We start from the raw sequence: 57,671 nt of genomic DNA on the forward strand, positions 1-57,671 counted from the left end.
TCACCCAGGTGCCGGAAAACAATCCTGGCAAGCTAGTGCTGGTTACCGGCGTTTCACCAACGCCAGCTGGCGAGGGTAAGTCCACAACCTTGATTGGCCTTACGGATGCGCTGGCGCGATTGGGGAAGAACGCAATCGTGGCGCTGCGTGAACCGTCGCTCGGGCCCGTGATGGGTATTAAGGGCGGAGCTGCTGGTGGAGGCTACTCCCAGGTAGTGCCGATGGAAAATATCAACCTGCACTTCACGGGTGACTTCCACGCCATCACGTCGGCCAATAATACGCTCGCAGCGCTAGTAGATAACCACATTCAGCAAGGCAACGAACTAGGCATTGACCCGCGCAGGATCACTTGGCAGCGCTGCTTGGATGTCAACGATCGTTCGCTGCGCAACGTGGTCACGGGTCTTGGTGGGCCGGGCAATGGCGTGCCGACAGAAACAGGATTCACCATCACCGCAGCCTCCGAAATCATGGCGATCCTTGGCCTGGCGACTGATCTGGACGACCTGAAGCGTCGCCTTGGCAACATCACCATCGGCCTGACGTACGACAAGAAGCCGGTTACCGCGAGCCAGCTCAACGCCGAAGGCGCCATGGCCGCGTTGCTGAAGGACGCCATCAACCCCAACCTGGTGCAAACACTCGGCGGCACCCCAGCGTTTATCCACGGCGGCCCGTTCGCCAACATTGCACACGGCTGCAACACGCTCATCGCCACCCGTACCGCACAGGCGTACGCAGATATCGTGCTCACCGAAGCAGGCTTCGGCTCCGACCTTGGCGCTGAGAAATTCTTCGACATCAAGGCACGCGCTGGAGAGTTGGATGTCGCCGGTGCCGTGATCGTGGTGACGATTAGGTCGATGAAGTACAACGGGGGCGTCGATAAGCAAAAGCTCTCCGAGGAAAACCTCGACGCTATCGCCGCCGGCATTGTCAACCTCGAGCGTCACGTAGAAAACCTGCGCAAGTTCGGCGTCACCCCAGTAGTTGCCCTTAATGACTTTGTCACCGACACCGATGCCGAGCGCGACTACGTCCGTAACTGGGCACGTGAGAAGGGTATCGCACTAGAAATTGCCAAGGTGTGGGAAAAGGGCGGCGAAGGTGCTGAGGACCTAGCTCGTACCCTGCTGGACAACCTCACCGAAAACCAGTCAACCACGCTGTACGACCCAGCCGACGGCATTGAAAACGCCATCGAAACCATCGCACGCGAGGTATACCGCGCCGAGGAGGTCCAATACTCCCAGGCAGCGCTGAAAGACCTGCAGACGCTTAAGGAAAACGGCTGGGACACCCTACCGGTGTGCATTTCCAAAACGCAGTACTCGTTCTCCGACGACCCCTCGCAACTTGGCGCACCAACCGGCCACACTCTGCACGTACGCAACCTGTTGCCGCGTACTGGCGCAGGGTTCATCGTTGCCCTGACTGGAGACGTAATGACCATGCCAGGCCTTCCCAAGGTGCCTGCCGCCAACAACATCAATGTTGACGGCGACGGCATCATCTCCGGCCTGTTCTAGGGGTGCTTTAGGTCTTCGCGGTGCCGAAGAGCTGCCGCATCGCCCCAAACGGGTGATACCGATTCGGCACCGGGTAACCGTTAGGTGACACCCACGTCGGGGTCCCGTTGATATTTTCGATGCGACCCCGTTTCTTGCGCGACGGATCATCATCATTAACTCGGTTGTGATAGCGGCAAAGCGGCGCCAAGTTACTCAAATTTGTCTCACCGCCTGATTGCCAGGAGGTGATGTGGTGCAATTCGCATGCCTCTGAACCATGGCGACAATCCGGCACCGGACATACTGGCATGACAAGACGCGCTAAATCCCGCTGTTTTTGGTTTGCCAGGCGCTTCGTCCGGTATAGGTTCACAGGTCCTTCCTGAGGGTGGAAGAGTCCGACCTCAAGGTCCTTGCCGTGCTGCGCAGCAAGATATTCGGCGCCGGTGATGGTGGTCCCATCACTAAGGCCAAGGATTGTGTCATCGCCTTGACCAGCAAGAATCTTCACGTGCTCATTGAGCGGCACCAAGATCATTGGGCGCCGAACAGCGCGCCCGACGCCACCGCCGCGCAACACGGCCAGTAAACGTTTCACCATTTGCGGCATCGCCGGCTTGTTCGGGTCGAGGCCCGAAGTGCATTCGTGCTCCAAATCCGCAAGCTCGTGCTCATCAGCGGTGAACGTGACGGTTCGCAACTTGTCACGGGACTTTGAAAACGTCACCTGTGGCGTCGCTTTGCGCTGCGCTTGAGGGATCACGGCCTTTGCGCGATCTGCCAGCGCTCGGTAGGTGCCGCGTGCACTGAGCAGCTGGATGCGGAGCTTGTCTCGCGCGCGCTTGTCTTTGATCGTGCGTAGCCGTCGCTCAAGCATGGCCAGTTGGTCTAAATTCAGCTTTGAACGCTGGGCTTTGTCTCGTGCTTTTTCTTGCTGTCGTCGTTGCTGAGTGGGGCCGAAATAGATTTCCTGGAGCTTCGCCCATTCATTAACTTTGGCCTTGTCGTAGCCCGCTGCGATCGCTTGGTCGCGGTCAAACCACTCAAGGATGTCTATGGTTGGTGCGTGTAAAAACTGTTCAAATGGGTTCATGGCCAGCAAAGTAGATGGCGGTCAACCCTTGGTCAATAGGTTTTTCGTCCCCTGTGGATAACCATAGGTAAGCGGTAGAAGTTATCCACAGAATCAGGCCCTTATTGAAAACTCAGTGCTTGTTATTGAAAAACTTGGGGCCATCCGGGATAAGGTGGCGGCGTTCCTCCGTACTCTGGGCACAGTGACTGAAACGAGCACCAACCACAAAGTTTGGACGTTTTTGGCTTAAACGTGCCGTTCTTTCCATCGGCGACGATATTGGCCCACAGGTCGCCGAGGTCGCGCTCGAAATATTCCAGCTCCTCGCGCGAAGGCTGGATCACGATAGAGTCCATGACTTTCAAATACATCAGCTTCAGCTGCGCTGGAATAACGTTGAAGAGACGCCAGTACACCAGCGCATAGAAACGCATCTGGAACAGCGCGCTGTCTGCGAACCGTGGCGGCGGCATCTTGCCAGTCTTATAGTCCACTACCCGCACTTCGCCTGATTTTGCGATATCGACTCGGTCAATGAATCCACGCACCGGCACGCCGTTTGGCAGGACGGACTCGACACGCATCTCTTGCGCATGTGGATCGAATTGCTGCGGTCCTTCCATGTGGAAGTAGCCTTTAAGGAGAGCGCGGGCGTCGATAAACAGCTGCATTTCGTCCTCAACCGGCTCGGCGCAAGCGGGTTCGAGTTCCTGAAGCCGTGCCCACGCAGGTCGCAGCCCTTTCACCGCAGCCGGATAAGTCCGCTGGTCTCGCGGCCAGGTGAACATTTCTTCCAACACCGCATGCACGAGAGATCCTCGCACCTGGTGGATGGTTTTTGGCTCAGGAATTTTGTCGATGGCCTTAAGCCGGTACATCAGAGGGCATTGCTGGTAGTCGCCTGCGCGCGACGGGGATAATGCGAGCGTCATCGTTGCCCACCATAGCGCAGCGCTAGGGTGGAACCATGCGTAGCCTTGCAGAATTCATCACGGCCAGCCCGAGTGCGTTCCACGCAGCCGACGTTGTTCGCAGCGCATTTATTGATGCTGGTTTTGCCGAAGATTCAGATACCACCCCAGGTGGGCACGTCATCGTTCAAGATGGTTCGGTGATCGCCTGGTGGGTGCCGGAGCGTGCTAACTCGCGTTTTCGCATTGTTGGGTCGCACACGGATTCGCCGGGTCTGTGGTTGAAGCCGAATCCGGAGTTTGCTGGTGAGGGTTTTCGTCAGCTGGCGGTTGAGGTGTACGGCGGGCCGGTGTTGCAGTCGTGGTTTGACCGAGAGCTGGCGTTCGCAGGGCGCATAGTTCTTGACGACGCCACGTCGCACCTCACCACCACCCCTCCCATCGCCCGCGTTCCTAACTTGGCGATTCACCTCTACCGCAGTGATGCTCCTGAGATAGACCGCCAGACCCACATGCAGCCAGTGTTGTGCGTGGATACTCCCATGGTGGACATTTTGGGTCAAGCCGCAGGCGTTGACCCGAAGCGTATTGTTTCGCACGATCTCATCGCCGTTGATACGCAAGCTCCGGCAGTGATGGGGGATCTTCTGGCGGCAGGACGCTTGGACAACTTGTCCAGCGTGCACGCCTCTGCGCGTGCGTTCCTAGCTGCAGTGACTAATGCGTCGACAGACGGAGACGTGCTGGTGTTCGCGTCGTTCAATCATGAGGAGATCGGATCGGCCACCGCGGTCGGCGCTGGCGGGCCGCTGCTGGAGCGAGTGCTAGCCAAGCTTGCGGGGGAAATGGGTGACCCGCTGGATGTCTACGCGGCATCGTCCGTGATTTCGGCTGACGCAGCACATGCCGTGCATCCGAACTATCCGCAAAAGCACGATCCGACGCACCGCCCGCTGATGAATCGCGGCCCTGTACTCAAAATCAACGCGAACCAGCGCTACGCGTCGAATGCGGTGACGGAGGCCCTCTGGCACCGAGCATGTGCTGCGGCTGAGGTCCCTGTCCAGACGTTTGTCGGACACAATGCTGTGCCGTGCGGGTCGACGATTGGGCCGATTTCCTCCACACGCCTTGGAATCCCTACGGTAGATGTCGGCGTGCCGCTACTTTCGATGCACTCAGCACGGGAACTGGTTGGTTTGCAAGACCAAGCCTGGTTCGAGGCGGCGCTAACGGCGTACTACAAAGGGGCATAAATGTATTCGGGCAAATTCCAACCGGGCGATAAGGTCCAGCTCACGGACGCGAAGCGTCGTCACTTCACCATTGAACTTGTTCCCGACGGCCAGTTCCACTCCCATAAGGGCATTGTGGAACACAACGACATCATCGGCGCTGATGAAGGCAGCGTAGTCCAGTCAACCCTTGGCGCAGATTACCTGTGCTTCCGTCACCTGCTGGTCGACCACGTACTGTCGATGCCTCGTGGTGCTGCGGTGATTTACCCCAAGGATGCTGCGCAGATTCTAGTTGAGGGCGACATCTTCATGGGCGCTCGCGTGCTGGAGGCTGGGGCTGGCTCGGGTGCGTTGACCATGTCGCTGCTTCGCGCGGTTGGTCCGGAGGGGCGCGTGTTTTCCTATGAGATCCGCGATGACCATTTGGAGTTTGCCCGCAACAACGTTGCCGAGTATTTCGGCTCTGAGCCGCAGTGGTGGACCCCGCGCTTGGGGGATTTCGGCGAGGTGACCGTTGATGATCTCGGCGGGCCGGTGGATCGTCTGATCCTGGACATGGTGGAGCCGTGGCACTTCATTGACACTGTGAAGGACTTGCTGATTCCGGGTGGTGTGTTCATGACGTATGTGGCTACGGTGCCGCAGCTGATGAACATCATGGAGACTATCCGTGAGGCGAAGTGTTTTACAGAGCCGCGCGCGTGGGAAACCCTGCTGCGCGAGTGGAAGGTGGAAGGGTTGGCAACGCGTCCGGAGCACCGCATGAACGCACACACTGCGTTCTTGGTGTGGACGCGCCGATTGGCAGATGGAGTGGCTCCGCCGAGGCCGCAGCGTCGGGCGCGTAGGTAATCTCGTTATGCTCGAGGCATGATCACTGACGATGCTTTCGGGCCGGAACTACGCCAACTGAAGCGTGAGAACAAGGATATCTCTGAGCGCAACACCAAGCTTGCGGAGTTACTGAAGTCGAGTCGCGACAAACTCAATAGCCTCTACGCCCAAGTGGAGGCGCTGGGGGAGCCTGCGTCGACCTACGGCATTTACCTTGAGCCGGCGCCGCAGGATCATGAGGCTGAGATCTATACCTCGGGTCGGCAGATGCGGGTCAAGATTGCACCGACGGTTGCGCCGGATTCGTTGAAGCCGGGCAAGCTGGTCAGGCTTGGCGACGGAACCGTCATCGTCGAAGCCTGCTCCTACGACACCACTGGGCAGTTAACCACCCTCATTGAGAAGATTGGTGGCACGCGTGCAGTTGTGGCCGATCAGCAAGGTACTGAGCACTTAGTGCGTCTGACTGAGCCTTTGCAGTCACAGGCCCGCGCTGGTGACACCGTCCTGGTGGACTTAAGGTCTGGGTTTGCATTTGAACGCGTCCCGAAGACCGAGGTTAACCAGCTTTCCCTTGAGGAAGTGCCGGACGTGACTTACGCGGACATTGGTGGTCTGTCATCGCAGATCGAGACAATCAAGGACTCTGTTGAGCTGCCGTTTGCGTATCCGGAGTTGTACCAGCAGTATCACCTATCGCCCCCGAAAGGGTTGTTGCTGTACGGGCCTCCGGGTTGCGGTAAAACGTTGATTGCAAAGGCTGTGGCTAATTCGTTGTCGCAGCGTATTGGCGACGGCGGGCAAGCTCACTTCATTAACGTCAAGGGCCCAGAGTTGTTGAACAAGTTCGTGGGTGAGACGGAGCGTCGTATTCGACTCATTTTTGAGCGTGCTCGTGAGCTGGCGTCCGATGGTCGCCCAGTGATCGTGTTTTTCGACGAGATGGAGTCGATTTTCCGCACCCGTGGCTCCGGAGTGAGCTCCGACATGGAGACCACGGTGGTGCCGCAGTTGCTTACGGAGATTGACGGCGTTGAAGATATTGCAAACGTCATTGTCATCGGCGCGACCAACCGCGAAGAACTCATTGACCCAGCGATTTTGCGTCCTGGTCGCCTGGACATCAAAATCAGGGTGTCCCGCCCGAACCGAGATGAGGCTGCGGATATCTTCGCCCGATACATTACGAGCGACATCCCGCTTGCATCCTCACCCGGCGACCTTATCAATGCTGCGGTGGAGGCGATGTACGCTCCTCGTCCGTTTGTACGCCTCACGCTTGCCGACGCCACCACAGAAACCCTCCACTACCACGACTTTGTCTCCGGCGCGATGATCGCCAATGTGGTTGACCGTGCCAAGAAGCTAGCGATCAAGGACCACATTTCAAACTCCAGCGATGCTGGCGGCGCTAGTACTGAGGACGTTAAGCACAAAGGCACTGATCACGTTGGTGTGAGCGCAGAGCACTTGCGGCTCGCGGTTCGTGCGGAACAAGATGAAAGCGAGGACCTCCCGAACACAGCGAACCCAGATGAGTGGGCTCGAATCACTGGGCGTCACGGTCAGCGCGTTGTTTCCGCTGAGGTGGTTTCGGGCTCGGCGTAACCGGCTATGTCAACGATGGCATCGACTGCTCGGTTGAAGTCCTGGTCTGACAGGTGCGCGAAACTCATTGTCAGCGCAGTGTCTACGTGGCCAGCTTCGAACCCGACACGAGCCAGCACGCTTGCAAAGTGGTTACGGTGCGCGCGGGTGGGGAAGTGGGTGATGAGGTCGGCGCCGGTGCCGTCGGAAAGCTGAGCAAGTGAGGCGACCTGGGCAAGGGCGGGTAACACACGGCTTTCCAAGATCACGCGTCGCTTCGCGAGCCTGGCGTGGGTCGCTTTGGTGTTACGACGGACGTACCCACCGCGAAGTAGCGACGCGATTGCCCGTTGAGTGACCGCACTGACCGGCATTCCCAAAACCTGGCGTGTGCGCCCCAGCGCCTCTGCCTGAGAGTTTGAGGCAACAACATAGCCTGCGGCAAGCTCGCGAGACAGCAAGGTCGAAAATGTGCCGAGTGTGAATACATCCGCGCCGTCGCCAGCAATAGCTGCCAGGGTGGGCTGTGGGGCGGTGCGATAGCGAAGCTCTGAGTTGAAGTCGTCCTCAATAATCGGCGTGGACGTCTCAGACGCCCAACGAAGAAGCTGCGACCGGCGAGCAACCGGCATCGCACCGCCCAGGGGATATAGGTGCGCAGGGGTAACAAGGATCGCATCCAACGTAGCGGGTAAGAGATCAATGCACACCCCCTTACTATCCGTGGGACACAGAACTATTTGATGTCCAGCAGCCTCAATAACCCGCTGTAGGCCGGGATGCCCTGGGTTTTCAACGCCAATACGCAACCGCGCAGAACTGCGGGAAGCAAGCGTGAGCAAAATCAACATCAAACCTTCGCGGGAACCACCAGTGACCACCACGTTCGCTGGATCCACCGCAAGGCTGCGAGCAACGCGGAGATGCTCCACGATCGCCTCACGCAACTCGCTCTGACCAGCCTTATCAATCCGCCCACTCGAACTAGTTGCAGCCTCTCGCCATGCCGCATGCCACGCAGCCGGGCGGATTGAACCAGCTGTCCCGGGCGCAGGCTTCAACGAGATGAGTTCCTGCTTGCGCTTCTTTCGGCGCTCCTCACTCTTCGACTTGCCATCGCCCTGATTGCAGTGTGGCGTATGCGGTGCAAGAACCAGATCCGGGTGCACGCGTGTTGGTGCACCTTGTGAAGAGAGCAGGTAGCCTTCGCTGACCAATTGCTCATAAGCAGAGACGACCGTTCCCCTCGATACGTTCGCCTGCGCTGCCAGCGCCCTGGTTGAAGGCACGGTATCTCCAGGACGAAGAGTCCCTTCAGCCACGGCTGCCCGAACCGCGGCGGCTATTTGGGCCGGTAGGGGTTGGGGGTTGGCGGGGGAGACGTCGATAAGCACAATGCCCTCACTGGTACAAACAATTTACACCTAACTGGCCCTTGGAACTTACCAGTTGCCGCGGCAAGGTGTGTCTATGGCTGATATTTCTGAACTAAACCAACAATTCCTTGGCGGCGTGATCATGGACGTGGTCACCCCTGAACAGGCAAAAATCGCGGAGGACGCTGGCGCGGTCGCCGTCATGGCCCTCGAACGAGTCCCTGCAGACATCCGCGCACAGGGCGGCGTGGCACGCATGAGCGACCCGGACCTGATAGACGGCATCATCTCCTCCGTCAACATCCCAGTCATGGCCAAAGCGCGCATCGGCCACGCTATGGAAGCGCGCATCCTCGAACACCTCGGGGTGGACTACATCGACGAATCTGAAGTTCTAAGCCCCGCCGATTACGTCAACCACATTGACAAGCGCGGCTTCAACGTGCCATTCGTCTGCGGTGCAACCAACCTCGGCGAGGCACTTCGCCGCATCAATGAAGGCGCCGCCATGATCCGTTCCAAAGGTGAGGCTGGCACCGGTGACGTATCCGAGGCGGTTAAGCACATCCGCAAAATCAACGGCGAGATCAACGCGTTGACCGCCATGTGGCATAACAACCGCGACGAACTCTACGTTGCCGCAAAGGAACTGCAAGCACCGTACGATCTCGTTGCCAAGACGGCAGAGCACGGCAAGCTGCCCGTCCCGCTCCTGGTTGCCGGCGGCGTATCCACTCCGGCGGATGCCGCGTTCATGATGGAGCTCGGTGCCGATGGAGTTTTCGTGGGCTCCGGCATTTTCAAGTCCGGCAACCCGGAGGCGCGCGCAAAAGCCGTGGTCAAGGCCACGCGCAACTGGCAGGATATCGCAACGGTCACCGAGGTGTCCCGCGGCTTGGGCGAGGCCATGGTTGGCATCAACGTCAATGACCTGCCAGCGCCGCACCGTCTGGCGGAACGCGGCTGGTAAGAGCGCACTGAAGGGTCAGTGAACCACGTTCACCCCTCACCAGGAACACGCGTAAGCTTTCACCACCAGCTTGGGCCGTGTAATGCCCGACACAATAGGGGTGAATGGTGATTTGACTTACCAAAGGTAGCTTTGGTCAACGGCGCTGTGATTTACAGTCTCGGCAAGTTAACAGCTGCCTCGCCAAGGAGTACGAATGGTCATTTCGTTTCTGGGTGTCCTGCTCTCACTAGTCATCCTGGTTGTCCTCGCATATCGCGGTCACTCAGTAGTAGTCGTTGCCCCCTTTGCCTCACTGATTGCGCTGCTCTTCGCAGGTCAACCCATCATGGGTACCTACACACAGATTTTCATGCCCGCACTTGGGGGCTTCGTAACCAAATATTTCCCGCTGTTTATGTTCGGGGCAATATTTGGCTACCTCATGACGTCCACGGGCCTGGCCAGATACCTCGCGCGCGGCATCACCGCGTTGTTCGGGCCTAAGCGCGCAATGCTATCGACTGTGGTGGCAACTTCACTGCTTGCGTATGGTGGCGTCTCAGCTTGGGTTGTGGCGTTTACCATCGTGCCGATTGCAACCGCCCTGTTTCGGGAGGCGAACGTTCCAAAACGCCTTATGCCAGCGGCGATCGCGTTTGGAACCATCACCTACGCGCTAGCGGGCCTGCCGGGCTCTCCGCAGATCCACAACGCAATTCCTACTAGCTACTTCGGTACAAACGTCTACGCGGCGCCGGTCTTTGGTCTCGTCGCATCGGTGATCATGTTTGTAGCTGGAACAGTGTGGCTGGAGTTCCGCATCAAACAGCTCAATCGTGCTGGCGAAGGCTACGACCCAATAGATAAGGCCGGCAATATCGTTGAGACACCGCCTGGGATCGGAGACAACAACGACGTCAAGGTTGAAATCGGTGGCGAATCTTTCGAAGGTCAATCCGGTGGCCGTATTGGCACGCGAGCTAAGTCTGATGCTGAACCGTCCATCGCCGTTCAGGGCCTGATGGGCCTGCTGCCGATCCTGGTTGTGGTCGCTACTAACTTCGCAATGGTCTACGTTGTCGCAGGCCTACTAGATACGAACTACCTTGCGGAGGATAAGTACGGAAAAACAAATATCGATGCGCTGATGGGAATTTGGTCACCAACCATTGCTTTGGCACTTGCGGTAGTTGTGATCATCGCCATGTTCCCGTCCAGGGTCAAAAAGAGCCTCAGCGAGCTTTCCGACGGAGCGAAAAACGCCATCCTGCCCTGTCTCACTACAGCGTCAGAGGTTGGCTACGGAGCAGTCATCGCCTCCCTTGTGGTGTTTAACATTGTGAAAGAGAACATGCTCAACATCTCGGACAACGCATTGTTGGTTTCCACGGTCTCCACCGCCGTAATTTCCGGTATCACGGGCTCCTCGTCCGGCGGATTGTCCATCACTATGGAGACTCTCGGTACCCAGCTTGCACAAATGGCTGCCGAACAGGGCATATCGATGGAGCTCATGCATCGCATTACTGCAATGGCTTCCGTTTCCTTCGATTCGCTGCCACACAACGGTTCAGTGCTGACCATGCTGATTGTTTGCGGCATGACACACAAACTGTCGTACAAGGACATCGCTGTAGTCACAATCGTCATCCCGCTTACGACCTTGCTCATCATGGTCGGTGCTTGGACACTGTTGGGCGTTTAATCCGCACTCAAATTTCGAGGTAAACCGATGTTGTTTCGGCTTACCTCGTTTTCGCCTTTTTACCCGGGGCAATCGATTACTATTGCTCGCAACAAGGAGGCCGAGAATCATGGTGGAATCCGCCCGAGATCGCATCCTCGTCGAAGCGCGGAGCCTTTTCAGCCAGAACACGTACGCAAACGTTTCATTGAAGGACGTTGCTACCGCAGCTGGCGTATCAGTCGCATTGGTAGTCAAACACTTCGGCAGTAAACCAGGATTGTTTGCTGCAACCGTAGACTTCCAGGATTCGTCCCTGAAGCTCTTCGCCGGGCCGTTTGAAAAGCTAGGGGAGACCTCAATTATTGAGACGCTTTCAGCGCCTGTGCACGCGCCATATTCCATTGCCCGCACCATATCGGTGGCCAGCGGAGAGGATGAAAGCCTGACAGCTATTGGCTCGCGAGTTCGCAGTGATTTGATCGAAGTGTTGGCGGATCGGATACGCACGGAAGCGCCCCACCCGCATCCGGCACCTGAACTGCGTGCGCAGTCCGCGATGGCGTTGCTGGTGGGGCTTTCGTTGATGCGTCGATTAGGTAACGCTGGTGTAGAGGCGCATTCGACGCAATCGTTGGTTGAACATTACGCGCCGATTGTGCAAAAGATTATCGACGGCACGTAACCGCCGGACTAGGCCTTCCTACTTTCAACTGCTTTGATGATGGCGGAGAAGTCTAGCCCTCCGTGGCCTTCATCAACAAAGTCAGTGAATTGCTCAGTAGCGATTCGTCCCAGCACGGTGTCCGTACCGGTGTGATCCGCCGCAGCCATAGCAAGTTTGAGGTCTTTGAGCATGAGTGCGGCTGCAAACCCTGGTTTGAAATCGTTGTTAGCCGGCGAGGTCGGAACGATTTCAGGCACCGGTGCATTGACGGATAATGACCAGGAATTTCCAGTTGCGTTTGACACCACGTCGAAAAATGCTTGCGGCGACAAGCCCAGTCGCTGGCCAAGTACAAGCGCTTCAGCAACCGCGATCTGCTGGATGGCGAGAATCATGTTGTTGCAGGCCTTCACAGCCTGGCCGGTGCTTGTGTCCCCGGTGTGCGTAACAGACTTGCCAATGTAATGAAGAATCGGCTTGACCTCGTTGAATAGATCCTCTGGCCCGCCGACCATCAAGGCAAGTGTGCCAGCCTGTGCGCCAGTTATGCCACCGGAGACGGGTGCGTCCAAGAAGCGAGAGCCCGCCTTAGTAATGAGATCGGAAACCTCCAGTGCTTCTTCGACCGCGATGGTGGATAGGTCGACATAGATCTTCGGCGTCGGGTCAGTCTCCAACAGCGATATGATGACCTTTTTCACCAACCCACCGTTGGGAAGGCTCGTGAAGACGATGTCAGCGCCTTGGGCGGCATCCTCGGCGGACTCAAACACCTCAATGCCTAGCTCTTTCGCACGCGCACGGGCCTCATCGACAACATCGAAGCCGCGGACAATTTCACCATGCTTGGCCAGGTTGGCGGCCATCGGACCACCCATGTTTCCCAAACCGATAAACGCAATTGTACTCATTGTTCTTTTCCTTTTCGTTGAAATGGAGTCGACTAGTTCATCAGCGGCATGGTGAACTGTGGGCCAGCATCTTCAGCCTGAGGCCATGCCTGCGTGACGGTCTTGATTTTGGTGTAGAAGCGGAAGGAGTCTGGTCCGTGCTGGTTCAGGTCGCCAAAGCCGGATGCCTTCCAGCCGCCGAATGTGTGGTAGGCGATAGGCACTGGGATGGGTACGTTGATGCCAACCATGCCGACCTGGACGTTGCGGGCAAACTCGCGGGCTGCGCCACCGTTTTGGGTGAAGATTGCTACGCCGTTTCCGTATTCGTGGTTGGTTGCTAGAGCGGTGGCTTCCTCAAGCGTATTTGTCCGCACCATTGCCAGGACCGGCCCAAAAATCTCGACTTTGTAGAGGTCCATGTCGGTTGTGACGTTATCGAAGAACGTTGGGCCGGCGTAGAAACCTTCGGCGAGGGATTCGCCGTCGAAGGATGTGTCGGCGAAGGTCCACTCGCGGCCGTCGACAAGCAAGCTGGCCCCTGCCTCGACTCCCTCTGTGACGATGCGGTTGACTCGATCCAGCGAATCCTGAGTAACCAGCGGACCGTAGTCGGACTCTGGGTCCAACGAGTGGCCAACCTTGAGCGCGCGCGCCTTCTCGGCAATCGATGCGGCGAGCTTGTCGGCGGTTTCCTGGCCAACTGGGACAACAACCGGCAAAGCCATGCACCGCTCACCGGCGGAGCCGAAGGCAGCGCCGACAATCGCGGAAGCGGTTGCCTCAATGTCTGCATCCGGCAGAACAATCGCGTGGTTCTTTGCACCGCCGAAGCACTGTGCGCGCTTGTTGGTTTCAGCTGCGCGGCTGTAGATGTACTGCGCGATTGGGGTAGAACCGACGAATCCAACGGCCTGGATGATCTCGGAATCTAAGATGGCGTCTACTGCTTCCTTGCCACCGTGGATTACCTGCAGAACTCCCTGCGGCCCGCCGGCTTCAACAAAGAGCTCAGCTAGGCGAACCGGTACCGATGGGTCGCGCTCGGATGGCTTGAGCACCATCGCGTTGCCTGCCGCCAGAGCCGGGCCGGCCTTCCAAAGCGGAATCATTGCCGGGAAGTTGAAAGGGGTGATACCTGCAACAACGCCGAGTGGCTGGCGCATAGAGTAGGTGTCAATACCCGTGCCGACCTGCGTGGAGTATTCACCTTTGAGAAGGTGCGGGGCGCCGAGTGCAAACTCCACCACGTCGAGGCCGCGTTGGATGTCGCCCTTTGCATCGGGGAAGGTCTTACCGTGCTCGAGCGCGAGGGTGCGCGCCAACTCATCCATGTTTTCGGTGATGAGTTGCAGCCAGCGGTTGAGGACACGGATGCGCTTCTGCGGGTTGGTGTTGCCCCATGCGGGTTGTGCCTTGGCAGCTTCGGCGATTGCGTGGTTCACGTCGTCCTTGTTTGCCAGAACGACCTGTGCCTGGACTTTGCCGGTGGATGGGCAGAATACGTCCTGGGTTTGGCCGGATGTCCCTTCGAATAACGTGCCATTGACGTAGTGGTGGATGGTACGCATGTATGCCTCCCTGCAAATCGGTATGTACGGTATGGGTGCTGATCGTACAGTGACGCGGCCCACCTGGTAGGTCTTCGTGTTATCCAGGACATCATTTACCCCCATGAAACCCCTTAAGGCCGACATCTTTCGTTAGCACGAACTGGAATAACTCGAGCAGACGAGCATTATGCGCACGGGGTGAACGTCGTACACTTCTGGCTCGAATCCCGCGTTCATGGCGGGCAAAACGAATACGGTGAGGGCATGTTGCACCTCCAGCCACAACATTGGGAAGCCGACGTCATATTGAACGACGGGTCCATCGCCACCATTCGCGCGATTGATAATGCTGACAAAGAGGCGATCTACCAGTTCTACGATCGCGTCTCTGATAAGTCGAAGTTCTTGCGCTTCTTTGGCACTCACCCGACGCTGTCCGATAGTGACATGCAGCGTTGGTTAGATATTGAAGGGTACGATCGCGTCACCTTGGTGTTGGAGGAGCGCGGCGACATTGTTGCGGTCGCGGGGTACGCGATTGTGCAGCAGTTTCTTCCGGCTCGGGTGGGTGACGTTTCGTTTTTGGTGCAAGATTCGCATCAGGGGAAAGGCGTTGGCCCGATCATGCTGGAGCATTTGGCGCAGATCGGCCGGGAGGGCAACGTCAGCCGTTTTTTCGCTGAAATGTTGATGCAGAACCGCACCATGACGCAGGTGTTTATTTCCGCCGGATATCAGGTTAAGCCTGAGTTGGAGGACGGCATGATCACGGTGGATTTTGAGATCTCACCGAACAAGGATTCACGTGAGGTAATGCAGCGTCGTGAAACGCGAGCTGAGGCCAATTCTTTACGGCGCCTTCTCACCCCTCAGCGTGTCGCAATAGTCGGGGTGCATGAGCGGGTTGCGTCTCACGTCAAGGAATTTGCAGGTGAGGTGCTGGCATTCGATGATGTTGCCGCTCTCAGTGCTGCCGAGGATCCTGTTGATTTGGTTGTGGCAGTGCACGATCCACATGAGCTCAATAGTTTGATGCAGTGTGCGGCAAGCGTGGGTGCGCATGGAGTGGTGTTAACTACGCCGAGTGACTATCCACCGCTTAACGGCAACGAAACGCGTGATGTGGTGATGGCGGCTCGTGATGTGGGGTTGCGTGTATTGGGGCCTACGTCACTCGGATTAATCAATACTGATCCAGCAGTTCGGTTGAACACTACGCCCGTACCGGTGCCGCGCGTGGGGTCAGTTGGACTGTTCACGCAGTCTTCGGGTGTGGCCATGGTGATGCTGTCGCATGCGGTTTCGCGAGGAACCGGTTTGAGTGTTTTCTTGGCGTCGGGTTCGTTTGCGGATGTGACGGGCAATGACGTCATGCAGTATTGGTCTGATGATGAGCGGACAAATATTTGTATGTTGTCGCTGGATTCCGGCGGTAATCCTCGTAAGTTTTTCCGGATTGTGCGGCGGCTGGCGCTTGAAAAGTACGTGATCGTTTTCTTGCCGTCGAGGGCGTTGCGTTCGGCGATTCCAGGTAATGAGACTGGTTTGGAACCGGCATCGTCGGAGACGATTGATGCGGTGATTCGCCAGTCAGGTGCGATGGTTGTGAATCGTCGTGACGCCATGTTCGATATCGCGCAGATTCTGGCTCGCCAGCCTCTTCCTCGTGGGCGGCGTGTGGCGGTAGTGTCGAATTCTTCGGGGCTTGCGTCGCAGATGGCTGCATCGGCACAGCGCTTTGGTTTGCGCCCGGTGGTGAAGCGGCCGGCAGGTAGCGGGGTGCAGGGGATGATTGCGCAAGTTGAGCTTTTGCTTGACGACGCCAACGTAGACATCATCGTCTGCGCCGCCGTCGAAATCGACGAGCCTGCCGCGGAGGAAAGCTACACCCGCCTTTCCGCGCTCGCTGCTGAAGGTAAGCCCCGGACATTAATTGCATCGTTCATTGGCATCGGATTGCCGAATTATGGGGTTGGTTTGGGCGAGGAACAGCAGGGCCAGCTGCCGGTATTTGATAATTATGCGGACGCTATGGAAGCGCTGGGCGTGATTTTGGACAACCAGCGTCGCCGGGCGGCTATCCGTCCAAGTCCTGAAGATCTGATGGGTAGTGGTGATGAGGATGTGGCGCGTCGGGTCGTCGATAAGCTTCTGGCCCAAAATCCGGAAGGGCGATGGGCAAGCGATGCTGAAACCGCGGAGATCTTGGCTGCATATGGCATTGACCTTGTGCCTTGGACGGATACTCCAACCTTTGCCGATGCCCTACAAGCTTCGGAGAAATACGGTTGGGATGTGGTGCTAAAAGCCACCAGCCCGCTGGTGCGGGGTCGTTCTGAGCTGCCTACCGTGATCCGGCAGATCAACACTCAAGACGAGCTCGCCCACGCTTGGAAGACCTTGGAGAAGCTGGCCGAGGAGCTCCACCTGGGCACGGATGCTGCGGTGTTGCAACCTGCAGTACAGCGACAAGTTGCGTCGGGCGCCTCGCTGAAAGTGCGGGCCGTAGAAGACCCGGTCCTGGGTCCGCTGCTCGGTGTCGGTGTTTCCGGAATTTCCTCGGAGCTGCTCAAGGATGTCGCGTGGCGCATCCCACCACTTCGGCGTCATGATGTGGTAGACATGCTCAGCGAGCTGAAAGCCGCGCCTCTATTGACAGGGCAAAGCGGGATCAAGCCAATTGATATCCGCGGCTTGGAATCGGTACTTCTGCAGCTTTCTAAGCTTAAAGATGATATTGCCGCGGTTGTAGAGGTGGAGTTGATCCCTGTCATCGTGGGTATTGATGCTGTGCATGTGGTTGGCGCCCGATTACGTGTGGCGCCACTTGGACAAGAGCGTGAACCGCTGGCTAGGGCACTGCAATGAGCCAACCTATGAGCACAAAGCCGCTGCTAATCAACGCCGAAGAGATGCGCCGCTATTCTCTCGGGCCGGGACACCCGATGGGACCCGACCGGGTGAAACTAGCGCTCAATGTGGCCGAGCATTTCGACATGCTCGATCTTTTCGACATTTACAGCCCCCAACCTTTAAGTACCGCCTTGTTGCAACTGGTTCACACGCGGGAATATATCGACGCGACTCGGGCAGAAGTTGCTGCGAAACGATTCGGGCTTGGCACCGATGACAACCCGATCAGTCACGGGCTTTCCACCGTTGCTTCCTGCATTGCCGCGGGCACTGTTGAAGCCGCGCGCGCTGTGTGGCAGGGCGAGACTAAACGAGCGGTGAATTTGGCAGGCGGTCTGCACCACGCCGCGGTGGATCGCATGGAGGGTTTTTGTATGTATAACGATGCTGCGATTGCCATTCGCTGGTTGCTGGATCAGGGAGCAACGCGCATTGCATATGTTGATCTGGATGCACATCACGGCGATGGTGTCGAGCAGATTTTCTGGGACGACCCGAGAGTGATCACGATTTCGGTGCATGAGTCAGGCATTTATCTCTATCCCCACACCGGATATGCACACGAGATTGGGGGTCAGGGGGCCGAGGGTACTGCCGTAAACCTGGCCCTGAGTAAGAACGCTGGTGATAGCGAGTGGCTGCAGGGGATTCACTCACTGGTCCCCGCACTATTGAAGCAATTTCGGCCGCAGATGTTGATTACGCAGCACGGCGCGGACCCTCACCGCGCAGACCCGCTAGCTGACCTTGAGGTGAGTATTGACGCCATGTCTCACGCCTATCGATCTTTAGGCGTGTGGGCTGACCAATATGCGGGAGGTAGATGGGTCGCACTGGGTGGGGGAGGCTATACGCTCGATTCGGTTGCGCGTGCTTGGACGTTGCTTCTGGCTGCTGTGGCAGGGGTTTCGCTCGAGGGATCAGCTTCGATGCCCAGTGGCTGGAACGGGAGCCTCACACTTGGCGACGCCGGTGTTACCACCCCGTTTTCCGAATACGATCCCAAGCGTGTACTCACCTCCCGGCCCAGCACGTCACTGATTCAGACAAGCCGTGCGGTGTTCCCGTATTGGGGAATCCAGCCTTATGGCTGATCTGGTGGAACAGTACTAGACGAATGCCGACTGGCCTGTTACCGCGCGCCCGACGATCAACGCGTTGATCTCGTAGGTGCCTTCGTAGGTGTAGAGAACCTCGGCATCTGCCATCATCTTGGACAGGTGATGCTGGGTCAGCAGGCCGTTACCGCCGCCAATCGCACGGGCCGCGGCGGCGGATTCGCGCGCCAGCCTGGTGTTTGTGGCTTTGGCCATGGCTGCCATGGGCATCTCCAGTTTGCCTGCCTCTTGCATATGCGCAATTTGAGCCATCATCGCCAGCGACGCCGACGCGTTGCCCAGAATCCGCGTTAGCGGCTCTTGGATCAGCTGGAATTTGGCCAGTGGCTTGCCAAACTGTTCGCGGGTGAGTGCGTATTCACGGGCCGCGTCAAAAATCCCGAGCTGGAGGCCAGCTGCCTGCCACGCAACCCATGCGCGCGAAGAGCACAGGAAATCGTTGACGTTGCTGAATGACTGAGCCCCTGGGATGGCGTTTTCGTGCGGAATGAGCACGTTGTCGTAGGTGATGTCTGCGTTTTGCATGATACGCAGGCCCATTTTGCGTGAGATCTTTTCGGTTGTTACGCCGTCGCGGTCTAGCTCCACAATGAAGGCTTTCACCTCTTGATCTTCAACGTCACGGGCGAAAGTGATTGCAAAGTCGGCGATAGTTCCAGCGCCGATCCAGCGCTTTTGGCCGTTGATCACCCACCCGTCCTCAGTACGCTGCGCAGTGGTTGCCAACCCTCCTGCGATGTCTGAGCCGTGGTCGGGCTCTGTCAGCGCGAATGCGCCGAGCTTTTCAAACTTGCGAAGGCCCGGCAGCCACTTTTCGCGTTGTTGATCGGACCCGAGTGTGTGGATGACGCCAACGTTGAGTTCGTTGTGAATGCCTACGAGTGCGGAAAGCGACACGTCCACACGCGTGACCTCGGCATACACAAGACCGCGGAACAGTCGGGAGGTATCAGACAGTTCAATTTCTCCAAGGCCCTGTGCAGCCAGCTTTGGCAGCAACTCGAAGGGAAGTTCCTCGCGATCCCAGTATTGACCGACAACGGGACGGATTTCGGTTTGGAGGAACTCATGGACCTCTTGCAACTTCTTGCGTTCGTCGTTATTTAGCTGGTCAGCGACGCCGAGGATGTCTGCGTGCGGAAACTTCACGCCTTCAAGGTGAGCAATTTGGGGGGAGATGGTGGGGAGAATCGGGGGCATTTTTTCAAACCTTCCTGCGGATGGGCTCGCGCCGTGTACGATTTAGTGACAAATCGTACAGGAGTGAAAATTCCGCGTCTCGAAATTCGATTTCTCTAAATTCTCTAAACCTGAAAGGAGGACGGCTATGACCGAAGCACTCACCCCGCGTAAGCAAGCGCTGCATGACGCGATACTGGCCGACTTTCTCAAAGAAGGGTTTCGCGATTTCACTATTGACGCTGCGACGAAGCGCTACCACTGCTCAAAATCCACCTTGTACACGTTCGGCAAAACCCGAGATGAAATCGTAAGAAGGATTCTGATCAGCTTCTTCAAAGAGATCGCGCAAACCACCGCTCGCGCTGGGCGTCCTATTAGCAACCATGCTGAATCACTGTTCGCCTACTTTGACGCAATCCGTACGTCGTTGGAGCCAGCGAGTACAGAGTTCATGCACGATTTGGCCACCGAGCCGGTTGCACAGCGGGTCTATGACCTGAACACGGCGGCGGCAATTGATGAGATCATGCGTCGTATTGAATCAGGCATTCAAGCCGGCGGATTCAACGCAATTCACCCAGCATTTGCCGCACGAATGATCCAGCGTTCAATGCAGGACATTCAACAGGGGGTGTACTCCGACGTGATCCCTACACCGGAGGCATACCGGGAGCTCGGGCGAATAGTGTTGCGCGGCCTCGACCCGCCCGACCCGGCATCAGCACAACAGGACCGCGTACTTCATGCCAATCCCAACAACACCGAAGAGAATCGAGGAAGCCATGACTAGCGTGACCCAGCAATTCCGTGAAGCTCGCGACAAGCTCCAGTCGCTGCAGTTTGACTATGAGACGGCCTACGAGACCTTTAAATGGCCCCGATTCGACGAGTTCAACTTCGCCCTCGATTGGGTTGACCAGATTGGATCAGATCCTGCGTCAAAAGACCGTGAAGCCCTCGTGATCACGGAAATCGACGGCACCGAAACGCGCCGTACCTACGAGGACCTGGCACGACGTTCCTCGCAGCTAGCCAACTGGCTGTTGGAGAGCGGCGCGAAGCGTGGTGACCGCGTCATGATCCTCCTTGGCAATCAGGTTGAGCTTTGGGAGTCCATGCTGGCCTGTATCAAGGCCGGATTGGTTATCAACCCGGCTACGGTCATGCTTGGCGCCGCGGATCTGGAGGACCGTACGGCACGTGCGGAGATCTCCTGGGTGATTACAAATGCGGAGGACGCCGCAAAGTTCGATGATGTTGCTGGCACCTTCACAATCATCCAGTGCGGTGATGAGCCCGACGCACAACAGGCGCACCCGACCTTGTGTTACACCGACTCCTTCAACGCATCGGAGGTATTTGAGCCGTCACAGCCCACGAAAGCAGATGAGACGCTGCTTCTCTACTTCACATCGGGAACTACCTCTCGAGCGAAGCTGGTGGAGCACACCCACACGTCGTATCCGGTTGGCCACCTGTCAACCATGTACTGGATTGGGTTGCAGAAAGAGGATGTCCATCTCAACGTTGCCGCACCCGGTTGGGCGAAGCACACGTGGTCGAACTTCTTCGCGCCGCTGATCGCAGAGGCAACGATCTATGTCTACAACTACACACGCTTTGATGCTGCAGCGTTGATGGAGAAGATGGACGCAGAGGGCGTCACCAGCTTCTGCTGCCCGCCGACTGTGTGGCGCATGCTTGTGCAGGCTGATCTTTCGCGTTTGAAAAATCCGCCAAAGAAAATTGCGGCTGCCGGTGAACCGTTGAACCCAGAGTTAATCAATACCATTGAGAAGCACTGGAAGGTTCCGGTCCGTGACGGTTTCGGCCAGACCGAATCGGCCGTACAGATCGGTAACGCTCCGGGGCAGAAGATTAAGCCCGGTTCAATGGGGCGCCCGTTGCCAGGTTTCGAGATCGCCCTCATCGACCCGGCTACAGACGAAATCGGGGACCAGGGCGAGATCTGCGTCAAGCTGGATCCTCGTCCGGTCGGCTTGACCGTTGGTTACTACAACGAACCAGAGAAGAACGCGGAGACTTTCCGCGACGGCTACTACCACACGGGTGACACCGCAGAGCGAGACGCAGACGGCTACATCACCTACATCGGCCGCGCTGATGACGTGTTCAAAGCTTCCGACTACCGCCTGTCGCCGTTTGAGCTCGAGTCTGTGGTCATTGAGCACCCTGCGGTTGCTGAAGTTGCGGTTGTGCCTTCGCCGGACCCAATTCGTTTGGCCGTGCCGAAGGCCTATGTTGCGCTGGCTGCTAACTGGGAGCCGACTGCGGAAACCGCGGAGTCCATCTTGAAGCACTGCCGCGACGGTTTAGCTCCGTACAAGCGTATTCGTCGTCTGGAGTTCTATGAACTGCCGAAGACTGTCTCAGGCAAGATTCGCCGTGTGGACTTGCGCAAACGTGAGGTAGACATCCACGAAGCTGACGGTGGTCAGACGAAGGCATCCACCGAGTTTGCCGATACTGATTTCCCGAGTCTGAAGGGCTGATATAACCCGATAAACCAGTGGGCTAATGAAAAGAGGTGGGAGGAAAAGGTCCTCCCACCTCTTTTCATGCTTATTTACCGGTGCTGGAAGTTGGCCTTGCGCTTCTCAGTGAATGCCTGCATGCCTTCTTTCTGGTCTTCGGAAGCGAAGATGGAGTGGAACGTGCGGCGCTCATACATGAGGCCTTGAGAAAGGCTGAGCTCGTCTACAGCGTTGATCTGTTCCTTGATCATCGTTGTAGCAACGAGCGACTTTTGGGCGATTTCTTCCGCCAGTTCCTTTGCAGCTTGAACCAGTTCTTGAGCTGGGACAACGCGCGAGACCAGGCCAGAGCGTTCGGCCTCTTCAGCGCCCATCTGACGGCCGGTCAAGCACATCTCCATAGCTTTGGACTTGCCAATCGCGCGGGTGAGTCGTTGTGATCCGCCCATGCCTGGGGTGACGCCAAGGTTTACCTCAGGCTGCCCGAACTTGGCTGTATCACCAGCGATGATGATGTCGCACATCATGGCCAGTTCGCAGCCTCCGCCGAGCGCATACCCATTGACTGCTGCGATGATGGGGGTGCGTGCGCGGGTCAGTATGTCCCATCCGGCGAAGAAGTCCTGGGTGTACATTTCGGTGGCGCTCTTGGTGCTCATCTCTTTGATGTCTGCACCAGCGGCAAACGCCTTTTCGGATCCGGTAATGATGATGGCGCCAATGGCTTCGTCATTGTCGTACTCGGTGACTGCCTTGGTGACTTCGGTCATGGTCGCGGAGTTGAGTGCATTAAGCGCTTGTGGGCGGTTGAGCGTAATAACACCTACGCGGCCAGTGGTTTCTACAAGGATGTTTTCGTATGTCATGGTGCTGCTTCCTTTCTAGTCGTCTCCTGTATTCGTAGACGTTTAGTTGAATTCTGGGGGTACTGCGCCTGGCACGCTGTCGAATGCGGTGAGGTCGCTGACTACGTTGGCGGGGACGTCGGCAAGCGTGGCATAAGTCCAAGACGGGTTGCGGTCTTTTTCCACAATCTGGGCGCGAATGCCTTCGACAAATTCTGGGTGACGCTGCATGTTAAGACTGAACCAGTACTCCTGGGTCAGTGCTTCAGCTAGCGTCATGTCAGCACCGCGGTTCAAGGTGGTCTCAGCGACCTTGATGCCAAGAGGGGAGTTGCGGCGCATAGCCTTGGCGGCTTTATGTGACCAGTGGTCATCTTCGTTTCGCTCAGCTAGTTCGCTGAGCCGCTCCAGGGTTTCTTCTGGAGTTGTTGCAGCGTATACCGCTGTCATTTCGTCCCGGTCATCGCCAAATCCGGGGCCAAGTGGCTGCGCGAAGCGTTCAATCACGCCTACGTCGCCAGTGCTGGACAGTTCAGACACAAGTAGTTCTAGCTGATCCTGGGGTACGTAGTGGTCTGCAAGCCCAACATCAATGGTTTCCGCTGCGCCGACGTGGAGACCTGTATAGGCAAGGTGGCGTCCGAGGCGATCCGGGCTGCGTGAGAGCAGGTAGGTGCCGCCGGCGTCTGGGGAGTAACCGATGCCGGTTTCCGGCATGCCTACCCGTGAGTCATCAGTAACGATTCGGTGGGCGCTTAGCGCTGAAAGGCCGACACCGCCGCCGAGGACAATGCCGTTCATGATTGCCACGTACGGCTTGGGGTAGGTGTGGATGTAGTAGTCGAGTTCGTACTCAACTTTCCAAAACGTTTGGCCCATAGTGCCGCCGACTTTGGCGTCTTGGTAGAGCGATGCAATGTCTCCGCCGGCGCACAGTCCGCGCTCGCCGGCGCCGCGCAAGATTACTAGGGCGACGTCTGGGTCGCTCTCCCAGCCTCGCAGGATGCGGGTGATTTCCTCGAACATTTCGAGGGTAAGGGCGTTGATTGCTTTTGGCCGGTTGAGGGTAATGATGCCGGCGCGGCCTCGCTTTTCGTGCAGTATGTGATCTGCCATGCACAGTCTCCTTTCGGGTGTACGACTTTAACTCGTATCGTACACTTACTTGGGTTTGGCAACGCGGTTTTTACGCAGTTACCCACCCAATACACACGTTGAGTGTGACGCAGCGTACAGTAACCTCATCCCACACGGCGGGATCAAGTTTTCACCCATTGGACAGGAGGGGCTATGGCCACACCGATTGAACCGGAATTCTCATCGCAGAAAGACCGATCCGCTGCGTTTGCAATTGCTGCTTTCCCCGTATTCATCCTGATCGGCTCGGCCATCGCGTTCGTATTCCCTGCGCCGTTTTTGCCGTTGACGCAGTACATCACGTACTTCCTCATGATCATCATGTTTGGCATGGGTCTCACCTTGACCATCCCAGACTTCAAGGAGATCGCTCGCCGGCCGGTCCCGGTGATTATCGGCGTGATCGCGCAGTTTGTGATCATGCCGCTGGGAGCAGTAGCGGTAGCGAAGCTACTGGGCCTTAACCCGATGTTGGCGGTTGGTCTGCTCATGCTGGGGTCGGTGCCGGGCGGTACGTCTTCCAATGTGATTGCCTATCTGTCTAAGGGCGATGTGGCGCTGTCGGTAGCTATGACCAGTGTTTCTACGTTGGTCGCTCCCATCATGACGCCGATCCTGATGCTGCTTCTCGCCGGGGCAGAAGTGGAAGTTAACGCTGGCGCGATGGCTGCTTCGCTGGCCAAGACGGTGCTGATCCCTGTGCTTGGTGGCCTGCTGCTTCGTTACCTGTTGGATGCATGGATGGAAAAGATCTCGCCTGTGCTTCCGTGGATTTCCATTCTGGGTATCGGCGGCGTGGTCTTCCCAACGGTGGCGAAGAACCGCGAGGCGCTCATTGAGGTTGGTTTGCTCCTGTTGCTTGCGGTGTTGCTCCACAACGTCCTTGGCTACGTGCTTGGTTACTACGCGGCGAAGTTCACTGCTCAGCCGGAAAGCTACCGTCGTACGGTGGCCATTGAGGTTGGTACCCAGTCCGCTGGTTTGTCCTCCGGTATGGCGGGCCAGTTCTTCGCCCCGGAGGCGGCGTTGCCGGGCGCTGTTGCCGCGGTACTGCACAACATTACGGGTGCTATATATGCCTCCCTTGTCCGAAAGCATCCCACGGAGAAGGAATTGGTAGCTACCATCTAGCGCATGACACGCTTCATGGGTACTGAGACGGAGTACGGCATTATGTGTCCGCAGGATCCGTCGTTAAGCCAGCTGCTCACTTCTACACATGCTGTGGTGGCGTATGCGGCCCTGCATACGTCTGCCCGGTCGCGGTGGGACTATGAGGAAGAGGCGCCACTGAAGGATACTCGCGGGTTTGACCTGCGGCGCTACCGTAGCGTTCCGCAAGTTGATCCGAATGCAATGGGAGTGGCCAATGTTGTCACTGCTAACGGTGCGCGTTTTTACGTGGATCATGGGCATCCCGAGTACAGTTCGCCGGAGACGTCCAACGCGTTTGACGCCATGATTCAGGACACTGCTGGCGATATTTACCTCAACCAGGCTGCGGCTACGATTCGTCAGTTGTGGGACCAGCAGGTCAGCGTGTTGGATAAGCATGATCCCTGCCCGCCGTTGAAGTTTTACAAGAACAACGTTGACGGCAAGGGGCAGTCGTACGGGAGTCACGAAAACTACCTCTATTCGCGACAGACCGACTTTTCAACGCTCACTCAGGCGCTGATTCCGTTTTTTGTCGCACGCCAGGTCATTATTGGCGCTGGTCGCGTCGGTATTGGTCAAGCTTCGGAGCGTGATGGCTTCCAGATTTCGCAGCGTGCGGATTACTTTGAGCAGGAGATTTCCCTGGAAACAACGCTCAATCGCGGCATTATGAATACCCGCGATGAGCCGCACGCAAACGCAACGAAGTTCCGTCGCCTCCACGTCATTGTTGGTGATGCGAATATGAGCCAGTACTCCAACTTCCTCAAGATCGGTATGACCAAACTGGTTATTGACGCGATTGAGAATGACGTTGATTTCACGGATCTGCGCCTTGCAGACCCAGTTGCTGAGATGCACAACGTCTCGCACGACCCGACGCTGAAGCATGGGCTGTTGCTTGCCGACGGCCAGCGCATCGCCGCAACCGCTCTCCTCAGGAAGTACATGGAAAGGTGCGAGGCGCACGATGGCGTGGATAAGCAAGTGCTCGAGCTGTGGGACGAAATCCTTACTGATTTGGAGCGCGACCCGCTGTCCACCGCGGACCGGTTGGATTGGACGGCGAAGTGGGCCCTGCTGAAGAGCTACACGGACCGAGGGGTGAGCTGGTCCGATCCAAAGTTGAAGATGATTGACATCCAGTATTCGGACATTGATCCCGAAAAGTCGCTGTACCACGCTCTTGTGCGCAAGGGACGGATGCGCACCATGGTCAGCGATGACGTGATTGCGCAAGCGGCGGCCAACCCACCGGAGGACTCGCGCGCGTACTTCCGTGGCCACGTCACGCAGCGTTTCGGCGAGGACATCGTGGCGGCGAGCTGGCAGTCCATTATTTTCAACCTGGACGGTGAGGTGATCCGTTTGCCAATGGACAAGCTTGACCGTTTCACTAAGGCCGATATTGGTGATGTGTTGGATCGCATAACCAACGTTCGGGAACTTCTTCAGGCGATAGGGTAGAGGCATGACACAGCAGCAAGTTTTTGGAAAACCTGGTGGGGACGACACTCCGGAGGAGCCGTTCGAGGCAGGACAAGCGCAGATCAGCACCACTGGCACTGAGGATCTGTTGGATGAGATTGATGCGCTGCTAGATAACAACGCGGAGGAGTTTGTGCGCTCGTTCGTGCAAAAGGGTGGGCAGTAGAGTGACAAACGGCCTCTATCCGCGTCGCATTATGGGCGTGGAAACGGAGTTTGGTGTCGTCGCATACAAGGATGGAAAGGCGGTGCTGACGCCGGAGGAGGCCGCACGCTACCTGTTTCGTCCTGTTGTGGCGAAGCATCGTAGCTCCAACATTTTCACTAGCAATGCGTCGCGGTTGTACCTGGATGTGGGGTCGCATCCGGAGTATGCGACTGCTGAGTGTGATTCTGTAACCCAGCTGCTGAATTACGACAAGGCTGGCGAGGCTGCGTTTGCCAAGCTCGCCCGGCAGGCTGACCAGGCGATGGCCGCCGATCGTATTGACGCTAACATTTACCTGTTCAAAAACAACGTCGATTCCGCAGGCAACTCTTATGGTGCGCACGAGAATTACCTGATCAGCCGTGACCTCGTTCTGAAGTCTTTTGGCAAGCAGCTGTTGCCGTTTTTGATTACACGCCAGCTGATTTGTGGCGCGGGCATGGTGAAGAAGGGCCGTTTCGTCATTTCGCAGCGCGCCGATCAGGTGTGGGAGGGTGTTTCCTCGGCCACGACTCGTACGCGTCCGATTATTAATACGCGTGATGAGCCGCACGGGGATTCGCGGCGTTTCCGCCGCATGCACGTCATTGTCGGCGATTCCAATATGTCTGAGCCTTCGTTTGCGTTGAAGGTCGGGTCCCTGTTGCTGGTGATTGAGATGTTGGAGGCGGGCTTTGACCTGCCGGATGTGGAGTTGGACAATCCGATCGGCCACATTCGCGACATTGCACTTGACCCGACTGGAAGCACAGAGCTTTTGCTTCGCGACGGCGGCGTGACCACCGCCCTTGCAGTCCAGCAAGGAACGCTTGATGCTGCTCGACGCTGGCTGGAACACCGCCCGGACGAGGGCACTCCGAACGAAGAGATGGCACGCATCGTGGACTTGTGGCAGCGCACCCTTGATGCAATTGCCTCGCAGGATTTCTCAAGGGTGGACACTGAAATCGATTGGGTGATCAAACGCAAGCTCCTGACCCAGGTTAAGGACAAACTTGGCTGCGACTGGGATCACCCGCGCCTGGCGCAGATCGACTTGACGTATCACGACATTGATCGTGACCGTGGTTTGTTCTACCTGCTTGAGCGCAAGGGCTTGGCAAAGCGTTGGACCACTGATGACGCGATTGCCAAGGCGCTGCAAGCACCACCCGCGACGACCCGTGCGGTGCTTCGCGGAAAGTTTCTAGCCGCAGTGCGCGAGGCGGATGTGGACCATAACGTTGACTGGGTACATCTGAAGATCAACCGCCCGGAGCCAGTCACCCTTGAGTTGTTGGATCCCTTTGCCACGGAAAACGACGAGGTTGACGCCCTGATTGCCCGTATCGCCCAAACAGCCGACGTCACCGAAGCAGCGCAGGGTGGAGCCAACCGTGAGTGAGGTCGATGCTGGCCGCAGGCAAGTCAATCTCACGTTTGCGCTGCTGGGCGCTGAAAGTCCGCGTGATGTGGAGTGGGTTGGCCGAAACGTGGATGGCTACCAGGGCAGGACGCCGAGTGCGTTAGCGATCGCGGTGTCGCGTGATGTCAAAGAGCTTCGCAGCATGTGGGTGCCTGTGCGCTACGTTGACGGCCAGCTGTGGCTGGATAAGGACCAGTACGAGCTGGAGCCGGTGGAGTTGACGGAGGCTGAGGCATCGGTAATTGGCCTGGCGGCTGATTTAGCCCAAGGCGCCAACTTGGGGGCATTTGCTCGTTCAGGGTGGACGAAGCTCGCGGCCTCGGGCGCGACACGTTCGTTCGATGATTCAGTGTTGGCCTCGTTTTCCAACGACATCACCCGCCTAGACCCAGACACGCTGCGCCACTTGCTCACAGGCGTGCGAACCTCCAAGCGCTTGAGATTTGATTTCGTCGCTTCACCAGGCCAGGAGGTGCAAACGCGCACGGTGGACCCGTGGGGGATTGTGCCGCTGAACAACCGCGCCTACTTAGTGGGTTGGGACCGGGATCGCGATGCTGAGCGAGTGTTTCGTGTCCGAAAGATCTCCAACGTGCGTGGAGTCAACGCCACTGACTTCAAGAGGCAGGTGGGAAGTTTGCAAGAGATCGTCGAAAAGCAACTGCAACATGCGCTGACGGATGCAACCGTGACAGTAACCGGCGACGCAGGTGATGAGTTGGCTAGCCGCGGTGAGCGTGACGGCGACACGATCAGACTCAAAGGCGTGGACCGCGATTGGTTGGTGCGCACGGTGGCTTCCTTGGCTGGCAGTGTGACCGCAATAGAACCGATAGAGGTGCGCGACGACGTTGTAGCTTTGTTGCGGCAGGTGGGAGGAAGTAAATGACGTCCATGAATCCAGTCCAGCAGCGTCGTGAGCGCGTAGTACGCCAGTTGAATTTGCTTGCGTATGTGGGCAAACACCCGGACTCCACCGTGATGGAGATGGCGCGTGATTTGGGCTCGGACCCTGGTGAGATCCGAGATGATCTCAACGCGCTGCTGCTTTCAGGCGTGGGCATGCACGGCGGACAGATGATTGATCTGAATCATGATTGGTTTTCGGTCAACGTGATTGATAGCCAGGGCTTGGACAAGCCGCTGCGGTTGACTCCGACTGAGGCGAACGCGTTGTTGCTCTTGCTGGAGTCCTTGGAAACCATGCCGGGGATTGTGGACGCTGACGCGGTAAAATCTGCCGCCGCCAAGATTCGGGCAGTGGCACACGGCGCTGGGGTTGATGATGCGCAGATGGACTCCGAGGTCGCGCCAGCTGCGACGATCCGCCAGGCGATTGCGGAAGAAAAACAGCTTGAGTTGTCCTATTACTCGGCAACATCCAACGCAACGTCAACGCGCATGGTTTCGCCAATTGACACATTCCACAAGGACGGGCAAACCTACCTGCGTGCCTGGGATCAAGGTGAGCTACGCATGTTTCGCTTTGATCGCGTCAGGAGCATTGTGCTTAGCGACGCCCCGTCGACCCCACCAAACGCCCCAACCCCAGCCCTGGATCCTACTGATCCTTTCAGCATGGGCCGTGCCAAGCGCGCGCAGCTTTTGATCCGCCGCGACGCCACGTGGCTGGCAGACGATTGGGATATCGATATCAATCTTTCCGACGATGACCCAGAGTGGGTTCCCGCGCAGATGCGCTACGGTAACGGCGATTGGCTCGTTCGCTTCTGCTTGGGGCAGGCTGGCAGGGTGCGTTTGCAGGCGCCAGAGGAACTCGCCGGGGAAGTTGTTCGCCGCGCGGAGCGTGCGATGAGCGTGTTACGATAACGCACATGCCTAATCTCGGTGCTCCGGAAATTCTGATTATTCTTGCCATCGTGCTGCTGCTGTTTGGCGCAAATAAGTTGCCTGACCTGGCTCGTTCGATGGGTCGCTCGGCGCGTATTTTTAAGTCTGAGGTCAAGGAAATGCGTCGTGAAGACGCGGAGGGGCAGCCAGAGCAGCCTGCGTCCACCGCACCGCAGGGTGAGCTGACCGCAGGGCCAGCCGCTGCGGCCAACACCGCCAACCCGGTAAACTCGGAGACCGCCAGCGCATCCCAGGGCGATGACTTCTGGGATCGTCCTGAAAACCAGCCGACGCAGCGCTAGTTCAGATGGCGTCTCAGGCGTCCTCGACGCCGCGGGCGGCAAAGGCTCGCAGGCGGAAGCGCAAGCGTAACCCCCAGGGGGAAATGACGCTGGTGGAGCACCTGACGGAGCTTCGTCGGCGCGTTATTGTTTCCTTGGTTGCCATTGTGGTGGGCACAATCATAGGGTTTATTTGGTACCAGAGTGCACCCGGTGGCCTGATGCCGTTGGGCGAGATTATTCGCCGCCCATACTGCAATCTGCCGCAGGACTTGCGTGCTGATTTCACTCATGACGGCTCGTGCCGTCTGTTGGCTACCAGCCCGTTCGAGATGTTCATGCTTCGCTTGAAGGTGGGTGCGTTGGCGGGGTTGGTGTTGGCGTCGCCAATCTGGCTGTTGCAGATCTGGAACTTCATTACCCCCGGGTTGCACCGCAATGAGCGGCGCTACACGTTTAGCTTTGTCACCCTTGCGGTAACGCTGTTTGTCGCCGGTGCTGTGCTGGCCTACTTCGTGCTTGACCAAGGCCTATACGTACTCATGACCATGGGCGGGGAAGTCCAAGTTGGCGGTCTTACGGGCCAGAGCTACTACAACTTTTTGCTTGGGCTTACCGTGGTGTTTGGCGTGAGCTTTGAGCTGCCACTCATTGTGGTGATGCTCAACCTTGCGGGCATGCTGCGCTACGACATGGTTAAGGAAAAGCGGCGCATCATCATCGTCGGCCTGTTTATTTTCGCGGCGTTTATGACGCCGGGCCAAGACCCGTTCTCCATGGTTGCGCTTGGTACCTCGATGTCGGTGCTTGTAGAGATCGCGTTTCAGTTCTGCCGCATCCACGACAAGAGGACACATCGCGCACGCCCCGAGTGGATGGGTTTGGATGACGAGGAAGCTTCAGGGCCGATCGCCGCACCAACCCCGGTCAGCGGCGCAGAGTCCATAGCGGCCGCGTCGATCGAGTCGCCGCAGCCTGTGGCGCCGAGCAGAACAACACCGAAGGACCCGTTTACCGACGTTCTCTAGCCCCGCGCCCGAACACGTACGCTAGTAGCTATGTCTGGGACGTTTTTGGGTGAATTTGTGGCGTCGAAAAGCTTCAAGCTCGACCCCTTCCAACTTGATGCTTGCCGCGAAGTAGAGGCGGACCGTGGTGTGCTGGTGTGCGCGCCGACGGGCTCCGGCAAAACTGTGGTGGGCGAGTTTGCCGTGGCACTGGCGCTAAGCCGCGGCACCAAGTGCTTCTACACCACGCCGATTAAGGCGTTGAGCAACCAGAAATACCACGACCTGGTCGCAGAACATGGCGAAGACGCCGTTGGTCTTCTGACTGGGGACGTCTCCATCAACGGCTCTGCCGAGGTGGTTGTGATGACCACTGAGGTGCTTCGCAACATGATTTACGCAGAATCTCCCCAGTTGCACAGACTGAGCCACGTGGTGATGGATGAGATCCATTACCTGGCGGATCTGGACCGCGGCGCGGTGTGGGAGGAGATCATCTTGAACTTGGATGATTCAGTGAGTCTGATCGGCTTGTCCGCAACCGTGTCGAATTCGGAGGAGTTCGGCGAATGGCTCAGCACGGTGCGGGGCGACACTGCAGTGATTGTCTCTGAGCACCGGCCTGTGCCGCTGAGCCAGTACATGATGGTTGGCCGCAAGGTGTTTCCATTGTTTGAGCCGGAGTCAGATCAGGTTAGCCGGGAGCTGGAGCGCGCCATTGCGCGCATTGAGGCGGGGGCGGGGGACCAGGGGCGTTCCGACTACGAGCAGGGCAGGGGCTTTCGCTCGCGTGCCGACGGCCGCCGTTCCGGCCGCGAACGCTCCCAGGACCGGGTGCGCCCAGTTGGCCGTCCGGAGATGGTCCAGGCGTTGCAGGGGCGCGACATGTTGCCGGCGATTGTCTTCATCTTCTCGCGCGCAGGTTGCGACGGCGCCTTATTCCAGTGCTTACGCTCCCGCAAGGAGTTGACTACCCCGGAGGAGCAGGAGCAGATCCGGGCGATTATCGACGCCGGGGTTGCCGACATCCCCGAAGAAGACCTCGAAGTCTTGAACTATCGACAAGTGCGCACCGCTTGGACCCGTGGATTTGCGGCACACCACGCTGGCATGTTGCCGGCGTTTAAGCACGTTGTGGAGCAACTGTTTGTGCGCGGCCTGGTCAAGGTGGTCTTTGCCACCGAGACGCTTGCGCTGGGAATTAACATGCCTGCGCGCACCGTGGTGTTGGAAAAGATGGTGAAGTTCAACGGCGAGGCGCACGTGGACTTAACCCCTGGTCAGTACACGCAGCTGACGGGGCGTGCGGGCCGCCGCGGGATTGACCCCATCGGTAACGCAGTGGTGCAGTGGGCGCCGGCGATGGATCCTCGTGAGGTTGCGGGCCTTGCGTCCACCCGAACCTATCCGCTGATTTCGCCGTTTACGCCGGGCTATAACATGGCGATCAACATGCTGGGCATGAACGGCTACGAGGACTCCATTCGCCTTATTGAGCAGTCGTTTGCCCAGTTCCAGACTGACCGTTCGGTGGTGGGGGAGGTGCGCGAGATCGAGCGCCTCGAGGCGAAGGTGCGAAAGCTGCGGGCGCAGTTGGATCGCGACGTTGCAACGCTTGCCGGTGCCGAAACCGTGGATGCCGCCGACCAGCTGGTGGAGTACCTAACACTGCGGCGTGAGCTCAGCGACGCTGAGAAGGAGGCTCGCCGCACTTCCCTGCATGACCGCGAAGTAGAAACCCGCAAGATCCTTGGCCGCCTGCAGGTAGGCGAAGTGGTTGCGATTCCGGGCAAGAAGATGCCGGAGCTTGCCGCGGTGGTGCAGCCAGCGGGCAGGCAGGATGACCCACGTCCGTGGGTGACTACCCAGCGTGGCTGGTCGGGGCGGATTAGCACGGATATGTTCCGCAACCCGCCGATTGTGGTGGGCCGTATCAAGGTGCCTCGCCATATGCAGCAGCAGCCGCGCAAGCACACGCGCAAGGTGGTTGATCTGCTCAGGCGCAGCAATTTCCATGCCCCGAAGCGGATGAAAGATCAGGCGCGGGTGCGTCCCTCGAAGAAGGTCACCGCGTTGCGAGAGGCAATTCGGCAACACCCCGCGCACCATTGGCCGGCACCGCAGCGCGAATTGCTGGCTCGCGTTGGTGAGCAGTTGGTTCGCGAGGAACGCAAGCTTGCCCGCGTCCAGCGTCAGGTGGATCGTTCCACGGATACGCTTGGCCGCACCTTTGAGCGGATTATCGGCCTGCTTACGGAGCTGGATTATGTGGAGCTGCGCGACGGAGAGCCACACGTAACGCAGGAGGGCGAGCGCCTAGCCAGGATTCACAACGTGTCCGATTTGCTGGTGGCGCAGTGTTTGAAGCGTGGTATTTGGGATGAGTTGGATCCGGCGGAGTTGGCTGGTGTTGCCTCAATGATGGTCTTTGAGAACCGTAAGACAACCGGTGGGTATCCGGAGGCCGCCACAGATGCGATGGCGGATGCGATGAATGAGACGATGCGGGTTTACAACGAGTTGTCTGCGGATGAGCAGCGCCACCGCTTGCCGTTGACGCGCTTGCCGGAGGCTGGTTTTGCCTTATCGGTGCATCAGTGGACTGCTGGTGCCCCGTTAGGCTACGCCATGGCAGCTGCGGCGGAGTCGGGCGCGGAGTTGTCCGCGGGCGACTTTGTGCGCTGGTGCCGCCAGGTGATCGATGTGCTGGAGCAGATTCACAACACGGGCTATAGCGATACGATCCGCAAGAACGCCAATCGGGCTATCGATGCTATGCGACGCGGCGTGGTCGCTATCGGCGCTTAAGAGCTTCAAGCTTGTCGACGACGCGTGGTCTCACTAACGCCGCCGTCGCCAAGCGAAGGTTTATGCCAAACGGGTCTAGGATGAGGGACTGGACGGCGAAAATGCTGCCGTTAGCGACGATGGGGCCGCCGGAGTCGCCTTTGATCGCGCCGCTGAGCACGAGACCCGCGGGTCTGACGCGGGTGTAGCCTGCGCGCGAAACCGCTATGGGAAGCGGCGTGAGGTATCTGCCGGCGCGCACGTTTGGTGTGCGTGCGCCGCCGCCAAAGCCGAAGGTAACCGTTTGAGTCAACGGCGCCGGTGCTCGCCCAATCGTGGGAAATGCTGCTACCTCAACCGGTTGCCTAAGGGTGAGAAGCGCAATGTCAGTGCCGGGGAAGAGATAGAGCTCCTCGATTCGCCGTCGCTCACTGCTTATCAAACACGTGACGCTGCGAAGTTTGGCCAGCAGCGGAATGAAGAAATGTCCGCAGGTCAACACCACGTCTGGTGCGACGAGTGTGCCGGTGCAGTAACTGTTGGCACTGTGGAGCCGGACGAGATGGGCGGGGGAAACGGACACGCGACCATGCTAGCGCCCTACGATTGTGGCCATGACTTTGTTTGCTGAGGAGTTCTACGTAAAACGCCGTCGAACGCTCCAGGAAGAGATAGCGAAATCCGACGCCAATGCCCTCGTTATCGGCGTTGGTGCGGAGTTGAACGCCTTGACTGGGCATGAGTTTTTCTCGCATGAACGCTTGACGGCGCTGGTGCTTACGGCTGATTCCCAGGTGATTATCGCCCCGGCAACCGATGCAGCCTCCTTGCCAACGCTTGCGGGCGTGACCGTGAAATCGTGGCGCGACGGCGAAAACCCATATACCGCCATAGCTGAGATTGCAGGTGGCCTCACAGAGCTTGGCCGTACGCTGACCGCGGATCACGTGTTTGGTCTTCAGGCTGTGCTGGATGAAACCCGGCTGATGTCGCAGCGCTTCGCAGACATGTTCATGGTCAAGGATCCGGCAGAGATCGCGGAGCTGGCCAAGGCTGGCGCCGCCATCGACCGGGTGCACGAGCAGGTTCCCGCGCTTCTTGTCGCCGGGCGGACAGAGGCCGAGGTTGCCGCCGAGCTCGCGCAGCTTATCCGCCGGGAGCATGCCGAGGTTGACTTTGTCATTGTCGGCTCTGGACCCAACGGTGCAAATCCGCACCACGATTTCTCTGACCGTGTCTTGCAACCAGGCGATCCGGTGGTGGTGGACATCGGTGGCACACTTGACACCGGCTACCATTCCGACAGCACACGGACTTACGTGGTGCCGGGCGCTGTAGCCTCACCGGAGTTTCAGTGCGCCTACCAGGTGGTGCTCGAAGCGCAGCAGGCAGCTGTCAACGCCGCACGCCCGGGGATGACTGCTGGTGAACTAGATGCGGTCGCCCGCGACATCATTACAGCAGCCGACTTTGGAGACGAATTCTCCCACCGCCTCGGCCACGGCATTGGCCTGGAGATCCACGAGCAACCCTTCATCATCGCCGGCTCGGACCTAGTCCTTGAGGAAGGTATGGTCTTTTCCATCGAGCCCGGCGTGTACGTCAACGGTCAGTTCGGAGTCCGCATCGAAGATATTGTCACGCTGACTGATACAGGCGCACGCCCACTGAACAACGCCTCAAAGGAACTCGAATGCTAAGTCAGGGCACGATTTTGCTCCTCGGCGCAACCAGCGATATTGGCGGTGAGATTGCACGGCGCATGTGTAGAGGCCGCGATGTGGTGTGTGCGCTAAGGGATGTGGCGGTTGGCGTGGGCGTCAAAAAGCAACTGCTCGATGCTGGTGCCAGCAGCGTACGCATGGTGGAGTTTGAGGCAACTGATCTGGATTCGCACCGTGCGCTTGTTGAATCGGTGGACAACCTCACCACCGCCGTCGTGGCGTTTGGCATCCTGGGCAACCAGGCACTGGCTGAGCACGACGAACAGGAAGCCGTACGCATTGCCACCGTGGATTACCTCGCCCAGGTCAGCATGCTCACCGTACTGGCAGACGTGATGAAGCACGGCGAAATCTTCGCCTTTTCCTCCATCGCTGGCTGGCGCGTTCGGCGCGCAAACTACGTCTACGGTTCCACGAAGGCGGGGCTGGATGCGTTCTGCCAAGGCCTGGCGGATCGCTTGCATGGCAGTAAGCTGCACCTGATCACCGCGCGGCCGGGGTTTGTCATCGGCAAAATGACTCACGGGATGAAACCCGCGATCATGTCCGTGACCCCGGATGTAGTGGCCGAGGCGGTTGTGGCCGCCGCAAACCGCGGTCGCAGCCAAACGGTGTGGATTCCAGGCCGGCTGGCGTTGCTGGCCTTCATTATGTGCCTTGTGCCTCGCCCCATCTGGCGCCATATGCCAAGGTAAAAGGCTTGTTTACACCGATCACACGCACAGCGCTGGGGCTGGTGGGAAGCGTGTTTAGGCCTCCGCCACGCACTAACCCGCAATTCACTAGAGCAACCTGGCTTGCTGGCGTGAGCCCGGGAGCGCTCTTGACCGCGGAGGCGATCAGACCGGTGGGACTTGGCGGTCGGATGAATCCGGCCGATGCTTGGCGCATTAGCTACGCAACCAGTGACCGCGAAAGCCGCGTCCTAAGCGCTACTGGGGCAGTGTTTCGCTCACATTCGACGTGGCGGGGTGACGGTGAGGCGCCCACAGTGGCGTTTGCGCCGTCGACACAAGGGGTGGCGCCGCGTTGTGACCCTTCGTACACCTGCACCGTTGGTTTCGGCACCCGGCGCAAACCGTTCGATGCGATCGCGGCCTACGAGCAGCCGGCGATCAATCTGCTGTTGGCGTGTGGTGTCAACGTCGTGGTCACGGACTACCCACGTGATCCTGAAGACAACGTTCAACTGTACTGCGACCACATCACGTCGGCGCGTGCGTTGGCCGACGCGGTGCGGGCCGCATCCGAGCTTGGGGTAGATACCACCAACCTTGGCCTGTGGGGGTTTTCCCAGGGTGGAGGCGCGGTAGGTGCCTGGTTAGAGGAGCCGGAGTACACCCCTGGGCTGCAGCCGCTTGGCGCTGTGGTGGGTGCGCCACCGGCGGATCTGATTGCCATGCTGGACCATGTTGATGGGGCAATGTCATCGGTAGTCATTTTGTATGCGCTTGCAGCCCTGATGGCTGCTGACGAGGGCATTGCTGCCGAAATTACTCCGTTCTTGAGCGCGGAGGGGGTGCGCGCGGTCATGCTCGGCGCGCAGGTGTGTGCGGCAGGCGCGGTGTTACACAGGCCGTGGACGCGGACCAGCAAGTGGACGACCACTGGCCAATCCATGGCAGAACTTTTGGCGGAGTTGCCGTTGACTTCTGCTCACCTTGAAGCATCCCGGCTTGGCTTACGCCGCCCGCCGCGTATCCCGATCCGCTTGTGGGCTTCGCTTTTCGACGACCTCGTGCCCCACCCAACCGTCACCGCCCTTGGCACTGCCTGGGGTGTGGATGTGCATACGCGACGAATGCCGCGCATCCTGGGGCGTACCGGCATGAACCACTTCGGGCCATATTTTGCGTGGCTCAGCCGGGATGTGCGTTGGCTGCTTGCACAGCTTGGCGGGTAGCCTATGGCACATGCCGCTGCTTATGTTTGCGTATTTTGCCGTTGAAATGCTGGCGTTTTGGGGAGTTGCCAAGACAATCGGGGTGGGTTGGGCGCTTCTTTTAGTTCTAGCGTTGATGGCGTTGGGGGCGTTCGCCGCCAGCTTGTCGCTTCGCGCTGCCTTGGCGCGCGCAGCTCAAGGGCGCTCATCCGTTGGCCGCTTGGCAGGCGATAGCGCGCTGCTGTTGGCGGGGTGGGCGCTGTGTGTCGTGCCGGGGTTCATGTCCTCGGTTGTGGGGTTGCTGTTAATTTTGCCGCCTACGCGTGCGCTGATCCGCGGCGTGCTTTCGGCCCGTGTTCGACGCGACATTGAACAAGTGGGCATGCGTGTTTATGAGTCGGCTCCGATGTCTCGCTATCGCACCAGCTACGGCACGTTCACCCCGGAAAAGGACACCTCCCACGAGGTTATCGACGCCGAGGAGCTGGAAAAGTGGTACCGGATGGGGGACGACTAGGTGCTGGCGTTGTACCGCGCCACATTGGCGGCCCTTGCCGGCTGGCTGGTGTATTTGTCCTATGAACCGCATGGCTACTGGTGGTGCGCCATTGTCGGCATTGCGCTGTTGTTCTTGGCGCTTTCACCGTGGTCGCCGAAGGTAACCGGCAAGATTGGGCTGGCCGGTGCTGCGCAGCAGCGCCCGAGTGCTGCTTTTGGTGCGCTGCTCGGGTTCACGCACGGGCTTGTGTGTTACCTCTACCTGTTGCCGTGGATCGGTGAGTTTGTCGGGGCGATGCCGTATATTGCGCTGAGCATCACGATGGCGCTCTACGCTATTTTGACCGGCATCTTTGGAGTGCGCGTGGCGCGCACCCGTTACGGCTTTTTCGCATTTGCGCTTGTTTATGTGGCGGTGGAGTTCATCCGTTCTTCTGTCCCTTTTGGTGGCTTTGCCTGGGTTCGCCTTGCTTGGGGGCAGATCAACGGCCCGCTAGCGCCGCTTGCAGCGTGGGGTGGACCCGCGCTGGTTACCTGCGCCACAGTGATTGTTGGCGCTAGCCTGTGCGCGCTGATGCTTCGTTCGGGACGTGCTCGTGTGTTTGCGGCGGCGGGCGTCATTGCACCTCTGCTGCTCGGCTTGGCGGGCTGGTTGGGGGTTAACTCCCCGGCAAAAACCATCGATGAGGTCACGGTTGCCGCAGTGCAAGGCAACGTGCCAAGGCTCGGTCTGGATTTCAACGCGCAGCGTCGCGCGGTGTTGGCCAACCACGTCAACGAAACGCTGAAGCTTGCTGGCACGCATGTTGACTTTGTTGTCTGGCCGGAGAATTCATCCGATGTGAATCCGTTTACAGACGCTGAGGCAGCCGAGCTCATTGACTCCGCTGTGCAGGCTGTGCGGGCACCGATCATGGTTGGCACGCTGACTCGCGACGAGGTTGGGGCGCGCAACACTCAAGTCGTCTTCGATCCGGTTACAGGTCCTGGAGACATGCACCACAAGCGTTTCCTCCAGCCGTTTGGGGAATACATGCCGATGCGGGATTTCTTCCGCAATTTCTCTGATTTGGTGGACCTAGCGGGCGACTTCAAGCCCGGTGACGGACCAGGTGTGGTACGAATCGCTACCACCATCTTAGGTGTGGCCACCTGTTACGAGGTAGCGGAGGACCCGGCGTACCGGATGGCGGTGAAAAACGGCGCACAGATCTTGGCAACGCCGACGAACAACGCCACCTTCGGTTTCACCGACATGACCTACCAGCAACTGGCGATGAGCCGGATGCGGGCCATTGAGTTAGACCGTGCGGTCGTTGTCGCCGCCACCTCGGGTGTGTCTGCCATTGTGCACCCGGATGGTGCTGTCTCCCAGCAGACGGAGATTTTTGAGGCTAACCACCTTGTAGAAGCACTGCCGCTTCGCACTGGCCTGACTCTGGCTGCGCGCTTTGGTGCGGTGTTGGAGTGGCTGCTTGTGTTGGCGGGTACTGCGACGGCGCTACTGACGCGTCGCGAGTATGCTGCAAATGTTAAATAACTTGAACAATGCTTAAGTCTAAAGGAGCTTCCGACGTGTCGAATTCGACTCTGGTAATCATCCCCACCTACAACGAGGTGGAAAACCTCCCGTTGATTACCCGCAGAGTCATTGAGGCTGCCCCCGATGTTGACGTCCTGGTTGTGGACGACAACTCGCCCGACGGTACCGGAAAGCTTGCAGACGAGCTGGCGGCAGCCCACGACATCATCCACGTGCTCCACCGCACCACCAAAGATGGCCTGATGGCTGCCTACCGCGCCGGGTTCCGCTGGGCGCTCGAGCGCGACTACCAAATCATTTGCCAGATGGATGCAGATGGCTCCCACGCCCCGGAGGAGCTTGCACGGCTGCTGGAGGCAATCGAAGACGGAGCGGACCTGGCTATCGGTTCTCGCTACGTGGACGGCGGCGAGGTCACCAACTGGCCACAGCAGCGTTATCTGCTGTCAAAGTTGGGCAACCGCTACATCTCCGCGGCGCTGGGGGAGGATGTCAACGACCTGACGGCAGGCTACCGCGCGTTTCGACGCGAGGTGCTCGAGCAGCTAGATCTCAACGAGCTTTCGCCGAAGGGCTTCATCTTCCAGGCGGAGATTGTGCACAAGGCGGGCCAGGCAGGCTTCGATGTCCGTGAAGTGCCGATTACGTTTGAGGACCGCACGCTAGGGGAGTCCAAGCTGAATGCAAGCTTCGCGGCAACCTCCTTGGCTGAGGTGACCAAGTGGGGGCTTGCGGAGAAAGCCACCTCTGTAGCCAACCTGCTTAAAGAGGTTGGGGCGCTTGCTCAGCATGAGTTTGAACACTCCGCCCTGAGCCGTACGGGTGAGCGCTTGGGCTCCGCAGCTGAGAAGACTGCCGACACGGTCTGGGAGATGTACAAGCTAGCGAAGCACGAGCTGCAGATGTCGCCGCTGGCTAAGGCACCAAAAAACGCCGCCAACCTTGTCGGTGACGGCGTTGCGGCGGTTGGTGAGTTCACCAACCTGGCTAAGCACGAGTTGAAGCGCGTAACTACTGGCCGTTAGCGGCCTGTTGCTCCTTGGCAATGCGCGCTGCGTTACGACGACGCTTGCGCAGCTGCTCCAAACGCTCCTCTAGAAGCACATCTAGCTCCTCGATGCTGCGGCGCTCCCGCAGCATGTCCCAGTGGGTGCGTGGCGGCTTGGCTGGCTTCGCTTCGACGCCTTCACCCTCCATCAGGATGCCGATCTGGCCGTTTTTGCACATCCACTCTTCGGGAATCTCGGCATCGTCCGCGAAAGGCACCTCGTAGACCTCTCCGCTGGGGGTCTTGTATTTGGCCATTTGACGCGGCGCGAGGTCGTGGTCGCGGTCCGTTTCGTAGCTCACAGCGCCCATTCGGCTGCCGCGCAACACGCGATCTGCCATGCTCTCACAGTCCCTTCATTTTGCTGCAACGATTATTGCGATCGATTAAGTATAACGAGGAAGCTTCAAGGATTGTTCCCAGCTGTACTAGAATATTTGCACGTGGCAGCCCAGACCAATTTTCCCGACAGGGCCGCACCTGCTTGTCAGTGGTGCGGTAAAGAGCTGGCGCCGCAGGAGGGGAGAGGCAGGAAAAGGAAATACTGCAGCCCCAGTTGCAAGCAGCGTGCGTATGAGCAACGGCATAATATTGCTGGTACCGCGGTTGCTGAAGGCTCCGTTGTGTTGCGCCCAGAGCGCGTAGGAGAGCTCCGTGATGAGCTGTATGCGCTCAAGTGTGCGGCGGAGGATGTTGCAACGGCAGCGGCGGAAGGTGCTGAGGCAGACGATATTCGTCACCTCTGTGACGAATTGGTCGAGCTGGCCACACACATTGAAAAGCTGAGGTAGAAGGTGCAGACGAAACAAAAGGTCCTGATCGCGGCAGTATCCATATTTGCCGTATTTGCGCTGCTCATTGCATTTGTTCCGTTGGCAATCAACATGCTTGGCAGTGGTGTAAAAACAGAAGGTATCGATCATTCGGCCCTGAAGCCAAGTTCAACGGAGATTGATGGCGAATGGAGCGTGTCTAACCGCCCAAACGCAAACCGATCGGCAGCTGGCTTCACATTCAATGAGGTGCTGCCTGGTGAACGTAGGGAGACCTCAGGTTCCACGAATGGCATAACGGGTCACGCGACCATTGAGGCCGGAACACTGACCGCAGGCAAGATCACGGTGGACATGACCAACATCACCACGGACAGCGATGTGCGTGATAACAATGTGCGCCGCAAGATTTTCCATACTGATCAGTTCCCGGAGTCCACGTTTGAGCTCACTGAGCCTGTTGACGTCAGCGAGTTGCCCACAGACGGCAACGTTGGCGAAGTCACGCTTACGGGCGATCTGACCATCATGGGCACGACCAACTCAGTAACGCAGACGTTTGAGGTTGCACGCTCTGGCGAGAACTTGATCATCGCGGGTGACATTCCCATCAATCGTCTGGATTACGGCGTGGACACGCCGGAGTTCGTCGCGGCGAAGATAGCCGAGGAAGGCGAAATCAACATCCGTATCAACCTGGCCAAATAGCCAGACTTAACGTCACGTTACGTTAATAGGGGTACATGGCTGCACCGTGCGACCGTGCACCCAATATCGGAATTTGTCCGATAATGTACATTATGTCAAGTAACGCCAGTGCGGTCACGCCCCTAGGGTTAGGCTCCAGCGTTAGCGCCCGCGCCTCCTGCGCCGCACCATGGTCAGCTGCGACAAGCTCAACATCCCCTCCCGCGCTAGCGCCTCGCGCAGCGCCAGCTGCCAGATCCACAGACGCCGGTAAACAACATCGAACCCATCGGCGGCTGCGTCACGCAGGTTGCCCTCAAAGGTTCGCCGTTGCAACGCCAATGATTCGGCCAGGTGCTCAGGTGCCCGCGTCTCCGCAATAATGCGCAGTCCGGTGTTCCGGTCGGTGATTTTGGCGATGTCGTGTGACGTCGAAAAGCTTAAGCCCGGCCAAATGTACGCCCGCAGCGATTCGAGTGCCGACATGGCTGCCGACGGCAGCCTCTCCACACACACCACAGTTTGTATAGACACCACACCGCTTGGAACCAAGGACTGGTCGATCAAGCGCAGGAACTGCCCCTTTGCCTTGTCCGGCAGCGTCTCAAGGTGCTCTACGCTCACAATCGCGTCATACGCGCCGTGGGTCACCTCGCCCGCAGTCTCAACGCGCACAGCGTCCGCGACACCGGCAAATGTGAGGTGTTCGCGCAGTTCAGCGGCCGCTTGCTCAGAATTTGCCACACAGTCCACAGTCACGCCACGACGACTTGCCGCAACCGCCAGCGCAGAACCTGCCGCAGGACGAATCTGCAGGTGGGTGCCTGTTGCCGCATGCACGGCGTCAAGAAGCATCGCTGCACTGCGGGCCTGTGCATCGCTGAGATCCTCACGCCCAGCATCCATCGGTGTGGCGAATTCCGTCACATCGACGAAATGCTTTGCTGGTTCATGTTTGTGGCCCGCGCCGCGCACATACGACTTCTTGAGCTCGCGCTGCGTGGTAGGCACACCAGTCAAAAAATGCCCTTGAAATGGGCTAACACCGTCGCCGGAGAAGTGGCTAATCAGGTCTGCCGGTAGCTCATCAGCCGAACTGCCGGTTGAAACCCGTGGGGTCTTTGGACAGTACTTTGCCGAGATCAGGCCGCGCAGTACGTCAACTAGAGCGTCGGAGCCCATCGTCTCCCACTCTCCTGCCAGATAGCCTTCCGCAAGACCAATCCAGCCACTTGCCGCAATCCGCGTAAACACATCCGCGTGGGTCACTACGAGCGCAGGGGCGTCGCTATCAAGAGCAAGCCCCGCCTGGGACGCGGCCTTAGCAAATGCAGCCTCCGCGCGCCGTGATCGCACCGCGGCGCCACGAAGGCGAGGTGACGTAGCCACTCCAGGCCATGCGGATGCATCCACCCTCGAAAGGTGATCTGCGGCGCTGTTGACTGTCATTACAGCCACCTTAGTGCCGCTAAGTGCCCTCACTGTGCTGCAACCCGGGATGAGGGCGTAGTATTTACCGGGGTATTTTCAGCTTCAATTACAAGGAGTGCTTTAACATGGCAGCAACGCCATATCGCCCTACCGGAAACCGCCACCACGTAGTGATCGTCGGTGCCGGTTTCGGCGGCCTTCAAGCAGCCCGCAAACTTGCTGGCGCTGATGTGGACGTGACGCTTATCAACCGTACTAACCACCACCTGTTTGCTCCGCTGCTTTACCAGGTGGCAACTGGTCTTTTGTCTTCTGGCGAGATCGCGGTATCGCTGCGTCAGCTCACCCGCAACATTGACAACCTGACGGTTATGCGCGGTGAGGTTACAGATATTGATACGGATGCTCAGACGGTTAGCGCTGTAGACGCTGGCGAGGAGCGTGTTTACGCGTACGACTCGCTGATCCTTGCTGCTGGTGCTGGCCAGTCATACTTTGGCAACAACCATTTCGCTGAGTTCGCACCGGGCTTAAAGACCTTGGATGACGCGTTTGAGGTCCGTGCACGCATCATGGATGCTTTCGAGCGTGCCGAGCTGGCTTCAACGCCTGAGGAGCGCGAGGAGCTGCTGACCTTTGTCATCGTGGGTGCTGGCCCGACCGGTGTTGAGTTGGCCGGCCAGATTTCTGAGTTGGCTCACCGCTCCTTCGAGCAGGGTCAGTTCACTTTCCGCCCGGAGATGACCAAGATCGTGCTTATCGACGGTATGCCGCAGGTCCTCCCGCCATTTGGCAAGCGCCTGGGCAAGAAGGCTCAGCGTCAGCTGGAGCGCGAAGGCGTAACCGTGATCCTCAACGCGCTTGTGTCCAATGTGGACGCAGAGTCCGTGACGTACAAGGACACCAAGACCAGTGAGGAGCAGACCGTCAAGGCTGCAACCAAGATTTGGTCCGCTGGTGTTGAGGCTTCCCCGCTGGGTCGCATTGTGGCTGAGCAGACCGGCGTTGAGGTCAACCGTAACGGCACTGTCCAGGTCAACCCGGATTGCTCCGTGGGAGACAAGCGCAATGTATTCATCATCGGCGACATGATGAGCCTGAACAAGCTTCCGGGCGTTGCCCAGGTGGCTATGCAGTCTGGCGAGTATGTAGCCAAGATCATCACCGAGCAGGTTGAGCACGGCGTGGAGCCGGATCAGCGTGATCCCTTCAGCTACTTCGACAAGGGTTCCATGGCGATCATCTCCCGCTTCAACGCTGTGGTGAAGATGGGCAAGGTGGAGTTCACCGGCTTCATCGGTTGGCTGATGTGGCTGTTCGTCCACGTCCAGTTCCTGCAGGGTCTGCGCAACCGCGTGGTCACCTCGTTCACGTGGCTGCTCAATGCGCTGAATTCGCGTCGCTACAACCTGGTCACCACGAATGGCCAGTTGCTGCAGCGCACGGCACGCGAAAACAGCGAGACCAAAAAGTAGCCGAGGCTAGTAGTACTCAGCTCCCCCGCTCTCATCACGAGGGCGGGTTTTCTGTGCCCAACGTCACGATATTCGTATTACCTAATGGGCGTGAGTTTCTTTATACTTGGGGGTGAGCGGCACGCGCGTGGCGTCGTCAAGCGGGAAATGCCCAAGCGCAGCCGCAGGATCACTTCAATAGTCAAGAGAAGGACCGTGCAACTGTGACAGTTTCTACTCAGCCGCAAATCCAACACCAAGCGTGGGAAGGCTTCACCCCGGGCCCGTGGATGGAAACAATTGACGTCCGCGACTTCGTGCAGCGCAATTACACCCCGTACGACGGGGACGCTTCGTTCCTTGAAGGCGCTACCGAAAAGACGCGTCGCCTCTGGGACTACCTGGACAAAACCTACCTCGCTGTTGAGCGTGAACGCCGTGTATATGACGTGGATACGGACACGCCTGCAGACATCGACGCATTTGCTCCGGGCTACATCTCCGACGATGACGATGTCATTGTTGGCCTGCAGACAGACACCCCAACCAAGCGCGCAATGATGCCGAACGGCGGCTGGCGCATGGTTGAGCAGGCAATCAAGGAGGCCGGTAAAGAGGTCAACGAGGATGTGAAGAAGATCTTCACCCACTACCGCAAGACACACAATGACGCGGTGTTTGACATCTACACGCCCCGCATCCGTGCAGCACGTTCCTCGCACATCGTCACAGGTCTGCCGGACGCCTATGGCCGCGGCCGCATTATCGGCGACTACCGTCGCGTGGCTCTATACGGCGTTGATTTCCTCATTGAGGAAAAGCAGCAGGCCAAGGACGCCTCCCTTGCTAACGGGTTCTCCGAGCACTGGGCACGCTACCGCGAGGAGCACGCCGAGCAGATCAAGGCGCTGAAGAAGCTGAAGAAGATGGCGGCGGACTATGGCTTTGACATCTCCGGGCCAGCTCAGAGCGCTAAGGAAGCCGTGCAGTGGACCTACTTTGGCTACTTGGCATCGGTCAAGAGCCAGGACGGTGCCGCTATGTCCATCGGCCGCCTCTCCCCTTTCCTGGACGCCTACTTTGAGCGTGACCTGGCTAATGGAACGCTGACCGAGGTCGAAGCTCAGGAAATCATTGATGCGTTGGTAATCAAGCTGCGCATCGTGCGTTTCCTGCGCACCGAGGACTATGACCAGATTTTCTCCGGCGACCCGTACTGGGCTACCTGGACGGACGCGGGTTTCTCCGAAGACGGCCGCCACCAGGTGACCAAGACCGCGTTCCGTCTGCTGCAGACGCTGCGCAATCTTGGCCCTGCCCCGGAGCCGAACATCACGATCTTCTGGGACCCGCAGCTGCCTGAGGGATACAAGGAATTTTGCGCCGCGATCTCCATTGAGACGTCGTCGCTGCAGTATGAGTCTGACAAGCAGATTCGTGACAAGTGGGGCGATGACGCCGCGATTGCCTGCTGTGTTTCTCCTATGCAGGTAGGCAAGCAGATGCAGTTCTTCGGCGCGCGCGTAAACGCAGCGAAGTCGCTGCTGTACGCCATTAACGGCGGTCGCGATGAAGTCACCGGCAAGCAAATCACCGACGGCGACCACACGCCGATTCTTGGCGACGGCCCACTGGACTTCGACGAGGTCTGGCAGAAGTACGAGGAGATGCTCGATTGGGTTGTCGGCACTTACGTTGAGGCGCTGAACATCATCCACTACTGCCACGACCGCTACGCATACGAATCCATCGAGATGGCACTGCATGACTCTGACATCATCCGCACCATGGGCTGCGGTATTGCAGGCCTGTCCATTGTGGCTGACTCACTCAGCGCGATTAAGTACGCCAAGGTCTACCCGGTTCGTGATGAGACTGGCTTGGTGGTGGACTACATCACCGAGGGTGAGTTCCCGTTCTACGGCAACGACGATGACCGTGCAGACGATATCGCCGCCACCGTGGTGCACACCGTGATGCAGAAGATCAAGGCGATCCCGATGTACCGCGACGCTATTCCGACGCAGTCCGTGCTGACCATTACTTCCAACGTTGTCTACGGCAAGGCCACCGGTTCGTTCCCGTCTGGCCACAAGGCTGGCACCCCGTTCGCGCCGGGCGCAAACCCGGAGAACGGCGCCGATAACCACGGCATGGTTGCTTCCATGCTTTCGGTAGGCAAGCTGGACTACAACGATGCGCTGGACGGTATTTCGCTGACCAACACCATCACGCCTACCGGCTTGGGTCGCAACAAGGAAGAGCAGGTCAAGAACCTGGTTGGTGTCTTGGATGCTGGCTTCATCATGGACAACGCCGACACGACCATCCAACCCGCCTAATCCCCAACTTCACTTAAAAAAGGAGTATTTGTACCAATGTCTACCCCTACTTTTGATGAGCGCCTCGCCTCCATGAAGGCAAACCGTGCTGCAAACAACATGGAGTCTGGCCTGTACCACGCCAACATCAACGTGTTGGACGAGTCCACGCTTGAAGACGCCATGGAGCACCCCGAAAACTACCCGAACCTGACGGTGCGTGTTTCCGGCTATGCCGTGAACTTTGTCAAGCTGACGAAGGAGCAGCAGCGCGACGTCATTTCTCGTACTTTCCACCAGGGTGCGTAAATGGCTTTTGATGGCACCAGCGGCGTTGTCACTCTTCAGCCCGAGCAGGGTGAGCGGGTGCGCGGCGTCGCTGCCGGTTTAGGTGGGTTATCCACCGATGATTTGGAAATCACTCGCCCTGAGTTGCTCGACGCTCGCCGCACCGGCGAGATCGGTCTGATTCACTCTTGGGAGCTGGTGACTGCTGTTGACGGCCCGGGCACCCGCCTGACGCTGTTTCTCTCTGGTTGTCCGCTGCGGTGCAAGTTCTGCCACAATCCGGACACGATGGAGATGAAAGAGGGCACTTTGGAGCATATCGACGCGGTGGTCAAACGCGTCCTACGCTATAAGTCCATCTTCAACGCTTCCGGTGGCGGACTCACCCTGTCAGGTGGTGAGCCACTGTTCCAGATTGCGTTTACCCGCCGTTTGCTCAAGGCGGTGCACGACGCGGGCGTGCACACCACGGTTGATACCTCTGGTTATTTGGGGGCACGACTGACGGACGAGGACTTGGACAACATCGACTTGTTCCTCTTGGACGTGAAATCCGGTGATCCCACCACCTATGAGCACGTCACCGAAAGGCAGTTGCAGCCGACGATTGATTTCGGTGACCGTCTTCACGCAAAGGGCAAAAAAGTATGGGTACGTTTCGTGCTTGTGCCTGGCCTGACGGACGGTGAAGACAACGTACAAAAGGTCGCTGACATCGTCGCACGCTGGAAAGGCACCGTTGAGCGTGTGGAGGTGCTGCCCTTTCACAACATGGGCGCGGATAAGTGGAAGAAGATTGGACTGGACTACCAGTTGGAAGACACGACTCCCCCATCAGCGGAATCCTTGGGGCATGTGCGTTCGGTATTTCGTTCCCGTGGCCTGACAGTTTTCTAACCCGGGGTCTGCGCGTAGTATCACCTATTACGTTGAGAGCGCCTCGGGAGCGCCCTCCCCTTGATCCAATGAAAGGGGGCTTGGAGCCCATGCCGCCACGCATTCCACTTACGCGACCGCGACCAAAAAGACCTGAGCCCCCTTCGACCACCCCCATCCGGGTTCCTATTGAGCGCGCGATGGATTTTTGCCGCGTGTTTGTAGACGGCAAGCGCTTGCCTGGCAGCATTCGCGTCAACCAGGCGATGGAGATTGTGCAGCAGCACGAGAATGCGTTTGTGTGGCTGTCGCTGAAGTCCCCTACAGAAGATCAGATGGAGCGACTTGCAGGCATCTTTGATATTGATGACCTGATTGTGGACGATGTGTTGGACGCCCACCAGCGTCCCAAGATCGAACGCTACGACGAGCAGTTGTTCATGGTTGTGCGCTCCGTGCACTACCGTGACGACGAAGAGGTTGTGGACGCCCGCGAGATCATTTCCACCGGTGAGGTGCAGGTGGTTACGGGCCAGAATTTTGCGGTGAGCATTCGTCACAACGCCCCACTGCCGGATCTGACTGCCCAGTTGGAGGCGGAGGAAGACTTGGTTGTCCTCGGCCCGAGTGCGGTTGCGTGGATTGTGGCGGACTATCTGGTGGACAACTATCTGCGGGTTGCGGAGTATCTCAGCCAGGACGTGGATGAGCTGGAAAACGAAGTGTTCACGCCGAAGCGCCAGATTAATATTGACAAGATCTACAGCTACAAGCGTGAGATCTTGGAGATGCGCCACGCAATTGATCCACTGGCACCTGCACTTCGAAACGGCCTGACCAATAACAAAGACATGGTGCGCAAAGCGCTGCGCTCCTACTTCCGCGACGTGCAGGACAACGCAACAATTGCCTCGGATCACGTTTCGGGCTTTGATGAGCGTCTGTCTTCCCTGCTAAACGCTTCGGTAGCGAAGGTGAGCATGCAGCAAAACGCCGACATGCGCACGATCTCGGCAGTGGTTGGTATGGCCGCTGTGCCGACACTTATTGCTGGTATTTACGGCATGAACTTTGAGAACATGCCCGAGTTAGGTTGGACGTTTGGCTACCCAGCCGCACTGTTAGTAATGCTTAGCGCGATGGCGCTGATGTTCTGGTGGTTCCGGAAGAACCACTGGCTCTAGCCTGAGTAGCTAGCCCTTGATCATCAACTTCAGGTTGGTGATTGCCACCAGCTTGTCGTTGTTGCGCATTTCGATGCGCCACAGGTGCGTGGTGCGGCCAATGTGGACTGGGATGGCTTCGGCCTCGATGCGGCCGGAAGTCACTGGACGAAGAAAGTCCGTGTTGTTGTTCATACCCACGGCTGCTTTTTGGCTGGTGAACATGGCTGCAAGGCTGCCCAGCGTCTCGCCGATGGCTGCATAGACGCCGCCGTTGACAATGCCTGCGGGTTGGAGGTGCTCAGGACCCACCTCGATGTGAGCTTTGATCTCCGATTCGGAGCAGGCGGTGACTTCCATGCCAATGGTCTGGGCGAATCCGGTATTCATCCGGTTTATCTCTGCAATTTCCATGTCGGTCACTATACGGATGGCGTTGGGGTTTATGGGCTAGTCGGAAACGCTCCCGCTTTATCCGGCAACGTAGACTGTGCTGCATGACTAACCCACTTGCTTCGGATGCTTCCCTTGCTCAGATCGGCGTTGTTGGTATGGCCGTGATGGGCTCCAACCTGGCGCGTAACTTCGCTTCGAAAGGCCACACCGTCGCTATCTATAACCGTTCGCCAGAAAAGACGCGCGCGGTGGTTGCGGAGTTTGGCCATGAAGGCAATTTCATTCCGGCTGAGACGATCGAGGAGTTTGTGGCCTCGCTTGAGCGCCCCCGCAAGGCAATCATCATGGTGCAGGCGGGTGCTGCGACAGATGCCGTGATCGCGCAGCTGGTTGAGGCGATGGATGAGGGTGACATCATCATTGACGGCGGTAACGCACTGTTCACGGACACGATTCGCCGGGAGCGAGAGGTTGCAGCCACAGGCCGTCACTTTGTTGGCGCCGGTATTTCTGGCGGTGAAGAGGGTGCGTTGCGTGGGCCGTCGATTATGCCGGGCGGTCCAGCGCAGTCTTGGGAGACTTTGGGCCCGCTGCTGGAGGATATTTCCGCAAAGGTGGATGGCACTCCATGCGTGACCCACATTGGCCCTGATGGCGCTGGCCATTTTGTGAAGATGGTGCATAACGGCATTGAGTACGCGGATATGCAGGTCATCGGTGAGGCGTACCACTTGCTGCGTTACGCGGCGGGTCTTGAGCCTGTGGAGATCGCGGAGATTTTCACGGAGTGGAACAAGGGTGATTTAGATTCCTATTTGATTGAGATCACCGCTGAGGTGCTGCGCCAGGTGGACGCGCGTACTGGCAAGCCGTTTATTGACATCATTGTGGACGCCGCTGGGCAAAAGGGCACCGGCCGCTGGACGGTCAAAGAGGCCCTTGACTTGGGCGTGCCGGTAACCGGTATTGGCGAAGCGGTGTTTGCCCGCGCGTTGTCTTCGGCGCTTGCGCAGCGTGAAGCCGCCCAGAACGCGAACTTGCCTGCGGGTGATGCGGCCACGCTTGAGTCGCTGGGTGTGTCTCGCGAGGAGTTTGTGGAAGATGTACGCCGCGCGCTCTATGCCTCTAAGTTGGTGGCGTACGCCCAGGGCTTCGATGAGATCAACGCGGGCTCCCAGGAGTACAGCTGGAACATCAAGCCGGGTGATCTGGCTCGTATCTGGCGTGGGGGCTGCATCATCCGCGCTCAGTTCCTCAACCGCATCACCGAAGCCTATGAGCGTGACCCGGAGCTTGCCTCCCTGCTGCTTGACCCTTATTTCAAGGGTGAGCTGGAAAAGGGGCTTGTGGATGCTTGGCGACGTATCGTGGTCGCTGCCACCCGCCTCGGCCTACCCGTGCCCGTGTTCGCATCTTCCCTGTCCTACTACGATTCGCTGCGCTCCAAGCGTCTGCCGGCAGCGCTGATTCAGGGCCAGCGCGACTTCTTTGGCGCTCACACCTACCGCCGCGTTGATATGGAAGGTAGCTTCCACACCGCGTGGTCGGGTGACCGAGAAGAGTTGTCCTACTAGAATCTTCGTAATGACTTCTTTCGCCGACCTCGGCCTGCCTCGCGATATTGTTCGTGTCCTGCACAAGCAGGGCATCACAGATGCGTTTCCTATCCAGGAGGCGGCGATCCCGGACGCGCTCGCGGGCAAGGACGTGCTTGGCCGCGGTCCGACTGGTTCTGGCAAAACGTTTACGTTTGGGTTGCCGATGGCGGCGAGGTTGGAAGGCGCGCCGTCGAAAAGCGGGAACCCCCGCGGACTTATCTTGGCACCAACGCGTGAGCTGGCCACCCAGATCCGGGAGCGGCTGGAAGAACCCGCAGGCGCGCTTGGATTGCGGATTATCGAGGTTGTGGGCGGTGTGAACATCAACCACCACATCCGCGCGCTCGCAGCACCGGTAGATATTTTGGTGGCCACCCCTGGCCGCGCCCAAGACCTAGTCAATCAGGGCTATCTGCAGCTGGATCGCGTGGAGATCACCGCGCTTGATGAGGCCGACCAGATGGCAGACATGGGTTTTATCCCACAAGTGCGCAAACTGCTTGACATGACGCCGAAGGGTGGGCAGCGACTGCTGTTTTCCGCCACCTTGGACGCAGACGTTGACAAACTGGTCACGCGGTACATGCACTCCCCTGTCACCCATTCCACCGCCCCAGTCGAGGCCGCTGTGGACACGATGGAACACTATCGGCTGCTGGTTGGCAATCGAGACACGCGTGCGGAGATTGTCACCCAGATCGCGGCGCGTGCAGGCAAAACGATCATGTTCATGCGCACCAAGCACGGCGTGGACCGGCAGGTGAAGAAGCTGCGCCGCGTGGGCATTCACGCCCAAGGGTTGCACGGCGATAAGGGGCAGGGTGCTCGCACCCGTGCCATCGATGGTTTTTCGGACGGCTCGACGCCTGTGCTGGTGGCCACTGATATTGCGGCGCGAGGTATCGATATTGATGATGTCTCGCTGGTCGTCCACATCGACCCGCCCGCTGAGCACAAGGCGTACCTGCACCGCGCTGGGCGCACTGCCCGCGCGGGCACCACGGGCACAGTAGTGACGTTGGTCATGGATGAGCAACGCAAAGAAGTGGCGTCGTTATTGAAGAAGGCGGGTGTATACGCGCCGGAGGTCCAAGTACAGCCCATGAGCCCCGAACTGATTAGAATTACTGGGGCAACAAAGCCAGAAGGGCAACCATTGCCACCGCCAGGTCAGCCTCAGCGTGCTGCAGCTCCCGCGCGGTCTTCAGGCAGAACACAACCAAACCGGCGCCGAAATAACCGGCGCCGAAATAACCAGCGTCGCAACAACCAGCAACGTAGGAGGAAACCCTCACGCTAAAGCGCTCGCGCTAGCACCAGACCATGGACATATTCATATCTATCCTCGCTCTTATCGCGTTTATTCTCTTAACCGCGTCAACTGGCTTGTTCGTGGCAATTGAGTTTGCTATGACGGGCCTTGAGCGCTCCACTATTGAGGCGCACGTGCGTGAAAAGGGTGACGCACGGGCTCGTGCCATTGCACGCAGCCACAGCAATTTGTCTTTCGTTTTGTCCGGTGCGCAGCTGGGCATCACCGTGACTACCCTTGCTTCCGGTTTCTTGGCAGAGCCGGTCTTGGGCAAGTTTTTCACCCCTCTCCTTGAGCTTGTCGGCTTGAGCGAAAGCGCCTCACGCCCTGTTGCCTTGGTGCTTGCGCTTCTGGTGGCCACTGTGCTTTCCATGGTGTTCGGTGAGCTTGTGCCTAAAAACATCGCGATCACCGAACCCCTGCACACCGCCCGTATTGTCGTACCGCCGGTGAATGCGTTTAACGTGGTGTTCAAATGGTTTATCAAGGCCATGAACTCTTCGGCTAACTGGATTGTGCGCAAGGTGGGTATTGAGCCGGCGGATGAGTTAGCGTCGGCGCGCTCGGGCCAGGAGCTTGGCGCGATGGTACGCAACTCTGCCGAGGCAGGCGGTCTAGATGCGGACACAGCTGCGGTTATTGATCGCTCGCTGCGCTTCGGTGAGACCACTGCAGAAGAGGTGATGACACCGCGCTCCACCATCGAAGCACTGGACGCTGAAGACACCGTAGCCGATCTGATTGCGCTAGCCCAGGAGTCGGGCCACTCGCGCTTCCCAGTTCGTCGCGGTGATCTGGACGACACGATCGGCGTGGTCCATATCAAGGACGCGTTCAACGTCCCGCGGGAGGCACGCAGCACCACCAAGCTCGCCTCCATGGCGCGCCCAGTGCCGTTTGTGCCTGGCACGCTCGATGGAGACGCCGTGCTTAACCGCGTGCGTTCCGCCGGCTCCCAGGTGGTGTTGGTAGCCGACGAGTACGGCGGTACCCAAGGGCTTGTGACAATTGAGGACGTGGTTGAGGAGATCCTCGGCGAAGTCTACGACGAATACGACGACCAAGAGTCCGAGCGCGACTTCCAACGCTTCGGCACTTCCTGGGAGGTTGCGGGCCTTGTGCGTCTAGATGAGCTCACACAGAAAACTGGCTACGTCGCCCCGGACGGCCCCTACGAAACGCTTGGCGGCCTGATCATGTCGGCACTTGGCCGCATTCCGGAAGTTGGCGATAAAGTTGTGCTGCCGCAGTTCACGGCGACGAGCTTCCAGGAGGAGTTAGAAACCGTCAGCGACGCTTTCTGGGTGGCGCGCGTGACGGTGATGGATGATCGCCGTGTGGAGCGCGCCATCTTGTCCCCTGTCACACCGAAGCAAGCGGCGGCGCTTCAGGAAGGCGGTGCGCAGTGAACATTCTGACTGCAGTTTTGCTGATTGTCGTCCTTCTGTTGGCAAATGCATTCTTCGTCGCGACGGAGTTTGCACTGGTGTCTTCGCGCCGCGACCGCCTTGAGTCACTCTTGGCTCAAGGCAAGAGGGAAGCTAAGGGCGTGCTTTACGCCACGGAGCACCTGTCGATCTATTTGGCGGGTGCGCAGTTTGGTATCACTGTGGCGTCCCTAATTCTGGGTAAGGTAGCTGAGCCTGCGATTGCCCATTACATCGAAGTGCCGTTTGCAGCTATGACTCTGCCGTCAGAGTTGTTGCACCCGATCAGCTTTGTCATCGCGCTCATTATTATCTCGTTCCTCCATATTTTGTTGGGTGAGATGGTGCCGAAGAACATTGCTATTGCCGGCCCTGAGAGGACCGCGATGCTGCTGGTGCCAACTTTTTCCGTGTGGATGCGTCTGACACGCCCACTGCTGGAGGCGATGAACTGGGTGGCGCGCAAGACGCTTGCCGCGTTTGGCATTGAGCAGCGTGATGAGCTGGAGTCCACGGTGGATCAGGAGCAGCTTGCCACGATGATCCGTGAGTCCAGTGAGGAAGGGCTATTAGATGCGGAGGAGACGCGTCGTTTGGCTAACGCGTTGCGTACAGAGTCGCGCAGCGTCACTGAGGTGATGATTCCGTTGGATGAGGTGCGCACCCTTGCGTACCACCCACGTGGTATTCGCCTTGCGGATATTGAAGAGGCGGTGCGTGAGACCGGCTTTTCGCGTTACCCGGTTGAGCGCGCGCCGGGCGTGCTGGTTGGTTATGTGCATGTGAAGGATATTTTGGATTTCCTTGCGGCTGAGGATGATCGTGTGCTTGTTCCGGTCAACCGGATTCGCCCGTTGAGCATTGTGGATGGCGCGCAGTCTTTGGATGACGCGTTGACAAGCATGCACCGTCGCTCGGCGCATATGGCGCAGGTGCGTGTGGATGGTGAGCTGGTGGGTGTCGCCGCGCTCGAAGACATTATTGAGGAGTATGTGGGCACTGTGACCGACTGGACGCATGAAGACGATTAGCCTCGCACCGGAAGTGTGGCAGGTACGCCAGGCTGCTCACCTGGAGCGTGCGAGGCGGTATACGGTGCCGCATCGCCAGCGTCGTACTCGCGGCGAGAAGCACTCGGTATGGGATTTCCTTTTTGAGTATTATCCGGTTCGGGCCAGCCAGCTTGAGCGGTGGCATCCGGGGTTGGGCTTTCTGCTTATCGACGCCCCATTCAACGCCCCCTTCAACCCCACCGAGTTCCTTGCCAAACGCGGCCGGGACATGCAACGTATCCGGGAGCTGTTGCGGGAAACTGAGCAGCGCACGCCACATTTTGACTGCTTCGGCATGCATGAGTGGGCGATGGTCTATCGGGATACGCCGCGCCATGATTTGCCGTTGCGGCTAGGCCCTGACGGCACTGATGCGGTGGTTGAGGCACACCAGATAAAGTGCAGCCACTTTGATGCGTACCGTTTCTTTACCCCTGCCGCCAAGCCGTTGAACTTGAGGGTGCTGACGCGTGATGGGCAGGCTGCTAACGATCAGGCTGGCTGCGTCCATGTGTCTATGGATCTGTACAAATGGGCGGCGAAGATGGGCCCGGTTGTTCCCGGTGAGCTGTTGCTGGATGCGTTTGAGTTGGCGGTTAAGGCGCGCACGTTGGATATGGAGGCTTCCCCTTATGACTGCCGGGGGCTGGGCTTTGGTGTTGTGCCGGTTGAGACGCCAGAGGGCAAAGCTGAGTACGTAGCGAGGCAGCGGGCGCTTGCTGCGGATGCTGCGCCGATTCGCGCGAAGCTTCTCGCATTGTTAGATGCCCTGTTGGTCGATGTTTCCTCTGAGGTTGCGGACTAGGATTGGCCTCTATGGGTCGGCATTCCAACGGTAAGAACAACTACTCACTTTCTGGCGGGGCGATCGTGGCGCTGTGCGCGGTGTTGGCCCTCACTGGCGGTGTGGCCTGGCCGCTAAGCCAGCGCGGCGATGATAGCGATACATCTGCGCAGGAAAAACCCTGCGTGCTTGGTGAGCTCGCATTGCCAGTCGCCACAAGCAACGAGCAGATCGCTCAGGAGCTTATCGGTGCGTATGCGCAGACGAAGCCTGTAGTGCGTGAGCACTGCATCTTGCCGGTGATTACGGACAAAATTGAGGACGCTGCGGTGTACTTGGCCCCGGCTACTTCCATCACACAGGAGGAGCTAAGCCGCGCGCAGCGCTCTTCGGCTGTCGCGGAGCCTGCTGTTGTGTATGTCGATCAGGTTGGTGTTGCGGGCAAGGGTGAGGTCTCGCTGGATAGTGTCGTCTTCCCTGCCGATACCCCGGAAGCAAATGCGGTGGTGGCCTTCCTGCTTGCCGACGGCCCCGCGCAAGCCGTCCAAGCCCTCACCGACCAAACGGTCACGCCGAGTGGTGAAGCTGGTGGTGCAGCTGGCGCTGAAGCCGGTGGGTTGACGGTGGCGTCGGCAAGTCAGCGCGTCGAAGACTTCCAGGCACTCGACGGTGCTGTGGAGTATGCCGCGATCCCGCTGAACAGCACGGCTGCGGTGGACGAAAATCAGGCACGCGCAGGCCAGGATTTCGCGCGTTTCGCCTCCGAGCGTGCCTCGGATGCTGATGGTTCACAGGTTTCGCAGCCGCTGATCCCAGAGACGGTGTGGGCGGCGGCACTGCCGGATGGTGGCGCCGCGCTCACCAGCGAGGGCCGCAACACCCTGTTTGTCTTGGATACTTCCGACGCGATGGCGCCGTTTATGGGCCAAGCCCAAGAGGCCGTCGGCCAGGCGGCACGTGACGTGCAAGCGGACGGACATGAGGTGGCGCTGTGGAACTATTCTTCACCGCTGAGTCCCGGGGTGACGCAGGGATATCGCCACAACGTGGACATGACGCAGGACGCTGAGTACCTCGCTGATGTTGTGGGCACGTTGGGTACGGGTGGTGTGCCACAAACCCGCGAGGCAATCAATGCCGCGGTGGCGGAGATGGCGCAGCGTGAAAAACCCGTACGCATCGTCTTGATCACCACCGGTACCGCTGACGCTAGCAACGACCCGACTGGTCACGAGGCGTTTGTGAATCAGATCCGCCA

At 58.4% G+C, this 57,671-nt stretch carries 48 protein-coding genes and 3 pseudogenes (2 of these 51 only partly in view); 39 read left to right on the forward strand and 12 right to left on the reverse strand.

Features of this window, described 5'->3' with window-relative positions; genetic code table 11:
• Positions 1-1,532: the 3' portion of a formate--tetrahydrofolate ligase gene (locus HMPREF3101_RS02155; RefSeq protein ID WP_070462266.1), read on the forward strand. Its footprint begins 124 nt before the window's first position; 1,532 of the gene's 1,656 nt are visible here — the last part of the coding sequence; its start codon lies beyond the left edge, outside the window; its stop codon occupies positions 1,530-1,532.
• A gap of 7 nt (positions 1,533-1,539) precedes the next feature.
• Here the strand turns inward: HMPREF3101_RS02155 and HMPREF3101_RS02160 are convergent, their stop codons facing one another.
• Positions 1,540-2,607, reverse strand: coding sequence for an HNH endonuclease signature motif containing protein (locus tag HMPREF3101_RS02160; RefSeq protein ID WP_070462267.1), 1,068 nt, complete (start codon positions 2,605-2,607; stop codon positions 1,540-1,542).
• A 122-nt stretch (positions 2,608-2,729) separates the two neighbouring features.
• Complete coding sequence (locus HMPREF3101_RS02165; protein WP_070462268.1) at positions 2,730-3,521, reverse strand: RecB family exonuclease; 792 nt, start codon at positions 3,519-3,521, stop codon at positions 2,730-2,732.
• Positions 3,522-3,556: 35 nt separating this feature from the next.
• On the opposite strand from HMPREF3101_RS02165, the gene HMPREF3101_RS02170 reads away from it, so the two are divergent.
• The 3 genes from HMPREF3101_RS02170 to arc are packed head-to-tail and all read left to right on the forward strand — an operon-like array spanning position 3,557 to position 7,180.
• The gene (locus HMPREF3101_RS02170) at positions 3,557-4,756 is read left to right on the forward strand and encodes a M18 family aminopeptidase (protein WP_070462269.1); all 1,200 of its coding nucleotides are present in this window, start codon (positions 3,557-3,559) and stop codon (positions 4,754-4,756) included.
• The gene (locus tag HMPREF3101_RS02175; protein WP_070462270.1) at positions 4,757-5,590 is read left to right on the forward strand and encodes a tRNA (adenine-N1)-methyltransferase; all 834 of its coding nucleotides are present in this window, start codon (positions 4,757-4,759) and stop codon (positions 5,588-5,590) included. It begins immediately after the preceding gene.
• Positions 5,591-5,608: 18 nt separating this feature from the next.
• Positions 5,609-7,180: a proteasome ATPase gene (gene arc, locus HMPREF3101_RS02180; protein WP_070462271.1), complete on the forward strand. Its 1,572-nt coding sequence runs from the start codon at positions 5,609-5,611 to the stop codon at positions 7,178-7,180.
• On the opposite strand, the gene HMPREF3101_RS02185 is transcribed toward arc, so the two are convergent.
• Entirely contained in the window at positions 7,138-8,553 is a 1,416-nt protein-coding gene (locus tag HMPREF3101_RS02185) for a MocR-like pyridoxine biosynthesis transcription factor PdxR (RefSeq protein ID WP_083280028.1), read from the reverse strand. The two genes, arc and HMPREF3101_RS02185, sit on opposite strands and share 43 nt — an antisense overlap.
• Before the next feature lie 76 nt (positions 8,554-8,629).
• Between HMPREF3101_RS02185 and pdxS the strand changes: the two are divergent.
• From pdxS to HMPREF3101_RS02200, 3 genes and pseudogenes are all read left to right on the forward strand, one after another.
• Positions 8,630-9,490, forward strand: a pseudogene (gene pdxS / locus HMPREF3101_RS02190) (pyridoxal 5'-phosphate synthase lyase subunit PdxS); the annotation flags it as partial.
• A 211-nt stretch (positions 9,491-9,701) separates the two neighbouring features.
• Positions 9,702-11,192 (forward strand): GntP family permease, encoded by a 1,491-nt coding sequence (locus HMPREF3101_RS02195; protein ID WP_070462273.1) that lies wholly within the window; start codon positions 9,702-9,704, stop codon positions 11,190-11,192.
• Between the two features lie 109 nt (positions 11,193-11,301).
• A complete protein-coding gene (locus HMPREF3101_RS02200; RefSeq protein WP_070462274.1) occupies positions 11,302-11,856 on the forward strand; it encodes a TetR/AcrR family transcriptional regulator in 555 nt (184 codons plus the stop codon).
• 8 nt (positions 11,857-11,864) lie between these two features.
• Here HMPREF3101_RS02200 and mmsB read toward each other — a convergent pair whose 3' ends face one another.
• Together mmsB and HMPREF3101_RS02210 are read right to left on the reverse strand one after the other, a co-directional pair.
• Positions 11,865-12,749, reverse strand: coding sequence for a 3-hydroxyisobutyrate dehydrogenase (gene mmsB / locus HMPREF3101_RS02205; protein ID WP_070462275.1), 885 nt, complete (start codon positions 12,747-12,749; stop codon positions 11,865-11,867).
• A gap of 32 nt (positions 12,750-12,781) precedes the next feature.
• Positions 12,782-14,299, reverse strand: a complete 1,518-nt coding sequence (locus tag HMPREF3101_RS02210; RefSeq protein ID WP_070462276.1) for a CoA-acylating methylmalonate-semialdehyde dehydrogenase — start codon at positions 14,297-14,299, stop codon at positions 12,782-12,784.
• 246 nt (positions 14,300-14,545) lie between these two features.
• On the opposite strand from HMPREF3101_RS02210, the gene HMPREF3101_RS02215 reads away from it, so the two are divergent.
• Both HMPREF3101_RS02215 and HMPREF3101_RS02220 read left to right on the forward strand, forming a co-directional pair.
• Entirely contained in the window at positions 14,546-17,149 is a 2,604-nt protein-coding gene (locus HMPREF3101_RS02215) for a GNAT family N-acetyltransferase (RefSeq protein WP_070462363.1), read from the forward strand.
• A gap of 8 nt (positions 17,150-17,157) precedes the next feature.
• Positions 17,158-18,288, forward strand: coding sequence for an acetoin utilization protein AcuC (locus HMPREF3101_RS02220; RefSeq protein ID WP_246816607.1), 1,131 nt, complete (start codon positions 17,158-17,160; stop codon positions 18,286-18,288).
• A gap of 15 nt (positions 18,289-18,303) precedes the next feature.
• On the opposite strand, the gene HMPREF3101_RS02225 is transcribed toward HMPREF3101_RS02220, so the two are convergent.
• Complete coding sequence (locus tag HMPREF3101_RS02225) at positions 18,304-19,512, reverse strand: acyl-CoA dehydrogenase family protein (protein ID WP_070462278.1); 1,209 nt, start codon at positions 19,510-19,512, stop codon at positions 18,304-18,306.
• Between the two features lie 127 nt (positions 19,513-19,639).
• On the opposite strand from HMPREF3101_RS02225, the gene HMPREF3101_RS02230 reads away from it, so the two are divergent.
• Positions 19,640-20,284 carry a TetR/AcrR family transcriptional regulator gene (locus HMPREF3101_RS02230; RefSeq protein ID WP_070462279.1) on the forward strand — a complete coding sequence of 215 codons (645 nt, stop codon included), beginning with the start codon at positions 19,640-19,642 and terminating at the stop codon, positions 20,282-20,284.
• A complete protein-coding gene (locus HMPREF3101_RS02235; RefSeq protein ID WP_070462280.1) occupies positions 20,277-22,007 on the forward strand; it encodes an AMP-binding protein in 1,731 nt (576 codons plus the stop codon). Before HMPREF3101_RS02230 ends, HMPREF3101_RS02235 begins: the two co-directional genes overlap by 8 nt.
• A 74-nt stretch (positions 22,008-22,081) precedes the next feature.
• Here HMPREF3101_RS02235 and HMPREF3101_RS02240 read toward each other — a convergent pair whose 3' ends face one another.
• Positions 22,082-22,855, reverse strand: a complete 774-nt coding sequence (locus HMPREF3101_RS02240) for an enoyl-CoA hydratase (protein WP_070462281.1) — start codon at positions 22,853-22,855, stop codon at positions 22,082-22,084.
• A 42-nt stretch (positions 22,856-22,897) separates the two neighbouring features.
• On the reverse strand, positions 22,898-23,950 hold the full coding sequence (locus HMPREF3101_RS02245; RefSeq protein ID WP_070462282.1) for an enoyl-CoA hydratase/isomerase family protein: 1,053 nt from the start codon (positions 23,948-23,950) through the stop codon (positions 22,898-22,900).
• A 174-nt stretch (positions 23,951-24,124) separates the two neighbouring features.
• Here HMPREF3101_RS02245 and HMPREF3101_RS02250 point away from each other — a divergent pair, with 174 nt between their 5' ends.
• From HMPREF3101_RS02250 to HMPREF3101_RS02290, 9 genes are read left to right on the forward strand one after another with little or no spacing between them, the layout of a single operon-like run.
• Positions 24,125-25,102 (forward strand): bile acid:sodium symporter family protein, encoded by a 978-nt coding sequence (locus tag HMPREF3101_RS02250; RefSeq protein ID WP_070462283.1) that lies wholly within the window; start codon positions 24,125-24,127, stop codon positions 25,100-25,102.
• A gap of 3 nt (positions 25,103-25,105) precedes the next feature.
• Positions 25,106-26,596 carry a depupylase/deamidase Dop gene (gene dop, locus HMPREF3101_RS02255; protein WP_070462284.1) on the forward strand — a complete coding sequence of 497 codons (1,491 nt, stop codon included), beginning with the start codon at positions 25,106-25,108 and terminating at the stop codon, positions 26,594-26,596.
• Between the two features lie 4 nt (positions 26,597-26,600).
• On the forward strand, positions 26,601-26,783 hold the full coding sequence (locus HMPREF3101_RS02260; protein WP_052204318.1) for a ubiquitin-like protein Pup: 183 nt from the start codon (positions 26,601-26,603) through the stop codon (positions 26,781-26,783).
• A 31-nt stretch (positions 26,784-26,814) separates the two neighbouring features.
• Positions 26,815-28,209 carry a Pup--protein ligase gene (gene pafA, locus HMPREF3101_RS02265; protein WP_070462364.1) on the forward strand — a complete coding sequence of 465 codons (1,395 nt, stop codon included), beginning with the start codon at positions 26,815-26,817 and terminating at the stop codon, positions 28,207-28,209.
• On the forward strand, positions 28,202-29,119 hold the full coding sequence (locus HMPREF3101_RS02270) for a helix-turn-helix transcriptional regulator (protein WP_070462365.1): 918 nt from the start codon (positions 28,202-28,204) through the stop codon (positions 29,117-29,119). Before pafA ends, HMPREF3101_RS02270 begins: the two co-directional genes overlap by 8 nt.
• Entirely contained in the window at positions 29,116-30,060 is a 945-nt protein-coding gene (locus tag HMPREF3101_RS02275; protein ID WP_246816608.1) for a helix-turn-helix transcriptional regulator, read from the forward strand. Before HMPREF3101_RS02270 ends, HMPREF3101_RS02275 begins: the two co-directional genes overlap by 4 nt.
• 5 nt (positions 30,061-30,065) lie before the next feature.
• Positions 30,066-30,383 carry a Sec-independent protein translocase subunit TatA gene (tatA, locus tag HMPREF3101_RS02280; RefSeq protein ID WP_070462285.1) on the forward strand — a complete coding sequence of 106 codons (318 nt, stop codon included), beginning with the start codon at positions 30,066-30,068 and terminating at the stop codon, positions 30,381-30,383.
• A 5-nt stretch (positions 30,384-30,388) separates the two neighbouring features.
• Positions 30,389-31,390 (forward strand): twin-arginine translocase subunit TatC, encoded by a 1,002-nt coding sequence (gene tatC / locus HMPREF3101_RS02285; protein ID WP_083280029.1) that lies wholly within the window; start codon positions 30,389-30,391, stop codon positions 31,388-31,390.
• A gap of 30 nt (positions 31,391-31,420) precedes the next feature.
• The gene (locus HMPREF3101_RS02290; protein WP_070462287.1) at positions 31,421-34,177 is read left to right on the forward strand and encodes a DEAD/DEAH box helicase; all 2,757 of its coding nucleotides are present in this window, start codon (positions 31,421-31,423) and stop codon (positions 34,175-34,177) included.
• Here HMPREF3101_RS02290 and HMPREF3101_RS02295 read toward each other — a convergent pair.
• Complete coding sequence (locus HMPREF3101_RS02295) at positions 34,164-34,739, reverse strand: S1 family peptidase (RefSeq protein WP_070462288.1); 576 nt, start codon at positions 34,737-34,739, stop codon at positions 34,164-34,166. The genes HMPREF3101_RS02290 and HMPREF3101_RS02295 overlap by 14 nt on opposite strands.
• Before the next feature lie 31 nt (positions 34,740-34,770).
• Here HMPREF3101_RS02295 and HMPREF3101_RS02300 point away from each other — a divergent pair, with 31 nt between their 5' ends.
• From HMPREF3101_RS02300 to HMPREF3101_RS02325, 6 genes are all read left to right on the forward strand, one after another.
• Positions 34,771-35,856: a M24 family metallopeptidase gene (locus tag HMPREF3101_RS02300; protein WP_070462289.1), complete on the forward strand. Its 1,086-nt coding sequence runs from the start codon at positions 34,771-34,773 to the stop codon at positions 35,854-35,856.
• Positions 35,850-36,575 (forward strand): SDR family oxidoreductase, encoded by a 726-nt coding sequence (locus HMPREF3101_RS02305; protein WP_070462290.1) that lies wholly within the window; start codon positions 35,850-35,852, stop codon positions 36,573-36,575. Before HMPREF3101_RS02300 ends, HMPREF3101_RS02305 begins: the two co-directional genes overlap by 7 nt.
• Positions 36,576-36,685: 110 nt before the next feature.
• Positions 36,686-37,783, forward strand: coding sequence for a lipase family protein (locus HMPREF3101_RS02310; RefSeq protein WP_246816609.1), 1,098 nt, complete (start codon positions 36,686-36,688; stop codon positions 37,781-37,783).
• A 10-nt stretch (positions 37,784-37,793) separates the two neighbouring features.
• Positions 37,794-38,279 (forward strand): FxsA family protein, encoded by a 486-nt coding sequence (locus tag HMPREF3101_RS02315; protein WP_070462292.1) that lies wholly within the window; start codon positions 37,794-37,796, stop codon positions 38,277-38,279.
• Positions 38,280-39,800, forward strand: coding sequence for an apolipoprotein N-acyltransferase (gene lnt, locus HMPREF3101_RS02320; RefSeq protein WP_210386148.1), 1,521 nt, complete (start codon positions 38,280-38,282; stop codon positions 39,798-39,800).
• A gap of 35 nt (positions 39,801-39,835) precedes the next feature.
• Entirely contained in the window at positions 39,836-40,828 is a 993-nt protein-coding gene (locus HMPREF3101_RS02325) for a polyprenol monophosphomannose synthase (RefSeq protein ID WP_246816610.1), read from the forward strand.
• On the opposite strand, the gene HMPREF3101_RS02330 is transcribed toward HMPREF3101_RS02325, so the two are convergent.
• Complete coding sequence (locus HMPREF3101_RS02330; RefSeq protein WP_070462294.1) at positions 40,815-41,192, reverse strand: RNA polymerase-binding protein RbpA; 378 nt, start codon at positions 41,190-41,192, stop codon at positions 40,815-40,817. The genes HMPREF3101_RS02325 and HMPREF3101_RS02330 overlap by 14 nt on opposite strands.
• Before the next feature lie 102 nt (positions 41,193-41,294).
• Here HMPREF3101_RS02330 and HMPREF3101_RS11640 point away from each other — a divergent pair, with 102 nt between their 5' ends.
• Together HMPREF3101_RS11640 and HMPREF3101_RS02335 are read left to right on the forward strand one after the other, a co-directional pair.
• The gene (locus HMPREF3101_RS11640; RefSeq protein ID WP_083280030.1) at positions 41,295-41,642 is read left to right on the forward strand and encodes a hypothetical protein; all 348 of its coding nucleotides are present in this window, start codon (positions 41,295-41,297) and stop codon (positions 41,640-41,642) included.
• A gap of 3 nt (positions 41,643-41,645) precedes the next feature.
• On the forward strand, positions 41,646-42,332 hold the full coding sequence (locus tag HMPREF3101_RS02335; protein WP_070462295.1) for a YceI family protein: 687 nt from the start codon (positions 41,646-41,648) through the stop codon (positions 42,330-42,332).
• Between the two features lie 141 nt (positions 42,333-42,473).
• On the opposite strand, the gene HMPREF3101_RS02340 is transcribed toward HMPREF3101_RS02335, so the two are convergent.
• The gene (locus HMPREF3101_RS02340; protein WP_070462296.1) at positions 42,474-43,760 is read right to left on the reverse strand and encodes an SAM-dependent methyltransferase; all 1,287 of its coding nucleotides are present in this window, start codon (positions 43,758-43,760) and stop codon (positions 42,474-42,476) included.
• A gap of 107 nt (positions 43,761-43,867) precedes the next feature.
• On the opposite strand from HMPREF3101_RS02340, the gene HMPREF3101_RS02345 reads away from it, so the two are divergent.
• From HMPREF3101_RS02345 to HMPREF3101_RS02365, 5 genes and pseudogenes are all read left to right on the forward strand, one after another.
• A complete protein-coding gene (locus tag HMPREF3101_RS02345) occupies positions 43,868-45,217 on the forward strand; it encodes an NAD(P)/FAD-dependent oxidoreductase (RefSeq protein WP_070462297.1) in 1,350 nt (449 codons plus the stop codon).
• Positions 45,218-45,486: 269 nt separating this feature from the next.
• Positions 45,487-47,247, forward strand: a pseudogene (locus HMPREF3101_RS02350) (pyruvate formate lyase family protein); the annotation flags it as partial.
• Positions 47,227-47,826, forward strand: a pseudogene (gene grcA2 / locus HMPREF3101_RS12365) (autonomous glycyl radical cofactor GrcA2). The pseudogenes HMPREF3101_RS02350 and grcA2, both read left to right, overlap by 21 nt.
• A complete protein-coding gene (gene pflA / locus HMPREF3101_RS02360; RefSeq protein WP_070462300.1) occupies positions 47,827-48,702 on the forward strand; it encodes a pyruvate formate-lyase-activating protein in 876 nt (291 codons plus the stop codon).
• 89 nt (positions 48,703-48,791) lie between these two features.
• Positions 48,792-49,865 (forward strand): magnesium and cobalt transport protein CorA, encoded by a 1,074-nt coding sequence (locus tag HMPREF3101_RS02365; protein ID WP_070462301.1) that lies wholly within the window; start codon positions 48,792-48,794, stop codon positions 49,863-49,865.
• A 9-nt stretch (positions 49,866-49,874) separates the two neighbouring features.
• Here HMPREF3101_RS02365 and HMPREF3101_RS02370 read toward each other — a convergent pair whose 3' ends face one another.
• Positions 49,875-50,258 carry a PaaI family thioesterase gene (locus HMPREF3101_RS02370; RefSeq protein ID WP_070462302.1) on the reverse strand — a complete coding sequence of 128 codons (384 nt, stop codon included), beginning with the start codon at positions 50,256-50,258 and terminating at the stop codon, positions 49,875-49,877.
• Positions 50,259-50,341: 83 nt separating this feature from the next.
• Here HMPREF3101_RS02370 and gndA point away from each other — a divergent pair, with 83 nt between their 5' ends.
• The 6 genes in view from gndA to HMPREF3101_RS02400 are tightly spaced (at most 23 nt apart) and all read left to right on the forward strand, a layout consistent with a single transcriptional unit that may run on beyond the window.
• Complete coding sequence (gene gndA / locus HMPREF3101_RS02375) at positions 50,342-51,814, forward strand: NADP-dependent phosphogluconate dehydrogenase (RefSeq protein ID WP_070462303.1); 1,473 nt, start codon at positions 50,342-50,344, stop codon at positions 51,812-51,814.
• Between the two features lie 10 nt (positions 51,815-51,824).
• Positions 51,825-53,138 (forward strand): DEAD/DEAH box helicase, encoded by a 1,314-nt coding sequence (locus tag HMPREF3101_RS02380; protein ID WP_070462304.1) that lies wholly within the window; start codon positions 51,825-51,827, stop codon positions 53,136-53,138.
• A gap of 23 nt (positions 53,139-53,161) precedes the next feature.
• Positions 53,162-54,559, forward strand: coding sequence for a hemolysin family protein (locus HMPREF3101_RS02385; RefSeq protein WP_070462305.1), 1,398 nt, complete (start codon positions 53,162-53,164; stop codon positions 54,557-54,559).
• The gene (locus HMPREF3101_RS02390; RefSeq protein ID WP_070462306.1) at positions 54,556-55,608 is read left to right on the forward strand and encodes a hemolysin family protein; all 1,053 of its coding nucleotides are present in this window, start codon (positions 54,556-54,558) and stop codon (positions 55,606-55,608) included. The genes HMPREF3101_RS02385 and HMPREF3101_RS02390 overlap by 4 nt, the downstream gene beginning before the upstream one ends.
• Complete coding sequence (locus tag HMPREF3101_RS02395) at positions 55,595-56,434, forward strand: 3-methyladenine DNA glycosylase (protein ID WP_070462307.1); 840 nt, start codon at positions 55,595-55,597, stop codon at positions 56,432-56,434. Before HMPREF3101_RS02390 ends, HMPREF3101_RS02395 begins: the two co-directional genes overlap by 14 nt.
• An 11-nt stretch (positions 56,435-56,445) precedes the next feature.
• Positions 56,446-57,671, forward strand: the 5' portion of a protein-coding gene (locus HMPREF3101_RS02400) for a vWA domain-containing protein (RefSeq protein ID WP_070462308.1). Its footprint extends 139 nt past the window's final position; only the first 1,226 of its 1,365 coding nucleotides appear in the window; its start codon is at positions 56,446-56,448; its stop codon lies off the right edge, out of view.

Origin of the sequence: Corynebacterium sp. HMSC29G08 (genome assembly GCF_001806875.1) — a bacterium.
Lineage (GTDB): Bacteria > Actinomycetota > Actinomycetes > Mycobacteriales > Mycobacteriaceae > Corynebacterium.

Coding starts and splice junctions, on each gene's coding strand:
- HMPREF3101_RS02345 (WP_070462297.1), top strand. CDS start 43,868: ATGGCAGCAACGCCATATCGCCCTACCGGAAACCGCCACCACGTAGTG.
- tatC (WP_083280029.1), top strand. CDS start 30,389: ATGGCGTCTCAGGCGTCCTCGACGCCGCGGGCGGCAAAGGCTCGCAGG.
- HMPREF3101_RS02340 (WP_070462296.1), bottom strand. CDS start 43,760: ATGACAGTCAACAGCGCCGCAGATCACCTTTCGAGGGTGGATGCATCC.
- gndA (WP_070462303.1), top strand. CDS start 50,342: ATGACTAACCCACTTGCTTCGGATGCTTCCCTTGCTCAGATCGGCGTT.
- HMPREF3101_RS02330 (WP_070462294.1), bottom strand. CDS start 41,192: ATGGCAGATCGCGTGTTGCGCGGCAGCCGAATGGGCGCTGTGAGCTAC.
- HMPREF3101_RS02365 (WP_070462301.1), top strand. CDS start 48,792: ATGCCGCCACGCATTCCACTTACGCGACCGCGACCAAAAAGACCTGAG.
- HMPREF3101_RS02235 (WP_070462280.1), top strand. CDS start 20,277: ATGACTAGCGTGACCCAGCAATTCCGTGAAGCTCGCGACAAGCTCCAG.
- pflA (WP_070462300.1), top strand. CDS start 47,827: ATGGCTTTTGATGGCACCAGCGGCGTTGTCACTCTTCAGCCCGAGCAG.
- HMPREF3101_RS02300 (WP_070462289.1), top strand. CDS start 34,771: ATGACTTTGTTTGCTGAGGAGTTCTACGTAAAACGCCGTCGAACGCTC.
- HMPREF3101_RS02305 (WP_070462290.1), top strand. CDS start 35,850: ATGCTAAGTCAGGGCACGATTTTGCTCCTCGGCGCAACCAGCGATATT.
- HMPREF3101_RS02175 (WP_070462270.1), top strand. CDS start 4,757: ATGTATTCGGGCAAATTCCAACCGGGCGATAAGGTCCAGCTCACGGAC.
- mmsB (WP_070462275.1), bottom strand. CDS start 12,749: ATGAGTACAATTGCGTTTATCGGTTTGGGAAACATGGGTGGTCCGATG.
- HMPREF3101_RS02200 (WP_070462274.1), top strand. CDS start 11,302: ATGGTGGAATCCGCCCGAGATCGCATCCTCGTCGAAGCGCGGAGCCTT.
- HMPREF3101_RS02290 (WP_070462287.1), top strand. CDS start 31,421: ATGTCTGGGACGTTTTTGGGTGAATTTGTGGCGTCGAAAAGCTTCAAG.
- HMPREF3101_RS02225 (WP_070462278.1), bottom strand. CDS start 19,512: ATGCCCCCGATTCTCCCCACCATCTCCCCCCAAATTGCTCACCTTGAA.
- HMPREF3101_RS02165 (WP_070462268.1), bottom strand. CDS start 3,521: ATGACGCTCGCATTATCCCCGTCGCGCGCAGGCGACTACCAGCAATGC.
- HMPREF3101_RS02245 (WP_070462282.1), bottom strand. CDS start 23,950: ATGGCAGATCACATACTGCACGAAAAGCGAGGCCGCGCCGGCATCATT.
- arc (WP_070462271.1), top strand. CDS start 5,609: ATGATCACTGACGATGCTTTCGGGCCGGAACTACGCCAACTGAAGCGT.
- HMPREF3101_RS02220 (WP_246816607.1), top strand. CDS start 17,158: ATGAGCACAAAGCCGCTGCTAATCAACGCCGAAGAGATGCGCCGCTAT.
- HMPREF3101_RS02370 (WP_070462302.1), bottom strand. CDS start 50,258: ATGGAAATTGCAGAGATAAACCGGATGAATACCGGATTCGCCCAGACC.
- tatA (WP_070462285.1), top strand. CDS start 30,066: ATGCCTAATCTCGGTGCTCCGGAAATTCTGATTATTCTTGCCATCGTG.
- HMPREF3101_RS02195 (WP_070462273.1), top strand. CDS start 9,702: ATGGTCATTTCGTTTCTGGGTGTCCTGCTCTCACTAGTCATCCTGGTT.
- HMPREF3101_RS02260 (WP_052204318.1), top strand. CDS start 26,601: ATGACACAGCAGCAAGTTTTTGGAAAACCTGGTGGGGACGACACTCCG.
- HMPREF3101_RS02385 (WP_070462305.1), top strand. CDS start 53,162: ATGGACATATTCATATCTATCCTCGCTCTTATCGCGTTTATTCTCTTA.
- HMPREF3101_RS02395 (WP_070462307.1), top strand. CDS start 55,595: ATGAAGACGATTAGCCTCGCACCGGAAGTGTGGCAGGTACGCCAGGCT.
- HMPREF3101_RS02380 (WP_070462304.1), top strand. CDS start 51,825: ATGACTTCTTTCGCCGACCTCGGCCTGCCTCGCGATATTGTTCGTGTC.
- HMPREF3101_RS02250 (WP_070462283.1), top strand. CDS start 24,125: ATGGCCACACCGATTGAACCGGAATTCTCATCGCAGAAAGACCGATCC.
- pafA (WP_070462364.1), top strand. CDS start 26,815: ATGGGCGTGGAAACGGAGTTTGGTGTCGTCGCATACAAGGATGGAAAG.
- dop (WP_070462284.1), top strand. CDS start 25,106: ATGACACGCTTCATGGGTACTGAGACGGAGTACGGCATTATGTGTCCG.
- HMPREF3101_RS02170 (WP_070462269.1), top strand. CDS start 3,557: ATGCGTAGCCTTGCAGAATTCATCACGGCCAGCCCGAGTGCGTTCCAC.
- HMPREF3101_RS02240 (WP_070462281.1), bottom strand. CDS start 22,855: ATGACATACGAAAACATCCTTGTAGAAACCACTGGCCGCGTAGGTGTT.
- HMPREF3101_RS02160 (WP_070462267.1), bottom strand. CDS start 2,607: ATGAACCCATTTGAACAGTTTTTACACGCACCAACCATAGACATCCTT.
- HMPREF3101_RS02315 (WP_070462292.1), top strand. CDS start 37,794: ATGCCGCTGCTTATGTTTGCGTATTTTGCCGTTGAAATGCTGGCGTTT.
- HMPREF3101_RS02215 (WP_070462363.1), top strand. CDS start 14,546: ATGTTGCACCTCCAGCCACAACATTGGGAAGCCGACGTCATATTGAAC.
- HMPREF3101_RS02230 (WP_070462279.1), top strand. CDS start 19,640: ATGACCGAAGCACTCACCCCGCGTAAGCAAGCGCTGCATGACGCGATA.
- HMPREF3101_RS02275 (WP_246816608.1), top strand. CDS start 29,116: ATGACGTCCATGAATCCAGTCCAGCAGCGTCGTGAGCGCGTAGTACGC.
- HMPREF3101_RS02210 (WP_070462276.1), bottom strand. CDS start 14,299: ATGCGTACCATCCACCACTACGTCAATGGCACGTTATTCGAAGGGACA.